Here is a 57,671-nt window from a genome sequence, read left to right as displayed (position 1 = left end):
GCGATTTGGGTTGCCACTTGAGAGAACAACTCAAGCGATAACTTGTGAGAGATAATGGCATCAATAAAATCAATAGGTTGCAGCAATCCGCGAATGGGATGCTGCCAGCGTACCAAAGCTTCAAAGCCTGAAATATCACCTGTATCTAGGGCGAATTTGGGTTGATAATAGGCGACAAACTGACCTTCGTTAGTGGCTCTTTTAAGCTCATATTCTAATTGCAAATGATCAGCATTGAGCTCAATAAGGGATTTGTTATACCAACAGACATCGTCGCCACCTTGCTGCTTGACATAATTTAATGCTCTTTCAGCTTTGGTTAATAAGCCGATAAACTCATTATCATTTTCAGGATAGTAACTGACCCCAACAGAGACATGACAATACACCTCGGTATTTGTGGCTCCATTATCACTAATAAAGAAAGGACGCTCACACATTTGCATCAAAATATCTAGTTGATGGCGCACCATATTGGCGTCACTACACTCAAACAATAAAGCAAAGTCATCACCGCCAAAATGTGAAAAACAGCGCAAATGATCAAGTGCCAGTGCTTTAATCCGCAATACAAAATCCTCAACCAAAGTGTTGATGTATTCAGGTCCTAACAATGTGGCAAGGTTGCGATAACGATCGATATTGACACGGACAATCACCACTTCTTGATAGCTCTCTAACAGCAGCTCACTGGTCTGACTCAAAAACACCTTACGGTTTGGCAGTCCAGTCACCTCATCATGATTGAGCAAATGCACCATTTTCTTTTTATTTTTTACAACGATCGAGGTATCTCGAATCGTGCCGACATAGTACGGCGTATCATCTAGGTAGATTCTGCGGTAAGTGATATGGCAATCAACATTGTGCCCGTAACGGTTTGCCATGGAAAAATCAATTTCACAGAACCCTGTGCTGTCCAAACTGCTAATCAGATTTTTTAATACCAATTGTTCATCTTCTGATAACAATTCAGCTGCGTATATGCCAAGCGGACGCCCAAGCAAAAAATCTTCTGTGTAACCGATCATTTGCTCATAAGTTGCATTGACCGATAAATAATACAAATTTGCATCTAGGATAAAGATAGCATCTTCATATTGCTCACAGAGTTTGACCAATAGTTGCTGTTTATCCGCCAGTGGCATTGGTGTAAAAGCAGTCATAAATGAACTCATAAAATAGAGGTAAATCGATAAAGAGAGCTTTTCGTATTGGCAATTAGCGCTGTTTTAATGTAATTAGTGCAGTTTAAAAAGATACAGTGCTACTAGGACAAATTTTTGAAGAATCTGGTGCTCATACGCATAGTGAACAGCAAGCGAAATTTGTCTCAGTAAAATGCTATTTCATTTGTATTTTTTATTGTGAACTGACTATATGACTCTTTGTACTACTACTAAGGATTGACACATGGCAACAGTGCTTGCAATGTTGCCAAGGCGACCACTGGGGCAGTTTCTGTACGTAACACCCTCGCACCAATTTGCCAAGGCTCAAAACCAACGTCTGCTGCTTGAGCGCATTCGTCAGTACTTAGGCCACCTTCAGGACCAATCAACAATTCAATATAAGGCACTGGTTGCTGTAATACAGTCAGTAGCGAATCAGGCATAGCAGGTTGTCCTGCCGCTGGTACACTAAGCTGTAGACGCAAATCAGCGGGTCGTTGTAATACTTGATAATAAGCATCCTGACTAAGGGTGGTAACCATAGAGCTGATAGTCGCTTCTATCTTCACAGGCGTGGTCGTTGTGATAGGCTTAAGCCAATCGTTAATAGGAATAGGCGCAATAATAAGCGGTGGACGGTTAAGACCGCATTGCTCACAGGCAGCAATCGCAACCTGCTGCCAATGAGCAAGCTTTTTTTCTACTTGGGCAGGCTTCAGATTGACCTCGCCATGATGACTGCTTAGCAATTGGATGGCAGTGACGCCAAGCTCGGTAGATTTTTGAATGGCGTAATCCATCCGTTCGCCACGACTCATTACCAGCCCGATTTTGGTAAATATGGGTGCACTATTATCATTATTTGTGTGAGAAAGCAGGGTCACAGTCGCGTTTTTTTTACTGATGGTCAGTAGCTGTACCTGATATTCACCGCCAAAGCCATCAAACAAAACACCTTGGTCACCAATAGTTGCTCGTAATACACGGCACCAATGATGGACGATACTTTCAGTTAATTCGACGCTGGCACCGATAGGCAAGGTGCCAAGCTGAGGGTAGGTCGCAGCCTTTTCATTGGTAACGTCATTACTAATGTTGCTATTAGTGGCATAAAAGAAACGTCGCAAAATTACTTATTCCTATAATGAGGGTCATGATATTTTTCAATATCTTAGCAGAATATCATTTGAGTGGGTAAAGGGATTGTCACTAATGGAATTCGCATAACTGCAATTCCCATACCAAAAAAGACTGGCGCTCCTAGGAACGCCAGTCATTAAGCAATACATTGGGTAAATATTTAAGCAATCAAACCTAAGGCTTCAATTAAGCGCTTGTTTGGCTCAACCTTATTCATGCTATAAAAATGCATGGCAGGTACGCCCTCGCTAATTAAACGCTCGCATAAACGGTAGACCACTTCAAAGCCAAACTCGCGAATCGCCTTACTATCATCACCAAAGTCAGCCAATTGCTTACGCACATAACGTGGGATATCGGCGCCACAGCTGTCAGCAAAACGCATCAGATTGCTAGAGTTGGTGATTGGCATAATGCCAGCAACCAATGGCTGTGCTACAGTATCAATACCGCGTTTTTCTAAGGTATCACGCAGATACAAATAGCTATCAGCGTTATAAAAGAACTGGGTAATCGAAGCATTGGCGCCAGCTTGATATTTATTGACCAAGTTATCGACATCAAGCTTAAAGCTACGCGCTTGTGGATGCATCTCAGGATAGGCGGCTACTTCGATATGGAAATGATCGCCCGAATGCTCACGGATGAACTTGACCAAATCTAATGCAAACGGCAGCTCACCCATGCCTACTTGACCTGAAGGCAAATCGCCACGTAATGCGACCAAGCGTTTGATGCCCAAGCTTTTGTAATGCTCAAGTAACTCGGCAATTTCACTTTTATCATCGCCAATACAAGACATATGGGGTGCAATATCAGTCTCACCGCGCGCGCATAAGGCTTGGACGATATCTAAAGTGCGGCTACGAGTTGAACCACCAGCACCATAGGTCACCGAAAAGTACGCAGGTGACAGCTTATTCAGCTCATCATAAGTGCTGAGGAGCTTTTCGTGTCCTTGCTCGGTTTTGGCTGGGAAAAACTCAAAGGAGAAAGCAGGCTTAGTCACAGTCTGACTCCTTTTAGTATTTATAAGCGTCAGGCTTAAATGGACCTTCAACAGGTACGCCTAAATACTCAGCTTGCTTGCTAGTTAGCTTAGTTAGCGTACCATTAAAGCCAGCAACCATCGCAGCGGCAACTTCTTCGTCTAGCTTTTTCGGTAAAACTTTGACGTATAAGTTGTCAGTACGTGTATCAGCTGGCAAGTCAGCAAATTTTTCTTCATACAGATACATTTGCGCCAATACTTGGTTAGCAAATGAGCCGTCCATCACGCGCGATGGGTGACCAGTAGCATTACCCAAATTCACCAAACGACCTTCAGCAAGCAAAATCAAGTAATCGTTTTCATCGTCTGAGCGGAAGATTTGATGCACTTGCGGCTTGATCTCAACCCAGCGCCAGTTATCACGCATGAATTGGGTGTCGATTTCGGTGTCAAAATGACCGATGTTACAAACGACTGCACCAGGTTTAAGTGCTGCTAGCATATGTCTGTCACACACATGGTAATTACCAGTCGTGGTAACAATCATGTCGGTATCTTCTAACAGACGCGTGTTGATGTTTTCTGCGCCGCTGGTGTTATCGCCGTTGATATAAGGTGACAATACTTCAAAGCCATCCATACATGCCTGCATGGCACAGATAGGATCGACTTCTGATACACGTACGATCATGCCTTCTTGACGTAAGCTTTGCGTAGAACCTTTACCAACATCGCCATAACCGATAACCAGAGCGCGACGACCAGCAAGGAACATGTCAGTTGCACGTTTGATAGCGTCATTTAAGCTATGACGGCAGCCGTATTTGTTGTCATTTTTAGATTTAGTAACCGCGTCATTAACGTTGATAGCGGGTACTTTAAGCGTACCTTTACCAAGCATCTCAACCAAGCGATGGACACCAGTGGTGGTTTCTTCTGAGATACCATGGATGTTATCAAGAAGCTCGGCATAATCGTTATGAATCAAAGCAGTCAAATCACCGCCGTCATCCAAGATTAAGTTAGCATCCCAAAGCTGACCTGATTCTTCACCGCCAACGTGGATTTGTTGACGTAAGCACCATTCGTACTCCTCTTCGGTTTCGCCTTTCCAAGCGTAAACAGAGATACCAGCAGCAGCAATCGCAGCAGCAGCATGGTCTTGAGTTGAGAAGATGTTACATGATGTCCAGCGTACTTCAGCACCTAACGCGACTAGTGTCTCGATAAGAACAGCAGTTTGGATGGTCATGTGGATACAGCCAGCGATTTTTGCGCCTTTAAGCGGTTGATCGGCTTCGTAGCGACGACGCAAACCCATTAGAGCAGGCATTTCAGCTTCGGCAAGGGTGATTTCACGGCGGCCGTAATCAGCTAGGCTGATGTCAGCGACTTTATAGTCAGTGAAAGAGGGGTCGATCGTATGGGCAGATGGGGTGTTAGACACTGCGTCCATAATATGCTCCTATCAGTGGTTAATGTATGATAAAAAGAATAATAACGCAGGTGCCGTTATTTGCGCTGTCAACAATCATGAGAAAGACTATTCAACAGTTGCCGAGCCTAACATAACCACTGATTAGCATGGCTCTAAAGCCTATTTGCAAGATCAGATATTATGGTGCAACACCTCTCGGAGGGTGAATATTGTAATAGATGATGTGTAATTTGTCACCTATTGACTGATATAAATGGTAAGTAGTGATGACACGCAATATCGTTTTATGTGATTGACATCCATAAAAAAGGCCATCGTTGGATGACCTTTTCTCATTTAAATGAATACCAGTTCAGTGTGATTCTAAATCACCCTAGAACCAATTATAGGTTAAAGAAGTGAAGAAGTTAATACCATCAGTATTATAACCCGGTAGAGTAATATATTTTTTATTCGCAATATTATTTAAACGAGCAGTCATAGATAGATTATCAGTGAGTTTATAGTTACCACTGATATTCAATAAACCGTAAGAATCGACTAACTGTGAGTCTGTATTAGCGACACCACTATAATAATCACCAACATATTGGTATTCTGCACGAACATCTAAGCTTGGTAAGCGGTAGCCTGCATATACCAGACCTTTATGTTCAGGACGAATGGCAAGGAAATTACCATCGCTCGCACCGCCACTGGCATTTTTTGCTTGTTGATAGTCATAGCTACCACCAAATAAATAGCTATCAACAACCCAATCTGAAGTTAAGGTAATACCTTCAATTTTAGCTCTATCAACGTTTTCACTGCTACCGTCCCAAGGATTGCCAGGTGTAGGTTTTGCAACATAGCCAATTAAATCATCAACTTTGTTGTTATAGCCTGTTAGACGTGTCGACTGTAATACAGTATCGTATTCAACAAAAGCTTCATAGTTATCGCTGGTTTCAGGTTTCAAATTAGTATTACCTGAACCCGGATAGTATAAGTCATTAAAAGTAGGCGCACGAAAGCCTTTGGCGTAGTTGGCACCAGCGCGTAGGTTAGGATTAATGTGATAGGCACCACCTAGGTTGTAAGTCGTCTCACCACCATATTGTGAGTTGTCATCAAAGCGCACGTTGGCTTGAGCATCGAATTGATTGTTGGCCAATAGGTAGCCTAAGAATGCGCTTTTCACGTCACGGTCATCAACGGTATAGGCAGTACTATTAAGCCCTTGGTTAAGGTATTCAAGACCATATATGCCTTGACCAACTTGAAACTTATGCTGACCTACTAGGCTAACTTGATTTTGTTTGGTATCAAAAACACCAGGGAAGCTACCGTAGTTATCACTCTTATCAATAGAATGACCATACTGTAATTTGACAGAAGAACCAGGCATATAACGCCAATCAACAAACGCTTGCGCAGAACCGTTTTCTTGTTTTGAATAGGCGTTTGCTGCACCATCGTCATAATCTGTGGTCGATTTGCTATATAAGGCGCTTGCACCGGTTAACCATTGCTCATTGATACGCTGAGTTAACGCTAAGCTAACGTTATCGCTTTTAAAGCCGTCATCATCGCTATTATAACCATAGGCATTTGGTAAGGTTGCATTGATGCCATCCGTCTCATTATGGCTGGCTGATAAGCTCATTGTCGTGCCATTGCCACTGTTAAGTTGAGCACTAGCGCCATATAGATATTCGTTATGTGAGCCTACACCTGCAGTAATAGAAACCTGACTCTTTTCAATGTTTGAGCCTTTAGTAAACACTTGAATCACGCCGCCGATTGCGTCTGAACCATAAATACTAGAGCCAGAAGCACCATATAATATTTCAATACGATCGATTTGATCAGCAGGCAGTAAGCTTAATGTTGCGCCACCAGCACTAATTGAGCTATAGCGTACCCCATCAATAAGCACCAATATTTGCTTATTATCATATCCACGCATATAAAAGTTTGATGTGGTACCAGGCCCGCCATTAGTATAATGACTGATACCTGGCTGACGTTTGATGATATCAAGGGCATTTTGACCTTGGAAGCGTTTCAAATCTTCTTGATCAATTACGCGAGTTTGAGCAATGACATTGCTGGTTTTAGTCGGTGTACGAGTGGCGGTGACTACAATTTTATCAAGCTCAACTTGTGGTAGCTCGCTATCACTGATGACATTGACGTCAGTAGCGGCGTTAGCGCTCATAGCAAATGCGCCAAATGCGCTTAAAATACACAACCGAAGATAAGTGGTTGAAGATGAACGTGATAAAACCATGTTGAATTCCAAATTAATCAAATAAAGAAGTTACAGAAGTGAAATCTGAGCAGCCAAAAATTACAAAAAGTAATAAATAAAATACATGGCGTTATTATCTACAAAAGAACCTCATTTATAAACCACTTTCACCTAATGTTTATTCATTATAGGGTGAATATTATTCACTATTGGCTATCTTTGAGTGTTTTAAGCAAGGGACAAGCTATTTATCATTTTTTTGTTCACTAGCGATATTTTTGATCATCATAATTGTTATTATAAGGCAGATTTTCCCCGTTTTTCGTTATGCCATTCATAAAGCCATGAGGTTTGTTTTGTTTATTAAACATCGTCTGAATACCACTACCGTGCCATCTTTATCGATGTCATTGATGAAATTACCATTAATCGTGATAACACTACTCGTTGCTATGGCACTTAGTGTTCTCTCGCAGCCTAGTGCGTTGGCAGCTGAGACGAGCATACTGGGTGTGGGTGGGACTAAGACTGAGGAAGGGGATGGCACATCGATACCTGATTCATTCGGACGCGATACGCCTCGGCATACGGTGCAAGGATTTATTGCAGCATTGGGTGAAAATGATTATTTGCTGGCGAGTAATTACTTAAACCTATCTAAATCCGATAATCCCACAACCATTGTACGACAGTTCAAGCAAGCCCTCGATGCAGGTGGTCGTTTTCAGGCTGATTTGCAGATTAATAATACGCCTGAAGGCAATTTGACCGATCAGCTACCGCCAAGCCAAGAAAATGTAGGTGTCATCAAAGTCAGTGATGCCAGCATTCCTCTATTACTTGAAAGAGTGGTGTCAAAAGAAGGTGAGCAATATTGGCAGTTTTCTACCGATACACTCAGCTCAATACCAGAGGCGATAGAGAACTATGAGCCGACTTTGGTTTCTCGTTATACCATTGACTCGTTAGAAGGCAAAAAGCTTTTTGGTTATCAGTTGGCTGATTTGGTAGCCGCTTTAATGATGACTATCAGTAGTTTTTTGTTCACCTACATCGCAGTATGGCTACTGTATCATTTATTAGAAATCACTTACCCTCGTGTCCGTGATGTGCCGCTACCATTGCCAGACAAAGTAATATTGCCGCTAGCGGTGGTGATTATGGCGCTAATTTTATCTGAGGTGATGGTTTATGCGGGCGTGTCAGTGACCCTACGCGAGCCTGTCAACCGTTTCGCTGAGATTGCTTCGTGGGTGGCGATAACGTGGTTGTTATTACGCATTATCGATGCATTATTTACTCGTGCAGTGAACTTAAGCTATAAGAAAAACTATACTGAACGGGTCTCAATTTTGGGGCTACTACGCAAAGTCGTCAAAGCACTGTTATTGATATTTGCAGTCATCGTCACTTTTGGTAACTTGGGCTTTGACTTAACGACGGGTATTGCGGCATTAGGTGTCGGTGGTTTAGCGTTAGCATTAGGTGCGCAAAAGACCATCGAAAACTTAGTCGGTAGTGTGGTAGTAGTGGCAGATTCGCCCGTACGTATCGGTGATTATTGCAAGTTTGGTACCTATGAAGGCACCGTCATCGATATTGGTATTCGCTCATCGCGCGTGCGTACTTTGACTCGCACTATCGTCACAGTACCTAATGGCGATTTTTCATCGATGCAAATTGAAAACTTTACCTCGCGTGATATGTTCCGCTTTTTGCATCAGCTGTATATCAAGCGTACCGCTGATATTGATGTTGTGTTTAAGATGGTCAAGCACTTGGATACGTTTTTGGATGAGCATGAATTAACCAATCAAGAATGGAACCAAGTCAACATCTTAGAGTTGCGTCAAGATTGTTATATTATTCAATTGCAAGCCTATATCAATGCCACTGGTATCATCGAATTTTATGAAAAACAAGATGTGTTATTCGTTGATCTATTAATGCAAGTTAGAAAGTATGATGTAGAGCATGCCCTGCCAACACAGCAGCTGATTGTTAAGCAACCAGAGCTTCAGGCTGAATTAGATCATGAAAGTAAAGAAGGCGAGACGGTTGACAAGAAAGCTGATAAAAAAAATGCTGCTGATGATAAGCCTGAAGCCGTTAATTTAAGCAAAGATGTGAATGCTGTTGATGATGAGCAGACCGCAGATAAACCCAAAGATGGCTTAAAAAAGGATATGATCGACAATAGATACAAACGCATTCATAAAAATCGTGGGTATAATTTAGCAAAACTAAAGTTCAAGCAGGTTAAAAAGAGCTTTAGATTCCCTAAGATATGAAGCATTTAATAAGATAACCTATTATAAAGGCACTGCTTTTCTATTATTTAGCCAGCCGTAATGTGACCATAGTAGTAAACTAGCAGCACTCCGATGTGGCGACCAATCTTTGGTCGCCATTTTTAATTGTTTTGGTGTTGGACGTTCTGCTAGACCTAGCAAATCCATCGCTGCGACTTTAATCGCCAAGTCATCGACCGCGAGTACATCAGCTCGTCCTAAAGAGAATAATAAGTACATTTCAGCCGTCCAACAGCCAATACCAACGACGGCAGTGAGTATCTCAAGTACTTCTTTATCACTTATGGTGGTTAATGCTTCAAAGTCGATATCATGCTCAACCAATGAGCGCGTATAACGAATTTTTTGCTTAGATAACCCTTGTGTTCGCAATATATCCTCTTCTACCTGAATAATCGTTTGCGGTGAGGTGAGGTTAGCATCAAGCAGTTTTTTCCAAATGCTGGAAGCCGCCGCTACAGATAGCTGTTGACCAACTATCGCTCTCATTAGCTGCTCAAAGCCGCCAGTATTACGTCTTAAGTCTGGAGCACCTACTTGCTCATAAATAGAAGCAAATTTTGGTTCAATAGCAATAAGTGCCTCGATGTGAAGTTTTAGGTGTTTATTATTTTCAATTGTTTTAACGGTTTCGATGTTTTTAAGACTTTTAACGGTTTTTATTATCTCAGTATTTTGTACGTCCATGAGAGACTTGTCCTAAATAATTAAATTTACCTACTGAATATAGGTTAAATACAGCTATAAAAAAAGACTGCTTATTTGCAGTCCTTTTTTGTTCCTAAACCAAAGAGCTTATTCGCTATCAGGTTTATTCTTTTTTAATAATACCAATACAGCGCCATTGCCACCATCTTTTGGCGGGGCTGAGCAAAATGCCAACACTTCTGGTAATTGACGTAACCAACCGTTGACGCAAGTTTTTAGAATCGCCTCACTACCTTTACCATGGACGATTTTTACCGATGTTTCATTGTTTTGCTTTGCTTGGCTGAGTAATTGAGTCATTGCTACACGTGCTTCTTCAATAGTGCAGCCATGAATATCTACAGCATCATACCAACGTAATTTACCTTGTTTGAGCTGGGTAAAAATTTTGTTTTGTAAGGTAGGGTTTTTATAAGATAAGTAGGCTTCACCAGCAACAGGGTTCAATAAAGCCTGCATATCTGATAAACCAGCGCCCAAGTCGCTTGCTTCGCCACCTTGAGCGGCTGCACGTTTAGACAGTGTCGCTGCATCAGGCTTTTTGGCTTTTGCTGCATTGGCAGGTGAACGTACGTTTTTATCGTCGAGTTGATTGACACCATTCATTGCTTGCATGAACAAGACTTTATCATCATCAATATGTTCGCTATCCATCTGTTTGACGGTTTTTTTAACTTGCTTTTGAGTCAATAGCGAGACAGGCTCAGTGGGCTTACCGTCGTCGCCATCAGGTGACACGGTATCACGACCTTTACTCAATTGACCTTTAAGCTCTTTAAGTTGGTCTTGCATTTCTTTTGAAAATAGAGAGTTTGACATAATAATTAATGTATCGTTGGTTAGTGAATAAATGATTAATTGAGTAAGTAATAAAGATAATGATTATTTTCATATTGGCTTTATCTAAACTATCTCACTTACTTTACGCCTGTGCTGCGACGCTCGCAAGTAAGGATTGTAATGCTTGTCCAGGATGATCGGTTTTCATAAATTGTTCCCCGATTAAAAAGTGCTGAATATTATGGCTTAGCATCATGCGGATATCGTTACTGCTGTGAATGCCACTTTCGGTTACGATGAGCGGTCGTAGCAAGCTATCATTGGGATTTGCAGAAAGCGCATCATCAATGGCAAGCTCGCGTAATAGGGCGTTCTTTAAATCAAGTGTCGTCTGCAAATCCACATCAAAGGTGTTTAAGTCACGGTTATTGATACCGTAGATATTGTGCTCTGAATGTGGCAGTTGTAGGGCACGTTCAAGCTCTTCTGCCGTATGCACTTCTATCAACACATCCATACCAAGCTCGATGCTAAGCGCATGTAGCTCTTTCGCCTGTACGTCATCAAGGCACGCCATAATCAGTAATATACAATCTGCACCAAGTAAATATGACTGATAAATCTGATAGACATCAATCATAAAGTCTTTACGTAATATCGGCAGATCACAAGCTTCACGTGCTTGGACCAAGTAGCTATCATCACCTTGGAAGTAATCGCGATCTGTTAATACAGACAGACAGCTTGCGCCTGATTGTTCATACTGCTTAGCAAATAAAGCCGGCGCAAAGTTGTGATTGATAATACCTTTAGAAGGTGAGGCTTTTTTTATCTCAGCAATAATACCGATATCAGCGACGCGCAGGGCACTGGCAAAATCGCGACGAGGTTGTTTATCTGCCGCGACTTTTACTTGTAAGTCCTCAAGTGATAACAGATTACGAGCAGCAGCAACTTCATCGTGTTTGGTAGCAACGATACGCTGTAATACTGAAGGAATATGTGAGCCAACTGTTTTGTTAGTAGTCATGGCGGTATCCAAATATGGTTAAAGATAAATAGTCTATGATGGCTAGGTTTATGTACTTATAAGTTAAGCATTGGCTGCTAATTGCTGCGTATATTGTGCCAAAGACTCAAGCTTCACTAAAGCCTCGCCATTTTGGATAATTTTTTGTGCTCGGCTCACACCGTTTGGATAGTTGCTTGCAAGTCCTGCAGTATATATCGCTGCGCCTGCATTTAACGCAATCATATCGCGCGCTTTAAGCACTGATCGTTCATGTGTCTCTGTACCTGACAAAGCGGCACGTATTAGCTCAAGGCTTTGCGCTGGTGAGTCAACATCAAGCCCAATCAAGGTTTGTGAATCAATACCTGCATCCTCTGGCATCATATCATAGACAGAAATTTCACCATCTTTTAATTCAGCCACCGTGGTCGAGGTTGCGAGACTTATTTCATCCAAACCATCTTTTGCACCGACGACCATCACGTGGCGCGCGCCTAGATTTTTCATGACCTTTGCTAAAGGTTCACATAATTGCGCGGTAAAAACGCCAATCACCAAATTGGGCGTACCAGCAGGGTTGGTGAGTGGACCTAAAATATTAAAAATCGTTCTAGATTTTAGCTCACGGCGTACTGGATTGGCATAACGCATGGCGCTATGGTGGTTTGGCGCAAATAAAAAGCCAATACCTTGGTCTTCGATACAGGCTTGAGCTTGCTCAGGTGTCAGCGATAGACTGATACCAGCTTGCTCAAGCAAGTCCGAACTACCAGATTTGCTTGAAACACCGCGGTTACCATGTTTGGCAACTTGTGCACCTGCTGCTGCTGCTACCAACGCTGCCGCTGTAGAGACATTAAATAAGTTGGCACCATCACCACCTGTACCAACGATATCGACCATATAGTCACAGTCTTTTGGGGCGATATTTGACGCTAGTGCACGCATAGCACTTGCTGAGGCGGTAATCTCATCGATTGATTCGCCTTTCATACGCAGACCGGTCAAAATAGCACCCATCATGGCATCACTACATCTGCCTTGCATGATGATTAGCATCACTTGATACATCTCATCAAAGGTCAGATCAATGTGTTGAAAAATCCTACCTAATGCGGTGGTTAGTAGCTCATGGATACTGTCATCTGACAACTGATGGATATCTTCTGGCGTACGGGTTACGTTTGAAAGTACGTTCTGCAAAGGAGCAGTGGTCATCATATTCTCACTTATTATTATTTTAAATTTTTAGATAATTTCTAGCGGCTAGCCTTAGCCCACCTGTGGCAAATTATCGGTGTCTATAACAGCCAAATGATGCGCTCGTAAAAAGTTATTAAGCAGCTGATAGCCAGCCTCGCTTAAAATGGATTCAGGATGAAACTGTACCCCTTCAATGGCAAAGTCACGGTGACGAATACCCATGATTTCTTCTATACTGCCATCGATATGTTGTGTCCAAGCAGTGACCTCAAAGCCTTCTGGTAAGCTTGATTTATCAATGACCAGTGAATGATAGCGGGTAAACTGTGCAGGATTGGGTAAATCCATAAACACACCCTCTCCATTATGGTAAATAGCGGATAAGCGTCCGTGCATCACTTCGCTTGCTTTGACTATGTTACCGCCAAACGCCTGTCCAATAGCTTGGTGACCCAAGCAGATACCCAGTATTGGTATCATGTGTTTAAAAGTATCAATCAATTCAAGTGAGATGCCGGCGCTATCAGGGGTGCAAGGTCCAGGACCGATAACGATGATGTCAGGCGCAAGCGCTTTTATTTGCTCAATGCTAATCTCATCATTACGACAGACGGTGATGTCCTGCTGCAATTCACCGAAGTACTGTACAATATTATATGTAAAGCTGTCGTAGTTATCGATCATCAGAATCATGAGGGCTTCAACTTATTGAGATGTTTACTGTTGGCATTGATTAATAAATTTGTATGGCAGTTTGCTATGTCACTTAATGTTAAAGATTTTATGGCATCATTATATTAACATTATTTTGTCGTCTATCAAATGTGATGATTCTATAGATTGAATGTCGATAGATAAAAGTATGTTTAATCGTTAATGGAACGGCAACTTGGCACCATTACCGCTGCTAAAAAAAGTATATTTTCAAAAAATATTTGTAAATGTTCCACTATGGTGCACGTGCACTAAATATATTCTTATCTATGCACTATTATGATGCTAATATTATGATATTGAATCGTTGATATTCATTGTTAGAAGCAAATGTGAGTCAATATTTTTTCTGGAAAATTAGTCTGTACTTTATTTAACCGACTGTATTTATTAGTAATAAACTAAAAATTTGATGATATAGAGTAATGAAACTAGCTAGGTTGGCATGGCTGTTGCATCTCCCTAGCATACAAGTATCTTGTATTGCCTTGCAGCACAAACTATTTATCAATCGGCGTCTGAAGAGTGCAACATTATTAGCGAGATATTGCTAATATAGCAATTGCATTTGTCTGATTGATAAAAATGTGTCATTAATAATAAAGACAGATACTGGCTGTTAGTATGAATAACGAGTAAAAACCGTTATCTTCAACCTCAGCACTGTTTAGTAATACAAAGCCATTACCATAATTTCAGTACCATGATAATCACTAGGGAAACTATCTATGTCAAATAAACTACTTGATCTGATCAAATCATCCAACGCTAAATGGGTTGATTTCCGCTTCACTGATACCCGCGGTAAAGAGCATCATATGAGCTTTCCAGCTCATAGCGTTGATGAAGAATCGATGGAAGATGGCAAAATGTTTGATGGCTCATCGATTGCTGGTTGGAAAGGGATTGAAGCATCAGACATGATATTGCGTCCTGATCCTGATACGGCGTTTATTGACCCATTCTTTGATGCGGTTACGGTTGTTGTGACTTGTGACATCATTGAGCCATCAACCCTACAAGGTTATGACCGTGATCCACGTTCTATTGCGCGCCGTGCTGAAGAGTATTTAAAATCTACCGGTATTGGTGACACTGCCTATTTTGGTCCTGAGCCTGAATTCTTTGTTTTTGATGAAGTAAAATGGTCTGTGGGCATGTCTGGTGTCAGTCATGAAATCGTCGCTGAAGAAGCCGCTTGGTCAACTAATAAAGACTACGAGTGGGGTAACATGGGTCATCGCCCACGTGTCAAAGGCGGTTATGTACCAGTGCCACCGGTTGATAGCGCACAAGATATGCGTACCGTCATGTGCGATCGCATTGAAGATATGATTGGTGAAGGTTGTATCGAAGTCCATCACCATGAAGTTGCGCCTTGTCAGTTAGAGATTGGCGTTGCTTTTAACACTCTAGTACGCAAAGCAGATGAAGTGCAAAAACTCAAATATGCCGTACATAATGTTGCTCATCAGTTTGGAAAAACCGCAACCTTTATGCCAAAGCCTATCGTTGGTGACAATGGCTCTGGTATGCACGTCCATATCTCAATCTCAAAAGATGGTGTCAATACTTTCTCTGGTGATGAATATGCGGGCTTGTCTGAAACGGCATTGTATTTTGTCGGTGGTATCATTAAACACGCTCGTGCACTTAATGCGATTACCAATCCATCGACCAACAGCTATAAGCGCCTTGTGCCACATTATGAAGCGCCTATCAAGCTTGCGTACTCAGCATCTAACCGTTCAGCGTCTATCCGTATTCCGCACGTTAGTAGCCCAAAAGCAGTGCGTGTTGAAGCACGTTTCCCTGATCCAGCAGCCAACCCATACCTAGCGTTTGCGGCGTTGTTGATGGCTGGTATTGACGGTATTCAAAACAAAATGCATCCAGGTGAAGCGGCTGATAAAAACTTATATGATTTGCCACCAGAAGAAGAAGCATTGATTCCAACGGTCGCTGAAAACTTAGAAGTGGCGCTACAAGCACTAAAAGATGATCATGAGTTCTTATTAAAAGGCGATGTATTTACCAAAGAGATGTTAGAGGCTTATATTGCTCTAAAACAAGAAGAAGCACAGCGCGTCAACATTACTGTACATCCAGTAGAATTTGACTTATATTACAGCTGCTAATTTGTCGTTAAAAATTTAAAAGCTCAATAAAAAACCAGTTAAGTAGATCTTAGCTGGTTTTTTTTGCTCTTGAATATTTGTGTTGACTGAGCTGACAAAATTTCTGTGCAGACGATACTGCTTTAATATGAAAAGTAACGCATAATAGTTTCATCTGTATATTAATAATAAGTATCTATTAGGCTGACTGACTATGACTCTATTATCAAAAAGTAATCTTTTGAATAAAAGTGTGACTTTAAGCCTGCTGACGGGTTTTATAGTTAGCACGGCTAGTCTTTGGATGCCTGTTGCAAATGCCGCTGCTATTTATAAAGTCATTGATGAAAAAACGGGTCAAGTCACCTTTACCGATCGCCCGCAGAACTACGAAAATAAACCGGGCAAGAAAATTAGTGAAACTTCTGTTATAACGGACACTCGCTCTACGTCCAATAATGCTACTAATAACAGCACCGCAGTAGATAGTAATCCTATTGCACCTGCTAAGCCAATGGTCACTAGCAATGCAATACCGCCAGCGATGGCAAGTGCTTCAAGCGCAACTCAAGCACCACGCGTCAGTTATCAATTAACGATGATTGAGCCTAGCGAAGAGCGCGCCTATCGTCGTCCGGCGCAAAGTATCGTGGTTACTCTACAAATCAAACCTGCATTACAAACAGGCGATAGTGTGAGTATTATGCTTGATGGTAATGAGGTAGCTCAAGGTTTAAGCGCTTCGATTTCTACGGTTGATATCCTACCGGGCTCTCATGTTATTCATGCTGTGATTAAAAACGCGAAAGGGCAGACGTTAAAGCAGATATCACGAACTATTTATGTGATTCAAAATACGCAGACATTGCAAAATAATAAAAAAATTGCTGAGCAGCTTTTGGCTTATCAGCGCTTGCCTTGGCATCAAAAGGTGTTGTTAAAACTGCGTCAAGATGGCAAACAGCCTAATATGCAAACCTTTAATAAACCACAAGTAGACACACCTATGACTCTTGAGCAACCAGCTATAAAGTAGCCTATGATGAATAATGTTATCTAAAAAATAAAGGCAATCACTGATATCAGCGATTGCCTTTATTCATACTCATCTTTTCATATAACTTTGACTGTATTTTATTTAGTCAACTCAATCGTACCATTGGCAGTGACTGAGATGGTGCTGTTACCAGATTCAAAGTTTTGGCTTGGTACCGACGCATCAGCACTCTCAGCTTTCATACTCATTGCATTATACATCGGGCGCGGATAATTGCTGCCAGTGTTTAGATTGACATTGACGACACGATAGCCGCGTGCATCCCAAGCACGGGTCATATTTTTAGCTTGCTGCTGAAAAGCGCGTGAAGCCTCAGTCATTAGCTTTTGCTCTAGTGCATTCTTTTTGATATCTGAAACACCAAAGCTAAGATTTTCCATCACTAAGGTTTCTTGTAAATCAGCAATCAGCTGGCTAGTTGCGGTAAAATCCGTACTTTTTAGATCGATATTTGCCTGTCCTGTCCAGCCAACGATTTTATTGCTTTTATCATAGCGTGGGTAGGTACGCTGTTGCCCTGTACTGACGGTGACAGTTGGGTAGCGTTTAGCGATTTTCAAAGCATTATTAATCGAAGTGTTTAATGTGGTTGCTAATGCTTTTGCATCGGTTGCCTGTGCTTTTTTATATAAGCTGGCAGTGACCTCATCGTTTTGAATCTCTTCTTTTACTTCTGCCTGAAAAGTAAGTTGGTCGTAGCCAGTTGGTGCTGCATGAGCGCTTCCCATCATCGCTGTTAATAAAAGTGCTGTACCAGTGCTGAGAGCAGCTTTACTAGTTAATATGTTTTTCATCATAATCTCCTGAATGACGTAATTGTGTTTGAAGAAGTTAATTTGAAAGCCATAAAAATGCATTTTATTTATTTGGCATTTTTTATAGCATTTAAGCTTCTTAGCTAAAATAGCAAAATTTAAAAGTATCGCTGTGAGAATTTTGTCACTCAAGTTACAGGCGCATGTAGTATAAAAAGCGAACAGTTTTACGATTGGGGTTGTAATAATGAAAAATTCTTGTATAATCTGCAGCTGGTGGCCCCATTGGTAGCCTCGCAACATTGTTCTATGAATCCCGCCAGGACCGGAAGGTAGCAACGGTAATAGTTATAATGTGTGCCGAGGATGTGCTGATGGGGTCGCTTTTTTTTGCCCAAAATTTGATAATAAAATATATAAATAAGCCCAAATATTGAATCCTGATAATAAGCCCTTCATTATAAAGGGCTTTTTTTTCGCCTGTCTTTTGTCTTATTTTGAACTTTTAGTAAACTATATAAGTTAAAATACAATACAGTAACTTTTATTAACAATAAGATTAATACAAAGCGTATTGGAGTCTGACGATGAAAGTGTTTGTTTGGTCATTCATTGTAGTGGTTGTATTGGTAATGATTTTTGGTACATCAATATTTAATAAGTTGGTACGCGCCCGTAATCAAGCAAAAAATGGTTTTGCGCAGATAGATGTACAGCTAAAACGTCGTCATGATTTGATTCCAAACCTAGTCGAAACTATACGACGTTACTTGTCTCACGAGGAAGAGACGCTGATACGCGTTATTAGTGCGCGCAACCATGCTCAGAGTCTGCAGGATTCTAGCAAGCATCAGCCAGACTCGCTTGAACACATGGCGCTATTTGCCAAGGCTGAGAGTATGTTGTCCAAAGCATTAGGACAGTTCTCAGCTGTCGTGGAAGCGTACCCTGAGCTAAAAGCAGACAGCATGATTAAAGAGTTAATGGATGAGCTGACCAATACTGAGAACCGCATTGGCTTTGCCCGTCAGCACTATAATGACAGCGTGATGTTCTACAACAATGACCGCGAGGTATTTCCCAATAATCTGATTAGCACGACTTTTGGTTTTCGTCCTCTTAGTCCATTGGTCTTTGAAGATCGAAAAGCGATTGCACAAGCACCTGTCGTCAATATGGGCTGATGTTTCATTACGTTCGGATGCTTAAATGCGTTTAGCTATTTTTAAGTCAGGCAACTAGATGGATTTTTTTGGTGAACAGCGCACCCGTACTCAGCGTAGCCTATTGCTCTATGGGCTATTTTTTCTCATTGTCTTTGCACATCTGGCAGTAGCGCTGGGTATCATGGCGCTGCTGCTGACGATATTTACTGGTGGCATTGATCATTGGGTGTTGATACTGGTTGTGGTCTGGATAATCGGTAGCTTTGTCATTGGCAGTTTTTTAGAGTACAGACGTTTAGAAGCGGGTGGTCGCGCTATTGCTCAGCGTGTGGGCGGGGTTCGCCTATTTATCGACCACAGCCAAGATGCGTGGGAGCATAGTCAAGGGATTGCCCATCAGCATGAGCCTGCACCAAAGGTTCGCTTCAGTGCACGCCAAATTGCGGTACGTGATGAGCGTGATTTCCCGCCTGTTTATCGTCGCTATTATGAGATTGCCCAGCAGCTAGCGATTGCTTCAGGTTTTAGTATGCCAATATTATATGTGTTGCCTAACGAGCAAGGCATCAATGGATTCGTTGCAGGTCGTCATAGTCAAGATATGGCACTTGTAGTTACTCAAGGCGCGCTTGATAAACTGTCTGATGAGGGGCTATATGGTCTGATAGGGCACGAATATGGTCATTTCTTACATGGTGATGCCAAGTTTAATCTACAACTAATGGTTGTGCTGGCAGGCTTACAATTACTCTATGACTGGAGTGATCCAATTTCCAATCATCGTTCTCTTGATACTGATATCACTTCCCATCAGTCTCTATCACAGAGACAAGTTGATCATTTTGCACGCAGTACAGAGGCGCAAACCGCCCGTTTTACCACTCATAGTGAGTGGGTCACTTACTGGCAGCAGCAATCACAACAACAGCAGTCCTCCGCCAAGCGTCAGTCGAAATGGTTGCAAAATATACCTGTAATAGATCGACAAGCACCGCGTAATATCTGGACATTACTAATACATGGGTTGAGCTTCTCTAGCATGGCAAGTGCTCAACTAATCAAGCACAGCTTTAACCGCGAGCGTGAATTGCTAGCCGATGCGACCAGTATACAGCTCACACGCTCGCCAGCAATTATGGAAACCTTGCAAGCCATTCATCAAGATTCTTTGGGTTCGCGCTTGACAGGTATCGCCGATATTAATGGACTGAGTCATTTTTTCTTTGCCAGTAGCGGCGCCGACCTAGGTGATGTCTCATGGTTTGCCACTCATCCAAGTTTGAGTGAGCGTATGAACGCCATTAATGCTAATACTTATCACGACTTTGCCATACAAGTTGCCAAAGAAAAACGTATTAATCAGAAGAAAGTACAAGAAGTTTATGAGCAGCGCCGGCTGGGTGATTGGGGAGTAATAACAGCAAATAGCCTCAAAAGAAGAAATAATAGCCTAAGTACAGAATCGCCAGAAAAAATCATAATTCAATCTCAGTCATCACCTAGTATTTATAAGAACAATGATACAAAAATAAGTAGTGATTTAGACACGGACTCAGGTCTTGAGTTCGCTGTAGAGAAGGATGTGATAGTTGATGGGCGTTTACAAGTAAAAGCAAAGTCGATCGATAAACGTCAGCTGATAAGGCCATGGCAAGCAAAGCATGATAGCGACCTGCTGGCAAAAAAATTAATCAGTACTGCTGCTATAAACAAGGTGTCATTGCCACAATATGTGCTTAATCACAGTTATCATCCGCGGGGTGCGCAAGTTTTGATTGAGGCAGTGATGTTATGCCATCAAGGTTGCATATTATCTACAATTGCCACTTATGATTTATCAGATATCTGGAGTGGTATTCCTAAAGATAGGGTAGTGACTACGACTGATAGTAGCTCTACGTCTAATGTAAAACCTCGAATTGATATAATGAGTGATCAGAAAATATTGTTGCATACCATAGACCAGCAGTTACTAGAGATGGTTGCTGGTATTGATCGGCGGTTAGATAGTGCTTTGATAATATTTGCTATAAAGCAACTATCCCAGCATAATTTATCCGAAAGCGTAATAAATGAACTACGCTTAAAAAGTGAAAGTAGCCATAGCCACCAAAGCCATCTATATTATAAACAGCAAACAAAATCTCGTACCATGCTGATGCGCTATCAGCACGGCATCATTGAGCTGTTTAAAAGTCAGTTAACCGTCGATTTAAGCAGAAATTTTGCTGATGAAATAGCCAATGATGACGTTTACATGGGTGAGCCTAAACCAGTATTCATGCGCTCAGAGAATACAATCTCTCGGTCACCATCAATTTTGTCATTATGGCAGGCGCTGCACTTACAGCAACTACTGCCTATACTGGCTGGTGTTTTAAACCATAAGTTAGCAAATGCTAATGAATCATGGCAACTGGAGTTACGAGCTGGTTTAGATGATATTTATGCCCAGCTTGATCCATCAGGTCAGGTTTTTAACAGCCTTGGCAACGCTGAAAAAACAATATTAACGCTACTAGCCTACCGATTATCAAAAGATGTCAAAGGTCAGGTAGCATCAGCTCTGAGTGGTAGAAGTTTTAATGTGTCCAATTATGTTGTATATGTGCGCCGTCATGCACGCCTGATTGATATTGATTTAACAGCAGTGAGCAATGCAAATTTACAATGGCTACTATTGACTGCACAAAATTTAAATAGTGTGCAATTATTGGCATTGATAGAAGCAGTGCCTGTTTTTATATCACCAAGCATAGACAGTGAAGAGGCTGGTGATAATTATCAAGACAGGCAGCAGAGTGATGGTCAAATAGAGTATAATAGCGCTATACAAAACAGCCATATTGATGATGTCATTACTGATAATCTATATATAGTTAGCAACTATCGTCAATGGCTAAGTACATTGCATACAGTGATGTTACACGATACGATAGTCAGCCAAGATGAATATGATTGCTTAACGATACTAGCAGAGCACTGGCTTGGTGTTAAACAGCTTTTTTAGGTAGATTGGACGATTTTATAGTTAATGCATCAAGTAATTGTTAGCATCGTTTTTGACAGTAAAAGCCTGTAAACCCATTTTAGATAAGTAGGATAGTAGAGTCGCATGAGTGATATCCAAGACCCGCAGCTGGTATTACAGCACCGTGTACAGCAGCGTCAGATTTTAGCGATGATGGGTATCAATCAGTGGGTGCATCCAAGCTCAGAAACTCTTAATATCAGTGATATTGCAGCATCTACTGTCATGCCCAGTATGACTCAGTCTGATTCTACTTCTAGCAACGTCAAGACACAGCCAAATAATGAACAGCCAGTTGTCAGCATCGTAAATCCAGATGAAGAAAACGTTGAAATATTAGATAGCAGTGCTGACCATAATGTCTCTGCTTATCCATATAATGAAGCGGGAACTGACGACCTCCAAGATATAAGCGCGCATACCTTTAACCAGCAAAGCCCAGTTACTTATAATTTTGATGCAGTCAGCCCTGATACCGCAGTTGGTTCTAAGACAGATACGGTCGTTCAACAAGACGTTGCCCTGTTTGATGAGCAGGTATTTTCTAATGACAATCATTATGACCATACCCTTAAGGTAGCACCGTTCGACTTACAAGGTGGTCGTTATGGCGATTGGGTAATCATTGCTGATATTCAAGCGCTTAATAATGACAGCCAAAAACTGTGGCAAAATATCACACAAGCGCTATCAATCTCTTGTGAGACAACATCATTCCCTATCTGTGAAGGCATGGATACGGCTGAGCTTGCCAATGCCAGTTTTGCTGGACATGTCTTTAAAATTGGACGCTGCGAAGAAGAAATAAAGGTGTTGGCGTTGACTGCGTTACCTGAAGGGCTTGAGCATCCCGATTTGACTGCTGCACCAACGTTAGATGAAATGCTTACTGATAGTCGCTTAAAGCGCACGCTTTGGGAGATGATTTCTGGTTCGGCTGATTAATAGTGAAAGTTTTGATCATTTTTTATAAGCAACATAGTCGTTAGCCAATAAAATAAAAATGTAAGAAGTATTTCAATGGTTAACTTTTAAATCCCATAAGTTTTAAATCCCATAAGTTTTAAATCCCATAAGTTTTAAATCCCAACTAACAACGATGATTTTATCATATTTAGGATAATGATTATGACTACCAAAGCCACTCCTAACCGTGTACCTAATTTTTCAGCAGGCCCTGCTACTATACCGACCGCCGTGTTATCACGTGCTCAAGAAGAGTTGCTAGACTGGCAAGGACGCGGCGTATCGGTGATGGAAATCAGCCATCGTAGTAAAGAATACATCGCGATTACTGAAAAAGCTGAAGCCAAACTGCGCTCATTGATGGATATTCCAGACAATTATAAAGTGCTGTTTTTGCAAGGTGGCGCCAGCTTACAGTTTTCAGCCATTCCATTAAATCTGTTAAATGGTGGACGCGGTGACTACCTCACTACTGGTGCTTGGTCAGGAAAAGCCATTAAAGAAGCGCAGCGTTATGCTAATTTAGGTCTTGGTGAAGTTAATCTGGTGGCAACAGGCAAAGACAGTAACTTTACCGACGTGCCAGACCAAAGTGACTGGAACCTGAGCGAAGATGCGGCGTATTTCCACTACTGTGCCAATGAGACCATTCATGGTTTGCAAGTATTTGAGCCACCGAAAGTTGATGCGCCTATTATCGTTGATATGTCATCTTGCATTTTGTCACAACCGATTGATGTATCTAAATTTGGGATGATTTATGCTGGTGCGCAAAAGAATATTGGTCCAGCTGGGCTAATTATTGTCATCATTCGCGAAGACTTATTAGGGCAGGCAAGTGAGTGGTGCCCGCTACTCATGAACTATGAACACCAAGCCGAAAAAGAGTCTATGTCAAACACGCCAGCGACGTACTCTTGGTACTTGGCAGGGCTGGTCTTTGATTGGTTAGAAGAGCAAGGCGGCGTTGCTGCTATCGGAAAAATCAATCAACAAAAATCGGATTTGCTCTATAAAACGATTGATGATAGTCGCTTTTATAGCAATCCAGTCGACCCTAAGTATCGTTCTATCATGAACGTCCCGTTTACGTTGGCTGACAGCAGTCTTGATAAAGTGTTTTTAGAAGAGTCAGAAGCCGCAGGTTTACTGCATCTAAAAGGTCACCGCGATGTTGGCGGTATGCGTGCTAGCATCTACAATGCGGTGTCGCTAGACTGGGTACAGCAACTGGTCGACTTTATGATTGCGTTTGAAAAGAAGCACGCTTAAGTCAGTACAGTTTTTGGAAAAAAGACGCACTTTTATGAGTTGCGTCTTTTTTTATGAGCATTAATGCTTATCATTGGTGAATAATGTGTCATTGTGTCATAGAGTCACTTTCACGCTGCAAACCATTAGGTTAAAAAATCTAAGTTTGTTATGATAAAATTTTGCGGCACTTACTGCTTTACATATAGAGCAGCACTTCAGTCAATTATCATCATATTCATTGGGCTAGCACAGGGGTTTGTTATAACTTTATTATGATAAAAAATACCATGCTAAAAACTGTCCTATTAGTGACCATGGCGAGCTGGATACCAGCCAGTATCGCGGTGCCGATCACTACTACTGCGCTTGGTCATAATAGTCCTACTGAATATATCAACGCCCCATTTATGCCGTATGCCAATCCAAATGCGCCCACCGGTGGCACGTTGTCGCTTGATGCGCGCGGTACTTTTAATGCGGCTAATAAATGGATGACCACGGGGGTAGCAATGGCTGGCACCGACTATCTATATGATACCTTGATGACTGGCTCATTAAATGAAGCTTTTACCATGTATCCGCAGCTGGCAAGTAAGGTCACTTATGACCCTGATGATACCAGCTGGATTATTTATCATATCAATCCTGCCGCACGCTTTTGGGATGGATCACCGGTGACCAGTCATGATGTAAAAGCCACTTACGACGCGATACTGAACAAAGGGCCGATGTATATTCGCAGCTATTTGGGGGATATTAAAGACATTCAGATTATTAATAAACAGCAAGTAAAATTTGTTTTTGCCTCTGATAAAAATAAAGAGATTTTATTAACGGTTGGTCAATTTCCTATTTTTGCCAAGTCCTCTATCGATGCTGATTTTGAAAAAATTAGCCTAACGCCATTGATGGGTAGCGGTCCTTACAAATTAGGGCGCGTTGATGCGGGACGGGCGGTCAGTTATGTGCGTGATCCCAATTATTGGGGTCGTGATTTGATGGTCAATCGTGGTCGTTATAATTTTGATATGATTAAGTTTGTCTACTATCAAAGTGATGAGATTGCTTTTGAAGGTTTTAAATCGGGTCAGTATCGTTTTCGCCCAGAGAACAAAGCGTCTAACTGGGCAACGGGTTATAATTTCCCCGCAGTAAAAGCAGGTCTTATTAATAAAGAGTCAATAAGCAGTCAAAATCCAGTGCCGATGCAAGCACTTGTCATGAATATGCGTCGGCCCATCTTTCAAGATATTCGTGTCCGTCAAGCATTAACCGCAGCTTATGATTTTGAGTGGATGAATAAAACCTTATTTCATGGGCAGTATGAGCGTTTGCAAAGCTTTTTTCATGGCTCAGAGCTTGCCGCCACTGGCACGCCGACAGATGCAGAGATGCAGGTGCTAAGTCCATTATTATCTAAACTTGAGCCAATGCAGCGCAAAGCAGTATTAATGGAGTGGCAGCTGCCAACCAGTGACGGTAGTGGCTTTAATCGCGAAGGGTTGTTAAAGGCGCGGCAGCTGTTGCTAGATGCTGGATTTTATTATGAAGATATGAAGCTGTATCAGCCGGATGGCAAGCTTGCTCAGATTGAAATTTTAATGACAGGCGAAACCATGGGTCGAGTGTTGTTGCCTTATATTCGTAATCTAAAGCGTTTAGGCTTTGATGTGACGCTACGCCAAGTGGATGGTGCACAATATTATGAGCGTGTGCGTCGTTTTGATTATGACATGGTAGTCGATGTATTCGCCCAGAGCTTATCGCCTGGTGCTGAGCAAGCGGCATTTTGGGGCAGTGCGGCGGCTGATGAGCCTGGTAATCATAATACGGCTGGCATAAAAAATACCGCTATCGATACAGTAACAGCGTTGCTTGCCAATGCTAAAAACCGTGATGAGATTGTACTCTATACTCAGGTGCTCGATCGCCTGCTGCGTGCAGGTCACTATTTGGTGCCGTTATATGGTAAGTCTAGTACCAATGTCGCATATTGGAATCAATACCGTCATACTGAAAAGCTGCCATCTAATGCCATCGGTATTGATTACTGGTGGACGGATAAAAAAGCAGAAGCACGCGTTAATCAATATTTAAAACAGTAATCGACAATGACAGTAAGTGACAGTGACATTAAAAGTAATTTGAAAGAATTTAATAGACATTAGCAATAAAGATAACCACTGGTAAGGATTTAGTATGAGTATTCGTATTCACCCAATTAAAGCGTTCAATGACAACTATATTTGGACATTAATCAATGAGAGTAACAAGCAAGCCATTGTTATTGATCCGGGTCAAGCGGCACCAGTCGTTGCTTATTTAGAGGAAAATGGATTAGAGCTGACGTCTATCTGGACGACTCATCATCATCATGACCATATCGGCGGCGTTGCAGAGTTACAAGAATCGTATCCGATGACGCATCTGGTTGCGCATACTGAGCATAATGTCGATGAAGATCAGACCATAAAGGATGGTAGTACAGTAAGCGCGTGGGGCTGCTCTGCGCAGGTATGGGATGTGTCCGGTCATACCGCTAGCCATATGGCTTATATATTAGATATCGATGGCCTTAAGCATTGCTTTTGTGGCGATACCTTATTTAGTGCTGGATGCGGACGTGTGTTTACAGGAACGATTGAGCAGTTGCATGACAGCTTTAAGCGTCTAAATGGACTGCCATCTGAGACGCTGTTATATCCTGCACATGAATATACTGCTAGCAATCTACGTTTTGGGTTGTCGATTGAGCCTGTTAATGAAGCGATGCAGCAAGCTTTGGCACAAGCAGAAGACAAAACCGCACAAGGCATTCCGACGCTCCCCGTTACTTTAGGACATGAACGTGCGATCAATGTATTTTTACGCACGCAAGAGCCGAGTGTGATTGCAGGTGTAAAGGCTCAGTTTAATACCGATGATGATAAATCTTTGACTGTATTTGCAGCTCTACGTGAGCTTAAAAATAACTTTTAAATTCTAATCAATGCTTTGACTGACGCTTTGATAGTTATTAGCTGCGCATTCTTTCTATTGCCATATTTCTTACTATTAGGAAGCCGCCATTATGGGTCGTTATATCTTAAAAAGGTTGTTATTGATATTACCGACGCTATTTTTGATATTGCTGGCGAATTTTGTCATTGTACAAGCAGCGCCCGGCGGTCCTGTTGAGCAGCAATTCGCCATGATTGAGCAAGGTGCAAAAGACAATGCCTTGGGCGGTAATATTGGTGCGGGTAGTTCAGGTAATAATAGTACGTATCAAGGCACGCGCGGCCTATCAGAAGAGATGGTGGCGGCGATTAATGCACAATATGGCTTCGACAAATCCGCGCCTGAGCGCTTTTGGCTAATGCTAAAAAATTATGCCCAGCTGGATTTTGGGGAGTCGTTTTTTAAAGGGCAATCGGTCACTGATTTGATTATCGAGAAGCTACCCGTTTCAATCTCGCTTGGGCTTTGGAGCACGCTGCTGATTTATATGATAGCGATTCCACTAGGGGTCTATAAAGCCATGCATCATGGCTCAGGGATTGATAAAGTCACAGCCATGCTACTAGCTATCGGCCATGCGATTCCCGTTTTCGTATTTGCCGTTATATTACTAGTGTTTTTTGCAGGTGGCAGCTACTGGAATATCTTTCCACTGCAAGGCTTGACCTCTGAGAATTTTGATCAATTGAGCGTGCTGGGTAAAATCAAAGATTACTTTTGGCATTTGGCGCTACCGCTGCTAGCAAGTACGGTTGGTGGTTTCGCTGGCTTGACCTATTTGACCAAGTTTAGCTTTTTAGAAGAGCTCGGCAAGCAATATGTGCTTACTGCTCGTGCCAAAGGCTTGGGTGAGCGTCAAGTGCTATATGGACATGTGTTTCGTAATGCCATGCTGATTATTATCGCCGGTATTCCAGCGGCTATCGTTGGCATTTTCTTTGCCGGTAATTTCCTTATTGAGATTATTTTTAAACTTGATGGTTTGGGCTTGTTAGGTTTCGAAGCCATTCAGCAGCGTGATTATCCCGTGATATTTGGCACGCTGTTTATTTTTACCTTGGTCGGACTGTTATTACAGTTAATCAGTGATTTAAGTTATCACTTAATTGATCCCCGTATCGATTTTGAGGGGCGCTAATGTCAAGTCATCCATTACCTTCAATGCACTCAAGCGCATCTGCTATTGCTATAGAAAAAAAACGTCGCCTAAATCCTATCTGGCAGGCGCGACTTAATCGCTTTCGTCAAAATCGTCTTGGTGTCATATCGCTATTCATTTTTGCCTTGATATTTGTCATCTGTATGGCAGCCAATGTGATTGCCAATGACAAGCCGCTACTTGTACAGTATCAAGGCGATTACTACTTCCCCGTACTAAAAGCCTATCCTGAGACGACTTTTGGCGGAGTGTTTGAGACCGAGACCAATTACAAAGATCCTGCGGTACAGACGCTGATTACTGAGCAGGGTTATTATGTGATGCCGATCATTCCGTTTGCTGATCAGACGCCAAACGTTGAGCTAGGTATTCCATATCCAGCGGCACCCAATAGCCAGAATTGGCTTGGTACGGATGACTTGGGTCGCGATGTGCTGGCGCGTATACTGTATGGCATGCGAGTGTCATTATTATTTGGTCTGGCATTGACACTAGCGGGCGCAGTGATTGGTATTATCGTCGGTGCGATACAAGGCTATTACGGTGGTTGGATAGATTTGGCAGGGCAGCGCTTCATGGAGGTTTGGGGCGGTATGCCGCAGCTGTTTATGATTATTATTTTGGTCAGCTTATTTAGCCCTAGTATTTTTATGCTATTTGCGATGATGTTATTGTTTGGCTGGATGGGATTGGTTGGTTTGGTACGGGCAGAGTTTTTGCGCGCGCGTAACTTTGATTATGTGCGTGCGGCGCGTAATCTGGGGGCTTCCGACAGCCAAATCATGCTAAGGCATATCTTGCCCAATGCGCTAGCGTCAAGCTTGTCACAGCTGCCATTTATCTTAACGGCCAATATTATTGCGTTAACAGCGCTAGATTTCTTAGGTTATGGTTTACCGCCTGGGTCACCGTCGCTGGGTGAGCTGATGGTACAAGGGAAAAACAATCTTGATGCGCCTTGGCTGGCCTTATCGGGATTTTTTAGTTTAACCTTTATTTTATCGTTGCTCATCTTCGTTGGCGAAGCACTGCGTGATGCCTTTGATCCGAGGCGCTCTTAATATGACAACTGAGAATATGACAACTGCTACTGAGCAAAATAGTCTTTTAAATGACAATCATAGCAATATATCAAATAAGCTCATGCTGACAGTGGATAAGCTTAACATCGTAACTACTTTGGGTACTGTTTTAGTCGATAAGCTAACGTATGAGCTCAGGCAAGGTCAGACGCTAGCCATCGTTGGTGAATCAGGCTCTGGTAAATCGATTGCAAGTCTCGCGCTATTAGGCTTGCTCCCAGATAGCTTGACCGTTACTGGTAAAGTGCAGTTAGCAGATACATTGGGTATGACTACATTACCGATAGCCAACGATAGAACACGTAATGCAGCTCTACGTGATGTACGTGGTCAGCGCATCGGCATGGTGTTCCAAGAGCCAATGACAGCGCTTAATCCATTGCATACAGTTGCCAAACAAATTGCAGAATCGCTCCGTTTAATCGGAGTATCCAAAAATCAATGGCATGAAAAAAGTATCACCTTGTTAAATGATGTCAATATCACCGATCCTACTGATAAGCTAAATCGCTATCCGCATGAGTTATCGGGTGGTCAGCGTCAGCGGGTGATGATTGCCATGGCATTAGCGCAGCAACCTGACATCTTAATCGCTGATGAGCCAACCACCGCGCTTGATGTGACCTTGCAACATGAGATTCTCGCTCTATTAGACAATCTTAAACGTCAGCATAATATGGCAATGATATTGATTAGCCATGACCTCAATCTGGTCAGGCGCTACAGTGATGAGGTAATTGTCATGCGCCAAGGGCAAACGATTGAGCAGGGTAGAACTGCAGCGGTATTTAGTCAGCCTAAAGCAGAATATACCCGCTCGCTTATCAAACAAGAATTTGGACAAGCGCTCAACTTCTCTGATAACGAGCAAAGTCAGCAATCAACTGTATTGCAAGTAAATAACTTGCAAGTACAGTTTCCAATTGAAAAAAGTCTGTTTGGTGGTACCAAACGCTGGTTTGAGGCTGTTAAAGATGTCGATATGAACCTGCAAAAAGGTCAGGCATTAGGCATCATTGGTGAGTCAGGCTCAGGGAAAACTACCATAGCGCTTGCGTTAAGTCAGTTACTTAGCAATCAAGCGCGTGTCAGTGGTCAGATAATGGTGAATAATCAAGATATTGCGGCGTTATCAAAACGTGATTTGCGCACCTTCCGCTCACAGATTCAAATGGTTTTTCAAGATCCATTTGCCAGTATTAACCCTCGTATGACTGTCATGGAAATCGTCGAAGAAGGGCTGTTAGTACAAGGCGTTGTTAAAGTAGCACGTCAGCAGGCAGTAATGAGCAGTCTTGCTACCGTGCATTTACCGTTAGAGTTTGCGCAGCGTTATCCGCACGAGCTATCAGGTGGTCAGCGTCAACGGGTGGCTCTGGCTCGTGCCCTTATTATGCAGCCAAGTCTCTTAATATTGGATGAGCCAACGTCTGCGCTTGATAGCACTACGCAAGTCACTGTAGTGAATTTACTACGTGAGATTCAAGAAAAATTGCAAATCAGCTATGTGTTTATCAGTCATGATTTAAAAGTAGTCCGTGCCTTGTGTCAGCAAATTATAGTGTTAAAAGAAGGCAAGTGCATTGAGTTTGGACGTACCGAAGACGTGTTTAATAATCCACAACATCCGTATGCAAAGCAATTATTTCAGGCGAGTGTGATATAGCCTAAGTAAATGATATTAAATACTCAGAACATAGCAGTTCATACTAATAGCGACATACCAAAAATCGCAATGGTACAATAAGTTTGGACAGTAGTTTACTTTATATAGAACCTAGTCCTATGTATATTATTTGAACCTTGCTTTATTCGGTTAGTTGAAACGGTCATTATTGTCATTAAAAAAGGATTTTTATACCCATGAAAAAACAAAATAGTATTGCTAAATTAGTAAGTAATAAGTTAGTAAGTAGCAAGTTAGTAAGTACCGATGGATTACAGCATGCTGGTTATTTAGCCGTTGCCAAGACACGCGCCAAAGTACTAAAAGCCTTTGCTTATGTTATCCCGATTAGAAGACCGATGTTATTCGTCGGCGCAAGCTCTTGTGATGAGCTATGCGACATGCTTATTAATGAAGGTAGCACCAATGTCTTTATCGTCACTGATGCGGTATTGAATAAGCTTGGTATACCTGCAAAAGTCACTGATTATCTAGATAGCAAAAATATCCGCTATAAAGTCTATGACGGTATTACGCCAGACCCTACTTTTAAAGTGGTTGAAGAAGGGCTACGCATCTCCATTGATGCTAAATGCGATTCTATTATTGCTATCGGCGGCGGCTCTGTGATTGATGCAGCTAAAATGATTGCTATGTCACAAGGCAACAATTGCAAGCCGCAGCAACTTATCGGCATACTCAAAGCACGAAAGCCTTCTGTACCGCTGTACTGTGTGCCTACAACTGCGGGTACTGGTTCGGAAGCGACACTTGGTGCAGTTGTATCAGATGATAAAACCCATCAAAAAGCACTATCTATCGACCCAAGAATGGTGCCATTAGCCGCCGCTATTGACCCAGTTATTATGAAAGGGATGCCGGCTCATATCACAGCGGATACGGGTATCGATGTGTTGACCCACGCCTTAGAAGCTTGGATGAGTGCTAATGCGAGCGTCGAGACCGACTATTATGCGGCCTCCGCGGTAAAGTCAGTTATGCAGAATCTGCCAGTAGTATATAAAGACGGCGGCAATCTCAAAGCCAGAGAAGCAATGGGCATTGCCGCTCACTACGGCGGTATTGCCTTTAATAAAGCGGGCCTTGGCTATGTCCATGCCATCGCTCATCAGCTTGGTGCGTATTATAGTATTCCTCATGGTCGCGCCAATGCCATCGTGTTACCTTATGTACTTGATGTCAATCGTCAAGCAAGCAAAAAAAGACTAGCAGATCTGGCTAGAAAAACAGGTATGCTTAAGGATGGTCAAGCCGGCAAGAGTGATGCTGTGATTGCAGATCATCTGATTGCGCAAGTTCGCGAATTGGTCGCTACTTTAAATATCGATCCAACGGTTAAAGGTATGAAAACCACTGACTTTGATAGTATTGCTAAAGCCGCAGCTAAAGAAGTCAGTGATACCTATGCAGTGCCAACGTATCTGTCAGCATCTGAAATCAAGGGTATTTTAACGAAGATTCAGCAAGCCAGTGATGAGCATGCCGATACTGATGTTAAGAGCGATAAAGTTGCATAGATGATTTGCTAAATGAATAATCTAGTCATGAATTAATAGAAAGCTTATTATCGAAAGGTAATAAGCTTTTTTTATGGCCATTCATTAAATATGGTGTATATAAACAACACTTTAGGAATATTTCTGTGAGACCTAAGGGTTACGATGGTTACATGATATTACCCTTAGGAGCCTTTCATGACACACCGATTATTAGTGAATTATAAATTACCAGCTAAAGTCGTGGGCATGGCGATAGTAGCGAGCAGTGTCTTTTATGTCGGTTGCGCCTCCACTGAAAAACCGCCTACGATAAAAAATGTTTCCATTGACAATCCTTATGCGCCTACTGACCCCAATTTAGCAGTAGCAACGGTCGCTGGTGGCTGCTTTTGGTGTGTCGAGGCGGGTTATGAAAAGATTCCTGGTGTGGTAGAGGTAGTGTCAGGTTATACAGGTGGCGAATCTAAAAATCCAACTTATAGTACTGTTTCAGCTGGTGGTACAGGGCATACTGAAGCAGCCCAAGTTTATTATGATCCGACCAAGATTACCTACAATGGTATTGTTCAAGCCCTATGGCGAATCGCTGATCCTACTGATGATAAAGGTCAGTTTGTAGATAGAGGTGCCCAGTATCGCCCAGCTATTTTTTATAATAGTGAGCAAGAAAAGCAGATAGCCGAAGCTGCTAAGCAATCGCTGCAAGCTTCTGGCGTCTATAAAAAGCCAGTCGTAATCGAGATTGTGCCTGTTAGCGAATTTTATCCAGCAGAAGAGTATCATCAGGATTATTACAAAAAGAATCCACTACGTTATAAAGCTTATACGTTTAACTCTGGTCGCTACCAGTTCATTGAAAGTGTCTATGGTAAAAAATATGAGTTAGATTTCAACCAATTCAAACCGACTGTAACCAGTGCAAAGTCAGCAATGTCGAATACCTCGTCAGCTACAGTAAAGCCGTCGACAGTTAAGACAAGTGCAGGTTTTGACCCAGAGACCTTTGTAAAACCGACAAAAGCTGATCTTAAAAAATCACTAAGTGACATTCAATATAAAGTCTCTCAGGAAGATAGTACTGAGCGCGCTTTTGATAACGAATATTGGGATAATAAAGAACTTGGACTGTATGTCGATGTGGTATCAGGTGAACCATTATATTCGTCTCGTGATCAATACAAGTCCGGTACTGGTTGGCCGAGCTTTACTCGTCCATTGAATGCTAGCTTTGTCGTGGAAAAGGCAGATCGAGGAATATTTGGTACCCGTACCGAGATTCGTAGCCGTTATGCAGATTCACACGTCGGTCATGTATTTGACGATGGCCCGGCACCGACGGGTAAACGCTACTGCATGAACTCAGCAGCAATGCGTTTTATTCCACTGGCGCAGATGGAAGCGGCTGGCTATGGTAAATGGATTAATGACGTAAAATCAGATAGCTAGGGATTGTTTGACAACCTTTAATAGCTTTTCAACATTGTTTAATGACTGAAAATCGTGAATAGTTTGCATTAAAAAAGGATACCTAATTAGGTATCCTTTTTTTAAATTTAACGTTTTTAGTCTATTAGAAAGCAGGTTTACGCTTCGGTACAGCATCTAAGAACTCATTGCGCGCTTGATTGTCATGTACATACTCACCTAACATCGACATTGTGCGCGTAGTAGAGTGTTGCTTATTGACGCCGCGCATCATCATACACATGTGAGCAGCATCCATTACTACTGCCACACCGCGGCAGCCCGTCACATCCATAATCGTCTGCGCTATTTGTTCGCTTAAATTTTCTTGAACTTGCAAGCGACGAGAAAACATATCGACGATACGAGCAAATTTAGACAACCCTAACACTTGACCGTTTGGTAAATAACCAATGTGTGCTACACCATGAAAAGGCAACATATGGTGCTCGCACAATGAATAAAACTCAATATTCTGCACCAATACCAGCTCACGGTTGGTCGATGGAAACAAAGCGTCATTAACGACTTCATCTAAGCTTTGATGATAGCCTTTGGTCAAATGCGCAAATGCTTTGGCAGCACGTGTTGGGGTGTCTTCAAGTCCTGGACGATGCAAGTCCTCACCCGTTGAGGCGATGAGCTGGCGATAGGATTCGATGCTTTCTTGGTAGTCTGATGCTATTGTTGCAGTATTGCTCATAAGTTTGGCAGCCATCCAAAATGTGGGTGTAGCTTAACGCTAAATCCTTAGTTACAAACAATGGTTGTAAAGGATTATTATAAAAATTGTGCAAGCTGGGAGGGCTGTGATTATACTCGAAATCTACTTAACTTCATACTGCTGTAGCCGGTAGTTCACCGTTTTATCAATATTAAATGGTATTATTGAGCGGGATTAGGCATTAATACAGTGTAAGCAAATACAGTTTACGACTGTTTACTTAAATCAATTCGTGTATAATAACTCATCTTTCAATTGGTACTTCCACTCGCTATTTGTTAGCCAACTATTAAAAATAATCGATCATTTAAATGACCTAAATTAACTTAAAAGGAAATATTATGCTATTACAAGGACAGCGTTTTGTCGTTACAGGCATCGCTAGCAAACTATCTATCGCTTGGGCAATCGCTGAAGCACTACATCGTGAAGGCGCGTCGTTAATTTTGACTTATCCTAATGATAAAATCAAAAAACGGGTAGATATGGCGGCTGAAGCATTTGAGGCGGACTTGGTCCTTGAGTGTGACGTGGCATCAGATGCGTCTATTGCGGCTTGTTTTGAGCAAGTCACTGCCCATTGGGGCGATGGCATCAATGGCGTAGTACATGCGATTGGCTTTGCACCGATGGATCAGCTTGATGGTGATTTTGTCAATGCGACAACCCGTGAAGGCAGTCATATCGCCCATGATATCTCAAGCTATAGCTTTGTGGCATTGGCAAAAGCATCGCGTGAGCTACTTGCTATGCGCCACGGCTCAATGTTGACGTTGACTTATGAAGGCAGTATTTCAGTATTGCCGAACTACAACGTCATGGGTATGGCAAAGGCGAGTCTTGAAGCCAGTGTTCGCTACCTTGCAACTTCAATGGGCGGTGAGGGCATTCGCGTCAACGCGATCTCGGCAGGTCCTATTCGTACGCTTGCCGCCAGTGGCATCAAGTCATTCCGTAAAATGCTCGATATCAGTGAAAAAATCGCCCCGTTACAGCGCAACATTACTCAAGCTGAAGTCGGTAATGCCGCACTATTTTTATTGTCGCCTTGGGCATCTGGTATCACTGGCGAGATTATGTTTGTTGATGCAGGCTTCAATACGGTTGCGATCAGCGAGCAGCTAATGATGCTTGATGAGCAGAAATAGTTAAAAGGTAATCCTCAGCGATATATAATGAGAAGTAAGGAAGGCAGCCAATCGGCTGTCTTTTTTGATTATACTATGGGTTTTTTGCTGATAAGCCATTAAGCGACGAATATGATAACCAAATTACCAAGATGGATATTGTGGGGTGGCGCCGTATTGGCATTCAGTGCAGGCTGTGTCAATACGGCCGCATTAATGGGTTTTACCAATTTATCTGTCTCGCATGTGACAGGTAACGTAAGCTTGTTTGCCGCTGCTATCGCTTATCTAGACATTCGAAGCCTTTTATTTATCGGCGCGTTACTGCTGTCTTTTTTGGCAGGGGCTGTATTAAGTGGTTTTGTTATCGGTCAGACGTCATTGAAGCTTGGTCGACGTTATGGCAATGCGCTTTATATTGAAGCGGCATTATTGTTAATAAGCTATTGGTTATACCAGCAGCACGATTATCTAGGACAGCTTGCCGCCGCTATGGCATGTGGCTTACAGAATGCGATGGTTGCAACTTATAGCGGTGCAGTGATTCGTACCACGCATTTAACAGGACTAACCTCAGATATGGGCGCTGCCATCGGTAATTGGCTGGCGGGTCGTCGCATCAGTAAGCCAACATTAGGCTTTCAGGCGATTATTTGGTACTGTTTTTGCACTGGCAGTGCCGTAGGTGCTTTTTTATATGCCAGAGTGGGCTATGGTGCGTTGTTTTTGCCTATTACTATTGTTTTGAGCGCAGCCTTCGTATACAACTATGTATCAGACAATCTACCAGAAAAAAGACAGCCAAGAAAAAAGCGCTCATCAGTTTGATAAGCGCTTTTTCATTTTTAAATTTTATTTCAATCGAATCCATACAGACTACTGATCGTCTTCTTTATGGTCTTCATGTTCGTGCAACCCTTGCATCATATCTAACGCAGAATCGTCAGTACGTTGCTGATCTTCTTTAGCCAATCCATCTTGGTTGATGTCTTTTGGTGCCATTTTCGTCGTTGAGTCAGTTTTGTTGTCATCTGCCATGAGAATCTCCTATTTGTTTTTATTAACGTTCTTCACCAACTCAGTATGTGATACAGCTTATGAGTTGTACAGGGAAGATATGAACATATTTAGTGACGGTATGTAACTTTGTCTCAGACAAACTTCTGGTTTTTCAAAATAGACTTAAATCCATACTTATAAAGTCAGTTGGTTTTGGGTAGATGAAATAAAGAGTATATTTCTGACAAGGTTTTCAATATGTCTATATTGATAATATTTTGGTGGATAATATTTCTGCTATGATGGCACCTTATTTTTATAAGTACTGTTATTAAGTACGATTATAAAGGTATGGTTAACGGCTGAAATACGTCTTTATGTTTATAATTTTTAACACCGTCTTTGGGTACAATAAGGACATTATATGTCAGAGAAAAAACTAGATAGCCATCTTCCTAACGATGGCAACGAGTATTTATTTACAGATACCTTCCCAAAAGGTACCGGTAAAGGATTGATAGTTGTCGCTATCGCGGCGGTTATCAGTCTGTTTATCTATAATGTATTGCCGTACGATATCAGTGCCAATAAAGGCCTCGCCATGTTGTTCTTTATCGGCGTTTTATGGTTAACTGAAGCGGTACATGTGACGATTACAGCGATATTGGTGGTGGTCATAGGAGCGCTAATTGGTTTACCGGATTTCGATGCTGAAATTGGCTTACAAAGCTTTGCTAATCCAATTATTTATTTGTTCTTTGGTGGCTTTGCACTAGCGGCGGCATTGCATGTGCAGCAATTAGACAGGAAAATAGCGCTTAAGATTCTATCAATGTCAGGTGGTAATCTGAGGAATGCGGTATTCTTAATATTTGGGGTCACCGCATTTTTATCGATGTGGATATCAAATACGGCTACTGCAGCGATGATGCTGCCACTGGCGCTTGGTATTCTAACGCAGGTTGACCGCGAAAAAGACCGTGGCACTTTTGTGTTCGTACTATTAGGTATTGCCTATTCTGCGAGCCTTGGTGGTTTGGGTACGATCGTTGGTTCACCACCCAATGCTATTGCTGCAAAAGCGCTGGATATTGCGTTTGTCGATTGGATGAAGTTTGGTATTCCGATGATGTTGGTGCTGTTGCCATTATTGCTCGGTGCGATGTATTTATTCCTCAAGCCCAATCTTAATCGTCAGGTCACGCTGAACGAAGATGATGAGGCTATTGCATGGAATAAGCCGCGTGTACTGACGATTATTGTTTTTATCGTCACAGCGCTAAGCTGGATACTCTCGAAACAAATTGGTGCCGCACTCAATATTGATGATGTTGATTCTATTGTGGCACTGTTAGCAGCATCAGCAGTGGTCAGCTTAGGGTTGGTTTCATGGAAGCAAGTTTCTGACAATACCGACTGGGGCGTACTCATGTTGTTCGGTGGTGGTATTGCGCTATCAACGGTGTTAAAAGTTTCAGGCGCATCGTTGGTTCTTGGTCAAGCAGTTGCTAATGGACTGTCCTCTGCACCGCTTATCGTCGTGGTACTGGCAGTTGCAGCATTCATTATATTCTTGACAGAATTTGCTTCTAATACGGCTTCTGCCGCCTTGTTAGTCCCTGTGTTTGCGGCTATTGCTGAGCAAATGGGTCTGCCACCTGCAGTATTAGTCATGATTATTGGTATCGGTGCTTCTTGCGCATTTATGCTACCAGTTGCCACGCCACCAAACGCTATTGTCTTTGGAACGGGTCTTATTAAGCAGACAGAGATGATACGTGTTGGTGTCATACTGAATATTATTTCTACCTTTATCATAGGTTTGTGGGCATATTTTTTCTTACTATAACCTATAAGTGAAGACAGTTATAACCGAACAAACCCAATGTTTAAGTGATTCTTAAACATTGGGTTTTTCAATTACTAGTAGTCATAATGTCGGTATAAAATACTTATCGTTTCTTTCTTGTTATCATTGATTTATTAGCTGCTCAAAGCAGATTGGGATGACTATTAACTGACTAGGTTTATCTAACAAGGAACATATAAGATATCTAAGGAATCTCTAAAATGCCAACCCTATATATGATTCAATTAGGCGGTCGCCCCAAAGGGCGGTTGATTGAACAACATGATATATTTTTTGGCGTGGCCAATCAGGTTAATGAATTAATAGCAGATATCAATAATCATTGGCCTGAAGTGAAAAATAAGTGGCACATTGATTCATACCGCGCTATTAGCAAAGTTGATAATTATGCGATTAAATTAGTGGAATCCAATATTCAAGCAGAGTGCGCCAACGACTTAAAGCTATTCTTTATCAATTTAGGCGGCTATCAGCAGGGCAGTTTTGAAGAGTTTCATTATAAGCTACTTATCGTGGCTGATAGCCAAGCAGATGCAGTTAAACAAGCAAAACAGAGCGAATTTTATAAACAATTTACTTTTAAAGATACAGCATCGCCTTTTAATGCTGCCTCACATATTGATGACAAGTTTGAGGTGGATATAGACGACATATATAACGTCAATGATCTTATCTCAAATGTTAAAATCATTATCGAGCCTCTTGCTAGAGCGCTTGATAAAAGTATAAATGTCATAGAAGATAAAAAGTACGTAGGATATTTAAGTATTAAAAATCTTAAAAAATTAGCACTGTGATAATATTAATTGTTGCTTATGAGTTTATGAGTTTTAAGAGATACGTCTAATCACTCCTTATCTCCGTGAGATTTTTGGTTATTTTATAAATTTGATACGTTCTATAAGCAACAACTCAAGTTTAGGCCATACACGAGTAACTTGAATCGCAGCTCAATTATCCCCATAATCTAACTACTTCTAAATAATAAATAGCCTAAGTAAATATGCCTGATACTTCAAAAGAAAACCAAGAAAAAAGCCAGCCTGTACAAGCCGAAAATCTGAACGCCGAGACAAAAAATACGCAGAAAAGTGTGGATACTCAACAGGTTATTTCTGTTGCTAATTTACCTGTGCTCGCGAAGGACGAGTATTATCTCAGTCGCCTTGAGCGTGAGCTGGCACGTGCAAAATCGTCTGCTAATAAAAATAGCAATACGGATGACAAAAACAATGTTAAAAATAGCAATGATTTGGATAAAAAACGCGCGCAATATGAGCAATTAAAAGCTCGCTCGCAACAAGCGGTGCAAGCGCGTATAGAGAGCATTCCAGATAGGCTGGCAGAAAAACTGAATCATGATCTCCCTGTTAGCCAACGTGGTGATGATTTGATTCAGGCAATCATCGATAACCAAGTGATTATCGTTGCAGGTGAGACAGGCTCAGGTAAAACTACGCAGCTGCCTAAGTTAGCAATGTTAGCAGGGCGCGGTATACGTGGGCAAATAGGGCATACACAGCCTCGACGACTGGCGGCACGCAGTGTGGCAAACCGTATCGCTGAAGAATTGGGCGAGCAGCTTGGTAATACGGTCAGCTTCAAGATTCGCTTTAACGAGCAAGGCACAGCGCAATCTGTCGTTAAACTAATGACTGATGGTATTTTGCTTGCTGAACTTGGTCATGATCGTTTTTTGAGCAAATACGATACTATTATTATTGATGAAGCCCATGAGCGTAGTTTAAACATTGACTTTATTATGGGTTATTTAAAAAAACTGCTGCCCAAGCGCCCTGATTTAAAAGTCATTATTACCTCAGCGACACTGGACACTAAACGCTTTAGTGAATACTTTAGTCGCTACGATAATAAGCTTAAACGGCAAATTCCTGCCCCTATTTTTAATGTCGAAGGACGAAGCTTCCCTGTCGAAGTGCGTTATCGTCCGTTAACAGATGAGCCCGTAACCAGTTCAGACGATGATAGCTACGACGACTTTGAAGAAAATCTGCCACGTGCGGTGGTTGCTGCAGTGGAAGAATGCTTTAGCGATGCACAAAATAAAGGTCATGCTGATCAAGCAGATATTTTAATATTTGCCGCCACTGAAGCTGAGATTCGTGAGCTCCAAGAGGTGCTTGAGCGTCATGGACCTAAGCATACAGAAGTGCTGCCATTATTTGCACGGCAGACCTATGAAGAGCAACAGCGTATCTTTCAGCCATCAGGTCGCGGCCGACGTATTGTTATCGCGACTAACGTCGCTGAGACGGCATTGACCGTACCGGGTATCCGCTATGTGATTGATTTGGGTTTTGCGCGTATATCACGCTATTCTTATCGTTCGCGCGTACAGCGTTTACCAATTGAAGCCATCTCGCAAGCTGCTGCCAATCAGCGTAAAGGGCGTTGTGGTCGTGTTGCGCCGGGTGTTTGTATTCGTTTATATAGCGAAGAGGACTTTACTGGTCGTCCTGAATTTACGGAACCTGAGATTTTACGCACTAACTTAGCATCCGTTATTTTACAAATGGCAAATCTGCGCCTAGGAAGCGTCGATGATTTCGCCTTTATTGAGCCGCCTGACAGTCGCTTGGTTACTGATGGACATAAATTGCTTGATGAGTTAGGCGCGATTACTGCTAAAAACGACGTACCTTCAGCTAAACAAACTAACAAGCCAAAATCAAAACAGGGTCTGGATCATCTGGTTCTGACACCGACTGGTCAAAAGATGGCACGTATGCCAATCGATCCAAGGCTGGCACGTATGCTGGTAGCTGGTAGCGATTTTGATTGTATCCGAGAAATGCTCATTGTCGTTGCGGCGCTTGCTGTCCAAGATCCACGCGAGCGGCCAGTAAATAAGCGCCAGCAAGCGGATCAGAAGCATGCTGAATTTCGCCAAGATGACTCTGATTTTTTATTCTATTTAAGTCTGTGGAAAGCACTGTTTGAGAAAGACGAAGATGGTAATAAGTTGTCTGGCAATCAGCGTAAGCAGTTTACGAAGAAAAACTATCTAAGCTTCCCGCGTGTACGTGAGTGGAGTCAAACCCATCGTCAGTTAGTACAAATGGTCACTGAGCTTAAGCTGACTGATGCTAATGAGGCAAAAACTGCTGACAAGAATGCCTCGAAAGAAGTGACTCACAGTGACCCTACCGCGATTGAAGATGAAGCACTCAAAGCTGTTAAATACGCTAATTTACATCGCGCATTATTAACAGGTCTATTGTCTACGATTGCTCACAAAACTGAAAATCGTGGTGAATACTTAGCTGCTCGCCAGCAGAAAGCCAAAATATTCCCAGCCAGTACGGTTTTTAAGCAAATACCACCTTGGGTCATGGCTTTTGAAGTGGTTGAGACATCGCAAGTCTTTATGCGTACCGTTGCCAAGATTGAACCAGAATGGATTATCTCAGCCGCCAGTAACTTATTAAAATATCACTACTTTGAGCCACATTGGTCGAAAAAAACTGGCCGCGTTAAAGCTTATGCCCAAATCAGTTTATTTGGTCTGATTATTATCAGTAAGCAACTGACCAACTATGAGCAAGTTAATCTAAGCGAGTCGCGTGAGATATTTATCCGTGACGGTCTGGTTACTGGAAATTTAGGTAGACAAGCACCGTTCTTACAGCATAATATGGATAAAATTGCTGACATTGAACGCATCGAGGATAAATTACGCCGCCGTGATCTATTGGTCGATGAAGAGTCCTTGTATCAGTTTTATGATAAAAAAATCCCCGATCATATTGCGAGCCGCAAAACGTTTGAAGACTGGCGTGCCGAAGTTGAAAAAACCGATAGTAAGTATCTGTTCTTTACCGATGAAGACGTGCTTAATAGCCAAGCGCCGACCACAGGCGATTTCCCAGAAGTGTGGAAGCTTGGTGACTTAAAGCTGCCACTACGCTATATCTTTGATCCAGCAAGCGATGATGATGGGGTGACCATCCGTGTGCCGCTTGTCGCCCTACCGCAGCTTGATGCGATTGAGCTTTTATGGGGTGTACCCGGTTGGCGTTATGAGCTGGTATTACAGTTATTAAAATCATTACCAAAAGACATTCGTCGTCAGATTGTACCTATTCCTGATACTGCCGATAGTTTGTTTGATGAGTTGCAGCCTGCGGGTGGACAGGGGTTATTAAAACAGCTTTGCCAAGCACTTAACCGCCGTGGCATTATGTCAGTCACCGCCGAGCATTTTAATCCGTCTAGTATTGATCGTTATTTGCAGCCACAAATCTGCGTGGTCGATGATAAGAACCGTATCATCGAAAAAGGACGCGATCTGCAAACGCTACAGATTCGCCATGCCTCTCAGACTCGCCAAGCGGTGAATGAGCAGCAAGGTGCGCATACAGAATTTCCTGAACACTTCGCCTTTAGTAAAAACCATCATAGCGCAGGGGTGGTTATGAAGCAGTTTGCTGCTTTGGTTGCTGATGAGGCAGGTGGAGCGGTATCTATCCATCAATATACCGATGTTAATGCAGCACTGCAGGCGCACCGTATCGGGGTGTTAACGCTAATCAAAAGCAGACTTGGCTCAAAGAAAAAACAGCTGACCAGTCAAGTCGACAACATATTTAAACTGGCATTCGCACCGCTTGGTGATATGGAAAAGCTTAAAACTATCATCATTGATGCGACTTTAGATGCAACACTCGAAGAGCACTATGTATTGTTTGATCATACGGCAGACCTACCTGAGAGTGCTAATGATGTTGCGGTTGGACTCAGTGAGGAGCTACCCTTTACTCCTGAAGAGTATAGCCAAACGCTCGATGTGCTACTAAGTAACTTCTTGCTGGTTGGTCAAACGGTTATAAAAACGCTCAAAAGCGTTTATACCCGCTGGCAACGTATTCGCCAAAGCATGCTAATGCTTGATCGAGAGATATTTGGCGAGTCTATTGAAGATATTGAAGATCAGTTAGCAGATTTGCATTTGGCTGATTTTGTTTATCGTATGGATTATAGCCACTGGCAGCAGTATCCACGCTATCTGGAAGCGCTAGAGATTCGTATCGATCGTCTTGAGCACAATGTCGAAGCCGACCTCGATGGCGTCTATGCCCTTGACTTACATATGGAAAGACTTGCAGGACGTGCTAATGATAAAGTCATCAGCGATTACCGCTGGATGGTCGAGGAGTACCGCATTCAACTGTTTGCTCAGCCGATGAAAACCCGTATAGCGGTATCGCCCAAGCGTCTCAGTAAGATATGGGATAAAATGAGTTAGCATAAAAGTAAGCACTTCAGTAACCATTCGCAAATTTTTATGGTCATGCTTTTAGTTGCCACTTTCTAAAAGTATGACACTCTTGTCCGTATTATCAAAAAGCTTATTCAACCGCTTATATAGATATCTTAGACATTATCATGACACTGGCTGCTAAGCTTATACCTTACAAGCCTTTCTAGAGGAATAAATATTCAAGCAATCGCCATGCACTGATTGCTAACCTCTACAGTGTTTCAGTTATCATTTTTACAAAATTAATGCATCTCTTTCACGTTAACAGTCGTATTTGAATCTCTGTCATCTCCTACATTGGCTGGTGCTGTGACCGCATTTGTACAAGGTATTAGTTTGTTATTACTGCAATTATTCCGTACTTTGCCGGATTTTTGCGTGAGTGGTCAGGTAGCTTTCAAGCCGTTTGGCTGATGCTACTTATCACATTGGTGAGCATGCTGATTGTTACTATGCAGTTTGCGCCTGAGAGTTATGCAAAGACAATGAATTATTCATAAAATCAAATCAAGGATTGAAGATGGGAATTAAAGCTATGGATAGCGTCTCTTGTACTGAGACAAAAGATACAAAAATCTCGTTACTCACAGGCGAGATGGCACAAGATATGGTGAATGCTGCATTTATAGAGTCTAAAAGGCATGGTCTAATGGTATCGGTGACGGTGGTTGATCGTTCTGGGCAAATACTGGCCTTTTTAAAGGATCACCGAGCGGGTGTGCACACTATTCGCTCAAGTTATAAAAAAGCCTATACAGCCAATTCGCAAAAAAGAGAAACAGCGGTCATCGCTAGAGGCGTTGCGGACGGTAGTATTGCTGCCGACATCAGGTACCTTGATGAAAACATACTGATCATGCCGGGCGGTATTCCTGTCTATATCGATGGTATTGTGGCTGGGGGTATTGGTGTGGGCGGCGCACAGGGCAATGAAGACGTAAGTATTGCTCGCGCAGGCTTAAGCGTTTTAGAGTAAATATATAGGGCGAGTTCCACGCACTAATTTTTAATTTTCACAATCTTTAGACAGTGCGTAGGTATAGCTTATAGATTTTCCCCAAATAATGCAGATATGAATAAAATAAAAAAAGGCTGGATTAGCAATCGCTAACTCAGCCTTTTTACGTTAAAAAAGAAACACTAAGGGGTTAGTTTGACTTTTGGATATACCATGTTAGCAGGAGAGAGTAGATTGTCTAACGTCTCTTTATCCATCAGGTTCTCTTCTAGAACGATGTCATAAACACGACCACCGGTTTCTTGGGCTTTTCTTGCCACATAGGTAGACGACTCATAACCCAAATGTGGGTTTAATGCGGTTACCAGACCAATATTGTTGAATACTTCAGTATTACACGCTTCATTATTCATCATTACGCCATCGATACAGCGCGTGGCAAATATCTCACAGATATTTGCCATCATGCTCATACCGGTAAATAAGTTGAAAGCAATGACTGGCTCAAAGACATTGAGTTGTAGCTGAGCGTTTTCTGATGCCATGACGATAGTGGTATCAATACCCATTACATGAAAACACGCTTGATTGACCACCTCAGGTATAACAGGGTTTACTTTACCCGGCATGATTGAGCTACCAGGCTGCATCTCAGGCAGGCGATATTGTGCCAATCCTGCACGAGGACCCGAGGATTGCAAGCGTAAGTCATGAGCAATCTTTGATAGACGAGCAGCAAATAGACGCAGATTGCCAGACAAAGCAACATAAGCACTGGTATCTTGTGTGGCTTCAATCAAATCTTCAGCGATATAATAAGGTCTGCCAGTCAACTCTTGTAATATCTCAGCACACAGCTCTGAATACCCAGCAGGTGCATTCAAGCCAGTACCGATAGCGGTACCGCCCATATTAATCTCATGAAAAAGTGCGCGAGTTGACTCGATACGTGCCATCTCCTTTTTGACCATCGTTGCAAAAGCGTTGAATTCTTGACCTGCAGTCATCGGTACCGCATCTTGTAAATGGGTGCGTCCCATTTTTAATTGATCGGCAAATTCGATGCTTTTGTTAATTAGGCTTTGATGCAGTATGGCCATCTTTTCTAACAAATGGGTGCAATAGTCATCCAAGGCAACATTGAGCGCCGTTGGATAGGCATCATTGGTCGACTGCGAAAGGTTGACATGATTATTTGGATGCACATGCTGATATTGCCCTTTTTCATAACCTAATATCTCTAAAGCACGATTGGCAATGACCTCATTGACATTCATATTGGTTGAGGTGCCTGTGCCGCCTTGAAACATATCGACGATAAATTGGTCATGATATTTATCAGCGATTAAGTCATCACACGCGGCGACAATCGCATCTTTAACGGTATTATTTAATACTCCAACTTTGTTAAGCGCACACCGCTCATAGTGAAGTTTTCAAAAGCACGTAAGGTTTGGATGCCGTAGTAAGCGTCAGCCGGCACATCGCGATGACCAAGTAAGTCGTATTCTTGGCGAGTAGTGGTTGTCATTTAATAAAATTCCTTCAATAAAAAGTCCTGATAAAAACGTCCATCGCCTGCGATATTTATAAAAACCCTGTTATCACTATGGCGATGCCGCCTCAAATGAGCATTATAGACAACATTTCAGCATAAGCGCCTTATATTGTGACTAATATGGCTGTTTATTTAAAATAAAGACCAATACTGCGCTCAAGATGACAGTACTTGCTATCATAAAAGTTAAAGTGATCGGCTCAGACAAAATCACCACGCCCAGTAAAGCTGCAAGCACGGGCACACAAAGCTGTATAACGGCAGCCTGTGTGTTTTTTAATAAAGGCATTGCTATATACCAGATGCTGTAGCCAATACCAGAGGCAATTGTCCCTGATGCACACGCCAACCATATCCCTGCCATGGTGATACTGTCGATATGAATGAGTTGCACATCCATAATGTTTTGATATATAAAACCAGCGACTAATAATATCGGTATCGCTAGCAAACTTCTGATGAAATTAAAACCTGTGGCTCGCAGCGGTGAGAGACAGGTCTTGCCGCGTATGCTATAGATACCCCATGCCACACCGCTGATTGCCATGAGCATGGCAGCGAGTAATGAAGGCATTGAGGCCGATGGTAGCATCAAATATACAAACCCTGTGATGGCAATAACAAAGGCAATCCATTGCAAATGACTCAATGTCTCTTTTTTATAAATCCCCCAACCAATCATAGTGAGCTGAACCGCTGAAAATAAAATCAGCGCCCCAGTGCCAGTCTCAAGCTCTACATAGGCAATCGAAAAACACAGCGCATAAATAACTAAGCTTATGCTACTCAGCCAATTCCCTCTTTCACTTAATATCTCTTCATTGAAAGAATGACTAAGTCTCAATTTGCGATGTCTTAAGTAGTAGGACTGAGCTGCCATGATCATACTCAAGCAGACAGCAGCGCTTAATAGGCGAACAATGGTAAAGCTCCAAGCGTCTATATAACCCTCTGCTAAGGCCATCCTACAAAACAGAGAGTTTGCAGCAAAGGCTATTAACGCAATCAGCGTATACAATGTGACTTTCAAAAATAATTCCTACAATTAATAAGTGAGTTTTTGCATAAAATAGATCAGCTTTAAGTAGAGTGGTTTTGATGCCATTATTAAAAATAATAACAAGGAAAAAAATATGGATTGGGCAAGTATTTTCATTCATGATACAACATGGACATTTGCTGCTGAGATACTGATACGTGTCATTGTCATGTTTGTGCTCATCATTTCATTTTTGCGCTTTACCGGCAAGCGCGGCGTTCGACAGTTGTCTATCTTTGAGCTTACTATCATCTTGTCACTGGGATCTATCGCAGGTGACCCGATGTTTACCGAGGATTTACCGATTATCCAAGCGGTACTAATCATGAGTACGGTAATACTGCTTTACCGTCTCTGTACATGGGGCATGATGAAATATCAGCCTTTTGAAGATTTGTTGGAGGGTAAGTCCTTATATATCGTCGAAGATGGCATGCTGGTACACGACAAAATAGCAGAAGGGAAAATGTCACATGATGAGTTTTTTGCGGAAATGCGCCAACAGGGGGTCGAGCATTTAGGTCAGGTTCGTACCGGTTTGCTTGAAACTGATGGCAATTTTAGCCTGTTATTATACCCACCTGATGACACCGGTTATGGTCTGCCACTTTTCCCGAAACAGTATCAGGCGGTTGAGCAGATAGAATCAGGAACATATTACGCTTGTATGTACTGTGGATATTTGGACTTTATCTCTGATGCCAATCAGCCTTGCGAGCGCTGTGAAGATAACTGCCGGAATTGGGCAAAAGCCTTAAACACTAAGCTCGTAAGATAGTAATGAGTGCAAGGTTTGACAGTGTTTATTAAATAGCCTAAGCATTATTATTTAATTCAGATGCGTCTAGCAATTTTACCACTTGTTGAACCCGCACCTCTCGAGCGCCGCCAATTGATTGAAATGGTTTGTTATAAGCTGTTAGCTGATCAGCAAAATAAGCGCTTATTTCATCGCGCTGATGCGGGCTATCACGCAAGTCATCAGCAATCCAAGGTGTATCAACGTCGGTTAATAGTATTAAGTCATAATGATGCACCAATGCTGCTTGGGTGAGCACTTCAGGGCAATCGCCATAATACCAATTAGAATAAACCATCAGTTCAAACAAGCTGGTATCACAAAATAAATAATGATGGTCGTTTGACGTTTGTGATACTTGCTTTGCCAACTTATTCTCAAGCAGTATCTGACCTTCTGCAATAGGCAGCAAGTCCTCCCACGTACAGGTCAGCTGCTCTTTATCCCATTTTTCTTGCAGATAGGTGCGCATATACTCTGGCACCCAAGGACAACCAAAATGGGCGGCTAGGTCACGGCATAGTGTGGTCTTACCCGTACTTTCTGCGCCTAAAACGGCAACCTTGATGACGGATTTAGGCGTATGCTGTGTGAGATTGTGTGCGGTAGCGGCGTTGCCATTCATAATAAGCCCAAATTGCGATAAGAGTAAATACGACGTATTGCAGTGCGGTAAAGGTCAAACCTTTATAAAAATAGAGCGGTACTGAGATAGCATCAGCAACAATCCACAGAAGCCAATGCTCAATCTTGCGCCGTGCCATCAGCCACATCGCCATCAAAAACAGTGCCGTAGTCAACATATCAGTATAGTCAATCCACGTAAATAGATGCATGCCAAGCTCAGCACCATCGAAGCTGAAGTTGTTATTGATGACTGGTCTAAAATAATAAACTAGACCAACAAAAGCTATAGTTGCCGCGGCTAATAGTGCCAATATAGGGACGTCATTTTTATCTAAACGTTCTACTTGGATAAGGTTTGGCGCATCAGTGTTTTTAAGCTCTTGGTTATGTTGTTGAGCGGTGGGGTTTATATGGTCTCGATGCTGTGTAAGTTCTTTATTTTTTGACCAATTTATCCAGCCATAAATACTCATAATGGTATAATAAGCATTGATAAACATATCACCAAATAATTGCCAATTCCATAACAGATAGACAAATATAGCGGTGCTGACCAAGCCAATAGGAAATACCAAAATATTGGTTTTGCTGGCGAGTAGTACACTGGCTACCCCAAAGATAACCGCAATCAATTCCAACCCGATAAACAAGGTCGGATAGTCGGTATACTGACCAAATAACCAATTCAAAAGTTCCACCATTGTCATTCCAAAATAGATAATAAGTTTGATATTTCTTAATAGAGATGTAGACAATCAAAATGCAGACCAATTATTTATGCAAATAACATGAGTAAGCAAGGCTGATTATAACGCAGCTGCCGCAAAATGAAGTCAATCTTTGCTTATTCTTGGCAAGAAGCTGATTATTTGTAACAAAGTATTAGAAAAATAATAATATTCAGGCATAATAAAGGCACTTATTTTAAGTTTACAGTCATTCACCCAAAATTAGACGACTGTTGTTTTACTTCACCTTATGCTTATTTCAAGCACCATAGTAGTAGACAAGGAAGCGTATCATGACGACTTGTATCACAGGCACCGGCCTGTATATCCCGCCTTTTAGCATCAGTAATGAAGAACTGGTAGAGTCCTTTAATCAGTATGTTGAAAACTATAATACAAAACACGCGGCTGACATTGAAGCAGGCACACTCACGGCTCTTCAGCCTTCATCAGCGGCTTTTATCGAAAAAGTATCTGGTATCAAATCACGCTATGTGATGGAAAAAGACGGCATCTTAAATCCTGACATCATGGCACCTGTTATCGCTTATCGTAACTTGGGCGAAGAGCTGTCTATCATGGCAGAAATGGGTGTAGCCGCGTTAAATGATGCCTTGGCTGATGCAGGACTTGAGGCCAATGATTTAGATGGTATCATCCTTGCCTGCTCAAACTTTCAGCGTACTTATCCAGCTGTCTCTATCGAGATTCAAAATGCGATCGGTATGGTGGGCGGCTTTGCTTATGATATGAATGTAGCTTGTAGTGCCGCAACTTTTGGTCTATCACAAGCACATGGTTCTATCGCATCAGGTCTTGCTAAGCGCGTCGCTGTGGTCAACGTTGAAATTACTTCAGCGCATCTAAACTGGCGTAACCGTGACAGTCACTTTATCTTTGGTGATGTCGCAACTGCTTGCATCGTCGAAGAGCTGGATACACCTAAAGGCTATGAGATTCTAAACTCTAAGCTATTTACTCAGTTCTCGACCAATATCAAAAACGAATACGGTTTTATGGATCGCTCAGAGTTTTTAGCAGCGCAAACAGAGATGTATCCGGATCTTAAAGAGCCAGTAACCGATAAATTATTCTTACAAAATGGTCGTAAAGTCTTCCGTGAAGTCTGTCCAAAAGTGTCAGAAGTCATTACTGAGCACTTGCAGGAAAACAATATCCCAACCTCTGATGTAAAAATGATGTGGCTCCATCAAGCCAATGCCAATATGCTAGATTTAATCTTGCGTACGGTCATCGGTAAAGAAGCAGACAAAGCCATTGTACCGAGTGTCATTGCTGAATTCGCCAATACCAGCTCAGCCAGCCCAATGATTGTTTTCCATCGCTATAAAGATGATCTTGCATCCGGTGATTTGGGCGTTATTTGCTCGTTTGGTGCTGGTTACTCTATTGGGTCGGTAATCGTCCGCAAGGTGTAATTTTTTAAGCCTTGAGTTTTAGTTATTATCAAAATAGCCAAGAATATTCTTGGCTATTTTTTTATTTAAATTTTAAGCAAAGCTGATGCTGTATTCAAATTATCAGAAAAAAGCATCGATATGGTGCAAGCAGCAGAAAAGTTTGTCCATATATTGACAAGATTGCTGAGAGGTTTTAATTTAAGCGCAAAAATTTGCTATAATCACCGTCTTATTTCAATTATTCAATTAAAAGTCCTTTTATGAAAGAATCCTTACGCCTGCGTTTAGACCAAATGGTAGACCGTTATGAAGAGGTCACTGCCTTATTATCAGACCCGAGTGTCATCAGTGATAACAATACATTCCGTGAATTGTCCGTCGAACACAGCGACTTGATGGATATCACCACTTTATGGCAGAACTATGTTGGTGCAGAAACGGATCAGGCTGATGCAGAAGCGATGCTAAAAGAAGCATCAGATCCTGACATGAAAGAGATGATGCAAGAAGAGATTGACAGTGCTCGCGATACTATTGTAGAGATGGAAGAAGCACTTAATCTCATGATGCTGCCAAAAGATCCTAACGATAAAGTGCCCGCATTCCTTGAGATTCGTGCAGGGACAGGTGGTGATGAAGCGGCAATTTTCTCTGGCGATTTGTTCCGCATGTACCAAAAATTCGCCCAGAACCAAGGCTGGACTTTAGAGATTTTGTCAGCAAATGAGGGTGAGCATGGGGGTTATAAAGAAATCATTACTCGTGTGTCTGGTAATAGCGTTTATGGTCGTCTAAAATTTGAGTCTGGTGTACATCGTGTTCAGCGTGTGCCTGATACAGAAAGCCAAGGTCGCGTACACACGTCAGCCTGTACTGTCGCTGTGATGCCTGAAGTTGAAATTGATGATACGGTTGATTTGAATCCAGCTGATATTCGCTTTGATACTTTCCGCTCAAGCGGTGCTGGTGGTCAGCACGTGAATACGACCGACTCTGCTGTACGTTTGACGCATATACCAACGGGTACCGTGGTAGAGTGTCAACAAGAGCGCAGTCAACATAAAAACCGTGCGCAAGCGATGAAAATGCTGATATCAAAAATTCAGCAAGTCAAAGTCCAAGCACAGGTAGATGCCGCTGATACGATACGTCGCGATTTGGTCGGTAGTGGCGATCGTTCGGAGCGTATCCGTACCTATAACTTCCCGCAAGGACGTATGACGGATCATCGTATTAATCTGACTTTATATAAGCTTGATTCGATTATGGAAGGTGACTTGGATGAAATCCTTGATGCGCTGTTACGTGAGCATCAAGCGGACTTGATGGCAAGTATTGGCGGTGCTTAATAAGCACTTCATCAGCCAATAATATAAGAGGCGTATGCCATGCACATGATAACTAATTTATCGCTACTATTACCGTTTAACAAAATCGCGATGACTATTGCCGCGATGTTGATAGCGTTTTGGTTATCTGCTTGTAGCGTCACGCCTTCATCAACGACAGCAGTGCAGCCAAAGCAGACCGATGATACTGCAATGAATGATAAAAATGACCCTTTTTCTTATCAAGCATGTGTTTATCCGCCTAATGAGACTGTACAAGCGTGTACTGCGAAGGGTGGCGCGTTTTTACAGCAAGGTCGCCTTGGTTGCTATCAATGTGTGGTGACTTATACCGATGCAGGAAAAGCTTGCCAAGACAGTACCGACTGCCAAGGTAAGTGCAAAAATACCGGTGAGTTTATAGCTGCCAATGTCAAAACTCAGTCTGGACAATGCGCTAGTGACAGCAGCGGTTTTGGCTGTTATCAAACCATAGAAAAAGGTGTGGCACAGCCTGCTATCTGTGTTGATTAATTTACTATTTATTTTTAATACTAAAGCCACATAACTGTTATGTAGCTGCTTTATTTTAACTTCTTATTTTAAGTCGTTATTTTAAATTTATAATGTTTGTTTATTCCTTTAATTATCTAATAATTTTGAGAGTGTTATGTCAAAGCCTAATAATCAAAATCAGCAAAACAATCAAGAGCAAGCTCCAGAAGACGCTAATGAGCTGATTGCCCAATTGCAAGCCAAGCTGGATGATATCGTCGCTTCGGGTAAACAGCCTTATCCGAATACGTTTAAGCGCACAGATTATGCTCAAGACTTGCAGGCAGCTTTTGAGGGTATCTCAAAACAAGAAATTGCTGACAATGATGCTAAAGGCGAAAAAACACAGGTGAATGTCGCCGGTCGCGTCATGCTGAACCGTGGGGCGTTTATTGTTATCCAAGATATGACAGGTCGTATCCAGTTATATGTGGCACGCAAAGAGTTAGATGAAAAGACGTTAGCAGACATCAAATCGCTAGACTTGGGTGATATCGTTGGTGTATCAGGTTATATCGGTCGTTCAGGCAAAGGCGATTTGTACGTACATATTGAAGAGATTGAGTTATTGACCAAAGCATTACGCCCAATGCCAAATAAGTTTCATGGACTAGCTGATGTGGAAGCACGCTATCGCAATCGTCATCTTGATTTGATGACCAATGAGACGACCCGTGATACCTTTATGGTGCGCAGTCAGGTTATCAGCGGTATTCGCAAATTTATGCTAAATGAGCGTTTTATGGAAGTTGAAACGCCTATGATGCATCCGATCCCAGGTGGTGCAGTGGCACGTCCGTTTGTGACCCATCATAATGCGTTAGACATGCCATTATATCTGCGTATTGCTCCTGAGCTTTATCTTAAACGCTTGGTCGTTGGTGGCTTTGAGAAAGTCTTTGAGATTAACCGTAGCTTCCGTAATGAAGGTGTTTCAACCCGTCATAATCCTGAATTCACCATGATTGAGTTTTATCAAGCGTATGCGGATTATCATGATTTGATGGATTTGACTGAGCGCTTATTTAACGAATTGGCGATCGATATCTTAGGTACCACCGAGATTACTTACCAAGAAGAAGCCATTAGCCTAAAAGCGCCATTTATACGTCTATCTATGTCTGATGCGATTGCCAAATATGCAGAAAACTTTGATATGAATCGTATTAACGATCGTGAGTATCTTGCAGAGTACGCATCGACAACGCTAAAGCAACAGGTAAAGGATGTCTTTGGTGTGGGTAAGTTGCAGACCATCATCTTTGAAGAAACCGCTGAGCACCAATTGCGTCAGCCGACGTTTATCACTGAATACCCTGCTGAAACCTCACCGCTAGCACGCCGTAGTGATGATAACCCTGAGATTACGGATCGTTTTGAGCTGTTTGTCGGTGGTCGTGAGTTGGCTAATGGCTTTAGTGAGCTTAATGATCCTGCAGATCAGGCTGAGCGTTTCCTTGGTCAGGTTGCTGAAAAAGATGCTGGCGATGATGAAGCGATGCATTTCGATGCAGAGTATATCGAAGCTTTGTCTTATGGTTTACCGCCAACAGCAGGTGAAGGTATTGGTATCGACCGTTTAGTGATGTTATTGACAGACTCTGCCAGTATTCGTGATGTGATTTTATTCCCACATATGCGCCGTAAGCTTGAGGGTTAAAGATAGTTTGCTTGCCATAAGTCTATGCTAGTACTAAACTGAACATAAGATGGCTTTCTCCGCTTTGATGGAATAGCCTTCTATGGTTTTTTAGTACTTAATTAATAGGGACATTATGCATACTATGGACAATCAGCGAGTAACGCCCTCGATTTGGCAACAGATGATTCAACAGAGTTTTTTGTCTTTGTATAACTTATCAGAAAAGAAAATCACTAGCCCTGAATATTTTCAGGGTTATGATTTTGTTTTCAAGTTTTCTAATGCGACGGTTTATCTTATTGTCAATGATGTCGTGATGCAGGCAAGTAAGCAAGACATTGATACTACTCAAGTTCGTACATGGAGAAAAGAAGTTGTCAATCAGCTTATCAAGCAACATGCACATCTTTATCTCAAAAACGATAAAGCTATCACTCATAAAAATGAAGCGACATCTAATAAACCCGTATATTTTATTGGATTAACATCACTTTCAGTCCAGCATCAAGATTGCGATCATAATGATCTACAAAACCAGTATTCATCATTGCCATCTTATGCGGTTGGTTATGAATATGGCAGTCAGTTCTTTGCTGAAGATTGTGTGTTAGATTTGGACGATGAACACAGCGTTCTACAAGTATTTAGCTACCAGAACTTTGCTGAGATATTAAACCAGTTGGTAACACCAAGTGATTTGACCGCCTATCTAGCGTTTCATCGCAGTAAACTGACTGGGTTTGAGACGTTTGCAGATGAATCGACTTTGCTTGTGCAGTTCTTACAATCGCCAGATTTTCATCATAGAGCGATTGAAGTTCAAGAGCAATTGGTTAGTCATGAATTGATAGCACAGATTGAACCACGATTGATAAAAGCAGCAGAGTCTAACCATACTGAGTTTGCGGCAGCGCTGATGGCAGAGATTCAGAAGAATACTCGAATGTGGTACAAGCTTTTTAATAGTTTAATCAAAAGCTGTTATGAAGCGGGTAACCCATTGCCAAAAGAGCAGGTTGATATTTTGGTCGATGAATCCATGTACACCTATGCGTGTTTAATAGAAAAAATATTGGCCCATAGAACGATCGATCAAGAATCGCGCTGGACAGGTTATGTGCGCCATGAGCACTCTTATAATGTATTTGGTCGCCATTATTTGATGGTATTTTATGCGCAAGATAGCAATAGCTCGTTGAGTGCAGATAAAGTTCGTGCTGGTCATCAAGATTTGCTATTTGAGCTCAACGCCCAAATGCAGCAGCCCGTTATGCAAGAGCTGTTTTTAATTGGTATCGATGTCAGACCTTGTGAAGATAGCGTGGATACCGAAGTACATCTTGATGCTTTCCATCAGCATGGATCGCTTATCGATGCGAATACGCAGCGTTTATATCAACAATTGGCTCAATTGAGAGCTCAATCATAGCCTAGTTTTGAGACTTAAGTTTGATAGCTGGTTTGGATAGTTAGATTCAATAGTTAGGCTCGACACTTATTTTTGACATTTAGCTTCGATAACTGATTTTAAGATAAATTGCTAATTTGATGCTTTACTTATATTTTTACGACTTACCTTGGCATTCATTATGACGCAGCAATATCAAGTTTTAGCCCGCAAATACCGCCCCAAAAACTTTCACGAGTTGATTGGGCAAACGCATGTCTCACAGGCATTGATTAATGCGATTGATTACAATCGTCTACATCACGCTTATCTATTTACAGGTACGCGCGGTGTCGGTAAAACGACCATTGCTCGTATTTTGTCTAAATGTTTGAACTGTGATACAGGTATTACCAGTACCCCATGTGGCGTGTGTGATAATTGCGTGGCGATTGATCAAGGGCGTTTTATTGATCTGATTGAGATTGATGCGGCTTCTCGTACCAAAGTTGAGGACACGCGCGAGCTACTGGATAATGTGCCGTATGCGCCAAGCCAAGGCCGTTATAAAGTCTACCTGATTGACGAAGTGCATATGCTGTCGACACACAGTTTTAATGCGCTTCTTAAGACTTTGGAAGAGCCCCCTGAGCATGTCAAGTTCTTATTAGCCACTACGGATCCACAAAAGCTGCCGATTACTATTATTTCGCGCTGTCTGCAGTTCGTGTTGCGTCCTTTGTCGCAAAGCTTGCTCAGTGAGCATTTAGCCAATGTTCTAACCCAAGAACAAGTAGGCTATACACAGCCTGCACTTTGGCAATTGGCTAGTGCGGCAAAAGGCTCGGTACGTGATGCTTTATCCTTGACCGATCAAGCCATTGCTTTTGGCCAAGGTGCGCTTGATGATGTGACCGTCAATTCGATGCTCGGCTTGATTGATGCGGCCGACTTAGTGAGCTTAATTACAGATATCTATAATCATGATAAGCCTGCTGTCGCTGCCCATATCGAGCAGATGCGTGCGCAAATGGTTGATGCTAGCAGTATGTTTGACGGACTCGCTGAGCTATTGCATCAGTTGGCATTGTGTCAGCTGCTGCCCGAAGTCGCTCTCAATGTCAATGAAGCGCAAGCACAGCAAATCGATCAGCTTGCCCAGCATATGAGCCCTGACGTATTACAGCTTTATTATGAAATTGTGGTACAAGCACGGGAAGGCGTAAAGCTTGCCAGTACGCCGATGCAAGCACTTGAGATGTGTATTTTACGTCTCTTAGCTTTTCGTCCCTTACCGGTTGATGAGATATTAGCCAATGTACCTGATAGTACAGTAACGGCTATAGAAAAACCTACTACCACTGTCTCTAGCGCTACGTTAATCACTGAGCCAGTGTCATCATCATTAGAATTACAAACTCAATCTGATAATATCGTTTATGAGAATATTGATATAAGTGTCAATGATAAACAGGATGTTGGCGCTGATAATAGTATTACTCAACATGAGAAATATTATTCAAATGACGAGGCTAGTCATTTAAGCCAGTATGACAATTCTAGCGTTTATGACACGCTAGAATTGTCCAATAATCAGCCTGAACCCGTTGTTGAACCCGTTGTTGAACCCGTTGTTGAACCCGTTGTTGAACCCGTTGTTGAACCCGTTGTTGAACCCGTTGTTGAAC

At 42.1% G+C, this 57,671-nt stretch carries 43 protein-coding genes, 1 other RNA gene and 1 pseudogene (1 of these 45 running past the window's edge); 28 read left to right on the top strand and 17 right to left on the bottom strand.

Features of this window, described 5'->3' with window-relative positions:
- The 5 genes from JMX89_RS08365 to JMX89_RS08345 form a co-directional block, all read right to left on the bottom strand.
- A protein-coding gene (locus tag JMX89_RS08365) for a putative bifunctional diguanylate cyclase/phosphodiesterase (RefSeq protein WP_227673057.1) crosses the window boundary here: on the bottom strand, window positions 1-1,166 show its 5' portion. Its footprint begins 559 nt before the window's first position; only the first 1,166 of its 1,725 coding nucleotides appear in the window; its start codon is at window positions 1,164-1,166; the stop codon falls past the left edge of the window.
- A 233-nt stretch (window positions 1,167-1,399) separates the two neighbouring features.
- The gene (locus tag JMX89_RS08360) at window positions 1,400-2,299 is read right to left on the bottom strand and encodes a 16S rRNA (uracil(1498)-N(3))-methyltransferase (protein ID WP_201532167.1); all 900 of its coding nucleotides are present in this window, start codon (window positions 2,297-2,299) and stop codon (window positions 1,400-1,402) included.
- A 173-nt stretch (window positions 2,300-2,472) separates the two neighbouring features.
- Window positions 2,473-3,321, bottom strand: coding sequence for a methylenetetrahydrofolate reductase (locus tag JMX89_RS08355; protein WP_201551358.1), 849 nt, complete (start codon window positions 3,319-3,321; stop codon window positions 2,473-2,475).
- Window positions 3,322-3,334: 13 nt separating this feature from the next.
- On the bottom strand, window positions 3,335-4,759 hold the full coding sequence (gene ahcY / locus JMX89_RS08350) for an adenosylhomocysteinase (protein WP_201551356.1): 1,425 nt from the start codon (window positions 4,757-4,759) through the stop codon (window positions 3,335-3,337).
- A 355-nt stretch (window positions 4,760-5,114) separates the two neighbouring features.
- Window positions 5,115-6,941: a TonB-dependent receptor plug domain-containing protein gene (locus JMX89_RS08345; RefSeq protein ID WP_227673056.1), complete on the bottom strand. Its 1,827-nt coding sequence runs from the start codon at window positions 6,939-6,941 to the stop codon at window positions 5,115-5,117.
- 377 nt (window positions 6,942-7,318) lie between these two features.
- On the opposite strand from JMX89_RS08345, the gene JMX89_RS08340 reads away from it, so the two are divergent.
- Window positions 7,319-9,265: a mechanosensitive ion channel family protein gene (locus tag JMX89_RS08340; RefSeq protein ID WP_201551352.1), complete on the top strand. Its 1,947-nt coding sequence runs from the start codon at window positions 7,319-7,321 to the stop codon at window positions 9,263-9,265.
- A 21-nt stretch (window positions 9,266-9,286) separates the two neighbouring features.
- Here the strand turns inward: JMX89_RS08340 and JMX89_RS08335 are convergent, their stop codons facing one another.
- The 5 genes from JMX89_RS08335 to JMX89_RS08315 all read right to left on the bottom strand — a co-directional run bounded on the left by JMX89_RS08335 (window position 9,287) and on the right by JMX89_RS08315 (window position 13,682).
- Complete coding sequence (locus JMX89_RS08335; protein ID WP_201551351.1) at window positions 9,287-9,973, bottom strand: DNA-3-methyladenine glycosylase family protein; 687 nt, start codon at window positions 9,971-9,973, stop codon at window positions 9,287-9,289.
- Window positions 9,974-10,081: 108 nt separating this feature from the next.
- On the bottom strand, window positions 10,082-10,813 hold the full coding sequence (locus JMX89_RS08330; protein WP_011513775.1) for a Smr/MutS family protein: 732 nt from the start codon (window positions 10,811-10,813) through the stop codon (window positions 10,082-10,084).
- A gap of 103 nt (window positions 10,814-10,916) precedes the next feature.
- On the bottom strand, window positions 10,917-11,804 hold the full coding sequence (gene trpC / locus JMX89_RS08325; RefSeq protein ID WP_201551349.1) for an indole-3-glycerol phosphate synthase TrpC: 888 nt from the start codon (window positions 11,802-11,804) through the stop codon (window positions 10,917-10,919).
- A gap of 63 nt (window positions 11,805-11,867) precedes the next feature.
- Window positions 11,868-13,007, bottom strand: a complete 1,140-nt coding sequence (gene trpD / locus JMX89_RS08320) for an anthranilate phosphoribosyltransferase (protein WP_011513773.1) — start codon at window positions 13,005-13,007, stop codon at window positions 11,868-11,870.
- Window positions 13,008-13,058: 51 nt separating this feature from the next.
- Entirely contained in the window at window positions 13,059-13,682 is a 624-nt protein-coding gene (locus JMX89_RS08315) for an anthranilate synthase component II (protein ID WP_201532175.1), read from the bottom strand.
- Window positions 13,683-14,431: 749 nt separating this feature from the next.
- Between JMX89_RS08315 and glnA the strand changes: the two genes are divergently transcribed.
- Together glnA and JMX89_RS08305 are read left to right on the top strand one after the other, a co-directional pair.
- Window positions 14,432-15,841: a type I glutamate--ammonia ligase gene (gene glnA, locus JMX89_RS08310; protein ID WP_011513771.1), complete on the top strand. Its 1,410-nt coding sequence runs from the start codon at window positions 14,432-14,434 to the stop codon at window positions 15,839-15,841.
- A 193-nt stretch (window positions 15,842-16,034) separates the two neighbouring features.
- Entirely contained in the window at window positions 16,035-16,856 is an 822-nt protein-coding gene (locus JMX89_RS08305) for a DUF4124 domain-containing protein (protein WP_201532176.1), read from the top strand.
- A 98-nt stretch (window positions 16,857-16,954) separates the two neighbouring features.
- Here JMX89_RS08305 and JMX89_RS08300 read toward each other — a convergent pair whose 3' ends face one another.
- Window positions 16,955-17,671: an SIMPL domain-containing protein gene (locus JMX89_RS08300; protein ID WP_201532177.1), complete on the bottom strand. Its 717-nt coding sequence runs from the start codon at window positions 17,669-17,671 to the stop codon at window positions 16,955-16,957.
- A 244-nt stretch (window positions 17,672-17,915) separates the two neighbouring features.
- Here JMX89_RS08300 and ffs point away from each other — a divergent pair.
- The 12 genes from ffs (at window position 17,916) to msrA (ending at window position 33,922) form a co-directional block, all read left to right on the top strand.
- Window positions 17,916-18,012: signal recognition particle sRNA small type (ffs, locus tag JMX89_RS08295), an RNA gene on the top strand.
- Between the two features lie 207 nt (window positions 18,013-18,219).
- Window positions 18,220-18,816 carry a LemA family protein gene (locus JMX89_RS08290; RefSeq protein ID WP_201532178.1) on the top strand — a complete coding sequence of 199 codons (597 nt, stop codon included), beginning with the start codon at window positions 18,220-18,222 and terminating at the stop codon, window positions 18,814-18,816.
- 58 nt (window positions 18,817-18,874) lie between these two features.
- On the top strand, window positions 18,875-21,808 hold the full coding sequence (locus tag JMX89_RS08285; RefSeq protein WP_201532179.1) for a M48 family metalloprotease: 2,934 nt from the start codon (window positions 18,875-18,877) through the stop codon (window positions 21,806-21,808).
- A 105-nt stretch (window positions 21,809-21,913) separates the two neighbouring features.
- The gene (locus JMX89_RS08280) at window positions 21,914-22,774 is read left to right on the top strand and encodes a hypothetical protein (protein WP_201532180.1); all 861 of its coding nucleotides are present in this window, start codon (window positions 21,914-21,916) and stop codon (window positions 22,772-22,774) included.
- A gap of 183 nt (window positions 22,775-22,957) precedes the next feature.
- Window positions 22,958-24,067 (top strand): 3-phosphoserine/phosphohydroxythreonine transaminase, encoded by a 1,110-nt coding sequence (gene serC / locus JMX89_RS08275; protein ID WP_201532181.1) that lies wholly within the window; start codon window positions 22,958-22,960, stop codon window positions 24,065-24,067.
- Window positions 24,068-24,321: 254 nt separating this feature from the next.
- Window positions 24,322-26,154, top strand: a complete 1,833-nt coding sequence (locus tag JMX89_RS08270) for an extracellular solute-binding protein (protein ID WP_201532182.1) — start codon at window positions 24,322-24,324, stop codon at window positions 26,152-26,154.
- Between the two features lie 94 nt (window positions 26,155-26,248).
- Window positions 26,249-27,028, top strand: coding sequence for a hydroxyacylglutathione hydrolase (gene gloB, locus JMX89_RS08265; RefSeq protein WP_201532183.1), 780 nt, complete (start codon window positions 26,249-26,251; stop codon window positions 27,026-27,028).
- A 91-nt stretch (window positions 27,029-27,119) separates the two neighbouring features.
- Complete coding sequence (gene yejB / locus JMX89_RS08260; protein WP_181209899.1) at window positions 27,120-28,187, top strand: microcin C ABC transporter permease YejB; 1,068 nt, start codon at window positions 27,120-27,122, stop codon at window positions 28,185-28,187.
- A gap of 23 nt (window positions 28,188-28,210) precedes the next feature.
- A complete protein-coding gene (locus JMX89_RS08255; protein WP_201551362.1) occupies window positions 28,211-29,269 on the top strand; it encodes an ABC transporter permease in 1,059 nt (352 codons plus the stop codon).
- A gap of 1 nt (window position 29,270) precedes the next feature.
- Window positions 29,271-30,956 (top strand): ABC transporter ATP-binding protein, encoded by a 1,686-nt coding sequence (locus JMX89_RS08250; RefSeq protein ID WP_201551347.1) that lies wholly within the window; start codon window positions 29,271-29,273, stop codon window positions 30,954-30,956.
- 197 nt (window positions 30,957-31,153) lie between these two features.
- Window positions 31,154-32,494, top strand: a complete 1,341-nt coding sequence (locus tag JMX89_RS08245; RefSeq protein WP_201551345.1) for an iron-containing alcohol dehydrogenase — start codon at window positions 31,154-31,156, stop codon at window positions 32,492-32,494.
- A 177-nt stretch (window positions 32,495-32,671) separates the two neighbouring features.
- Window positions 32,672-33,922 carry a peptide-methionine (S)-S-oxide reductase MsrA gene (gene msrA / locus JMX89_RS08240; RefSeq protein ID WP_201551343.1) on the top strand — a complete coding sequence of 417 codons (1,251 nt, stop codon included), beginning with the start codon at window positions 32,672-32,674 and terminating at the stop codon, window positions 33,920-33,922.
- Between the two features lie 124 nt (window positions 33,923-34,046).
- Here msrA and folE read toward each other — a convergent pair whose 3' ends face one another.
- Complete coding sequence (gene folE, locus JMX89_RS08235) at window positions 34,047-34,643, bottom strand: GTP cyclohydrolase I FolE (RefSeq protein ID WP_226939345.1); 597 nt, start codon at window positions 34,641-34,643, stop codon at window positions 34,047-34,049.
- A gap of 362 nt (window positions 34,644-35,005) precedes the next feature.
- Here folE and JMX89_RS08230 point away from each other — a divergent pair, with 362 nt between their 5' ends.
- Both JMX89_RS08230 and JMX89_RS08225 read left to right on the top strand, forming a co-directional pair.
- Window positions 35,006-35,812, top strand: coding sequence for an enoyl-ACP reductase (locus tag JMX89_RS08230; RefSeq protein WP_201551341.1), 807 nt, complete (start codon window positions 35,006-35,008; stop codon window positions 35,810-35,812).
- 111 nt (window positions 35,813-35,923) lie between these two features.
- Window positions 35,924-36,619, top strand: a complete 696-nt coding sequence (locus JMX89_RS08225; protein ID WP_201551339.1) for a YoaK family protein — start codon at window positions 35,924-35,926, stop codon at window positions 36,617-36,619.
- A 48-nt stretch (window positions 36,620-36,667) separates the two neighbouring features.
- On the opposite strand, the gene JMX89_RS08220 is transcribed toward JMX89_RS08225, so the two are convergent.
- Window positions 36,668-36,829 (bottom strand): hypothetical protein, encoded by a 162-nt coding sequence (locus tag JMX89_RS08220; protein WP_011513753.1) that lies wholly within the window; start codon window positions 36,827-36,829, stop codon window positions 36,668-36,670.
- 385 nt (window positions 36,830-37,214) lie between these two features.
- Here JMX89_RS08220 and JMX89_RS08215 point away from each other — a divergent pair, with 385 nt between their 5' ends.
- From JMX89_RS08215 to JMX89_RS08200, 4 genes are all read left to right on the top strand, one after another.
- Complete coding sequence (locus JMX89_RS08215) at window positions 37,215-38,639, top strand: SLC13 family permease (protein WP_133104633.1); 1,425 nt, start codon at window positions 37,215-37,217, stop codon at window positions 38,637-38,639.
- 221 nt (window positions 38,640-38,860) lie between these two features.
- Window positions 38,861-39,457, top strand: a complete 597-nt coding sequence (locus JMX89_RS08210) for a DUF1543 domain-containing protein (protein WP_201551337.1) — start codon at window positions 38,861-38,863, stop codon at window positions 39,455-39,457.
- 206 nt (window positions 39,458-39,663) lie between these two features.
- Window positions 39,664-43,926, top strand: coding sequence for an ATP-dependent RNA helicase HrpA (hrpA, locus tag JMX89_RS08205; protein ID WP_227673053.1), 4,263 nt, complete (start codon window positions 39,664-39,666; stop codon window positions 43,924-43,926).
- 535 nt (window positions 43,927-44,461) lie between these two features.
- Window positions 44,462-44,917: a GlcG/HbpS family heme-binding protein gene (locus JMX89_RS08200; protein WP_201532189.1), complete on the top strand. Its 456-nt coding sequence runs from the start codon at window positions 44,462-44,464 to the stop codon at window positions 44,915-44,917.
- Window positions 44,918-45,081: 164 nt separating this feature from the next.
- Here the strand turns inward: JMX89_RS08200 and JMX89_RS08195 are convergent.
- A pseudogene (locus JMX89_RS08195) lies at window positions 45,082-46,430 on the bottom strand (aspartate ammonia-lyase).
- Window positions 46,431-46,572: 142 nt separating this feature from the next.
- Window positions 46,573-47,487 carry a DMT family transporter gene (locus JMX89_RS08190; RefSeq protein ID WP_181209892.1) on the bottom strand — a complete coding sequence of 305 codons (915 nt, stop codon included), beginning with the start codon at window positions 47,485-47,487 and terminating at the stop codon, window positions 46,573-46,575.
- A gap of 103 nt (window positions 47,488-47,590) precedes the next feature.
- Here JMX89_RS08190 and JMX89_RS08185 point away from each other — a divergent pair, with 103 nt between their 5' ends.
- Window positions 47,591-48,274: a DUF421 domain-containing protein gene (locus JMX89_RS08185; protein WP_201532190.1), complete on the top strand. Its 684-nt coding sequence runs from the start codon at window positions 47,591-47,593 to the stop codon at window positions 48,272-48,274.
- 37 nt (window positions 48,275-48,311) lie between these two features.
- Here JMX89_RS08185 and JMX89_RS08180 read toward each other — a convergent pair whose 3' ends face one another.
- Together JMX89_RS08180 and pnuC are read right to left on the bottom strand one after the other, a co-directional pair.
- Window positions 48,312-48,920: an AAA family ATPase gene (locus tag JMX89_RS08180; protein ID WP_201532191.1), complete on the bottom strand. Its 609-nt coding sequence runs from the start codon at window positions 48,918-48,920 to the stop codon at window positions 48,312-48,314.
- A complete protein-coding gene (gene pnuC, locus JMX89_RS08175) occupies window positions 48,871-49,623 on the bottom strand; it encodes a nicotinamide riboside transporter PnuC (RefSeq protein WP_201532192.1) in 753 nt (250 codons plus the stop codon). The genes JMX89_RS08180 and pnuC overlap by 50 nt, the downstream gene beginning before the upstream one ends.
- Before the next feature lie 320 nt (window positions 49,624-49,943).
- Here pnuC and JMX89_RS08170 point away from each other — a divergent pair, with 320 nt between their 5' ends.
- The 6 genes from JMX89_RS08170 to dnaX form a co-directional block, all read left to right on the top strand.
- Complete coding sequence (locus tag JMX89_RS08170; RefSeq protein ID WP_149409428.1) at window positions 49,944-51,089, top strand: beta-ketoacyl-ACP synthase III; 1,146 nt, start codon at window positions 49,944-49,946, stop codon at window positions 51,087-51,089.
- 242 nt (window positions 51,090-51,331) lie between these two features.
- Entirely contained in the window at window positions 51,332-52,420 is a 1,089-nt protein-coding gene (gene prfA, locus JMX89_RS08165) for a peptide chain release factor 1 (protein WP_181209887.1), read from the top strand.
- A 39-nt stretch (window positions 52,421-52,459) separates the two neighbouring features.
- A complete protein-coding gene (locus JMX89_RS08160; RefSeq protein WP_201532193.1) occupies window positions 52,460-52,933 on the top strand; it encodes a hypothetical protein in 474 nt (157 codons plus the stop codon).
- Window positions 52,934-53,069: 136 nt separating this feature from the next.
- Window positions 53,070-54,614: a lysine--tRNA ligase gene (gene lysS / locus JMX89_RS08155; protein ID WP_181209885.1), complete on the top strand. Its 1,545-nt coding sequence runs from the start codon at window positions 53,070-53,072 to the stop codon at window positions 54,612-54,614.
- A gap of 124 nt (window positions 54,615-54,738) precedes the next feature.
- Window positions 54,739-56,025 carry a hypothetical protein gene (locus JMX89_RS08150; protein ID WP_201532194.1) on the top strand — a complete coding sequence of 429 codons (1,287 nt, stop codon included), beginning with the start codon at window positions 54,739-54,741 and terminating at the stop codon, window positions 56,023-56,025.
- A gap of 160 nt (window positions 56,026-56,185) precedes the next feature.
- On the top strand, window positions 56,186-57,671 hold a 1,486-nt coding region (dnaX, locus tag JMX89_RS08145; protein WP_227673052.1), incomplete at its 3' end, for a DNA polymerase III subunit gamma/tau.

It is taken from the genome of Psychrobacter sp. DD43 (assembly GCF_904846555.1).
Taxonomy (GTDB): domain Bacteria; phylum Pseudomonadota; class Gammaproteobacteria; order Pseudomonadales; family Moraxellaceae; genus Psychrobacter; species Psychrobacter cryohalolentis.
This window is presented reverse-complemented; position numbering and strand designations above follow the sequence as displayed.

Bases quoted from the DNA above. Each gene is read 5' to 3' on its own strand.
- glnA (WP_011513771.1), top strand. From the start codon at position 14,432: ATGTCAAATAAACTACTTGATCTGATCAAATCATCCAACGCTAAATGG.
- pnuC (WP_201532192.1), bottom strand. From the start codon at position 49,623: ATGGTGGAACTTTTGAATTGGTTATTTGGTCAGTATACCGACTATCCG.
- JMX89_RS08335 (WP_201551351.1), bottom strand. From the start codon at position 9,973: ATGGACGTACAAAATACTGAGATAATAAAAACCGTTAAAAGTCTTAAA.
- JMX89_RS08290 (WP_201532178.1), top strand. From the start codon at position 18,220: ATGAAAGTGTTTGTTTGGTCATTCATTGTAGTGGTTGTATTGGTAATG.
- JMX89_RS08150 (WP_201532194.1), top strand. From the start codon at position 54,739: ATGGACAATCAGCGAGTAACGCCCTCGATTTGGCAACAGATGATTCAA.
- JMX89_RS08185 (WP_201532190.1), top strand. From the start codon at position 47,591: ATGGATTGGGCAAGTATTTTCATTCATGATACAACATGGACATTTGCT.
- JMX89_RS08180 (WP_201532191.1), bottom strand. From the start codon at position 48,920: ATGAATGGCAACGCCGCTACCGCACACAATCTCACACAGCATACGCCT.
- JMX89_RS08300 (WP_201532177.1), bottom strand. From the start codon at position 17,671: ATGAAAAACATATTAACTAGTAAAGCTGCTCTCAGCACTGGTACAGCA.
- yejB (WP_181209899.1), top strand. From the start codon at position 27,120: ATGGGTCGTTATATCTTAAAAAGGTTGTTATTGATATTACCGACGCTA.
- ahcY (WP_201551356.1), bottom strand. From the start codon at position 4,759: ATGGACGCAGTGTCTAACACCCCATCTGCCCATACGATCGACCCCTCT.
- JMX89_RS08220 (WP_011513753.1), bottom strand. From the start codon at position 36,829: ATGGCAGATGACAACAAAACTGACTCAACGACGAAAATGGCACCAAAA.
- JMX89_RS08315 (WP_201532175.1), bottom strand. From the start codon at position 13,682: ATGATTCTGATGATCGATAACTACGACAGCTTTACATATAATATTGTA.
- trpC (WP_201551349.1), bottom strand. From the start codon at position 11,804: ATGACTACTAACAAAACAGTTGGCTCACATATTCCTTCAGTATTACAG.
- JMX89_RS08255 (WP_201551362.1), top strand. From the start codon at position 28,211: ATGCACTCAAGCGCATCTGCTATTGCTATAGAAAAAAAACGTCGCCTA.
- prfA (WP_181209887.1), top strand. From the start codon at position 51,332: ATGAAAGAATCCTTACGCCTGCGTTTAGACCAAATGGTAGACCGTTAT.
- lysS (WP_181209885.1), top strand. From the start codon at position 53,070: ATGTCAAAGCCTAATAATCAAAATCAGCAAAACAATCAAGAGCAAGCT.
- JMX89_RS08340 (WP_201551352.1), top strand. From the start codon at position 7,319: ATGAGGTTTGTTTTGTTTATTAAACATCGTCTGAATACCACTACCGTG.
- JMX89_RS08305 (WP_201532176.1), top strand. From the start codon at position 16,035: ATGACTCTATTATCAAAAAGTAATCTTTTGAATAAAAGTGTGACTTTA.
- JMX89_RS08250 (WP_201551347.1), top strand. From the start codon at position 29,271: ATGACAACTGAGAATATGACAACTGCTACTGAGCAAAATAGTCTTTTA.
- folE (WP_226939345.1), bottom strand. From the start codon at position 34,643: ATGAGCAATACTGCAACAATAGCATCAGACTACCAAGAAAGCATCGAA.
- JMX89_RS08280 (WP_201532180.1), top strand. From the start codon at position 21,914: ATGAGTGATATCCAAGACCCGCAGCTGGTATTACAGCACCGTGTACAG.
- JMX89_RS08270 (WP_201532182.1), top strand. From the start codon at position 24,322: ATGATAAAAAATACCATGCTAAAAACTGTCCTATTAGTGACCATGGCG.
- JMX89_RS08245 (WP_201551345.1), top strand. From the start codon at position 31,154: ATGAAAAAACAAAATAGTATTGCTAAATTAGTAAGTAATAAGTTAGTA.
- JMX89_RS08330 (WP_011513775.1), bottom strand. From the start codon at position 10,813: ATGTCAAACTCTCTATTTTCAAAAGAAATGCAAGACCAACTTAAAGAG.
- JMX89_RS08215 (WP_133104633.1), top strand. From the start codon at position 37,215: ATGTCAGAGAAAAAACTAGATAGCCATCTTCCTAACGATGGCAACGAG.
- JMX89_RS08210 (WP_201551337.1), top strand. From the start codon at position 38,861: ATGCCAACCCTATATATGATTCAATTAGGCGGTCGCCCCAAAGGGCGG.
- JMX89_RS08345 (WP_227673056.1), bottom strand. From the start codon at position 6,941: ATGAGCGCTAACGCCGCTACTGACGTCAATGTCATCAGTGATAGCGAG.
- serC (WP_201532181.1), top strand. From the start codon at position 22,958: ATGACTACCAAAGCCACTCCTAACCGTGTACCTAATTTTTCAGCAGGC.
- JMX89_RS08200 (WP_201532189.1), top strand. From the start codon at position 44,462: ATGGGAATTAAAGCTATGGATAGCGTCTCTTGTACTGAGACAAAAGAT.
- JMX89_RS08225 (WP_201551339.1), top strand. From the start codon at position 35,924: ATGATAACCAAATTACCAAGATGGATATTGTGGGGTGGCGCCGTATTG.
- JMX89_RS08230 (WP_201551341.1), top strand. From the start codon at position 35,006: ATGCTATTACAAGGACAGCGTTTTGTCGTTACAGGCATCGCTAGCAAA.
- JMX89_RS08160 (WP_201532193.1), top strand. From the start codon at position 52,460: ATGCACATGATAACTAATTTATCGCTACTATTACCGTTTAACAAAATC.
- trpD (WP_011513773.1), bottom strand. From the start codon at position 13,007: ATGATGACCACTGCTCCTTTGCAGAACGTACTTTCAAACGTAACCCGT.
- gloB (WP_201532183.1), top strand. From the start codon at position 26,249: ATGAGTATTCGTATTCACCCAATTAAAGCGTTCAATGACAACTATATT.
- JMX89_RS08285 (WP_201532179.1), top strand. From the start codon at position 18,875: ATGGATTTTTTTGGTGAACAGCGCACCCGTACTCAGCGTAGCCTATTG.
- JMX89_RS08170 (WP_149409428.1), top strand. From the start codon at position 49,944: ATGACGACTTGTATCACAGGCACCGGCCTGTATATCCCGCCTTTTAGC.
- hrpA (WP_227673053.1), top strand. From the start codon at position 39,664: ATGCCTGATACTTCAAAAGAAAACCAAGAAAAAAGCCAGCCTGTACAA.
- msrA (WP_201551343.1), top strand. From the start codon at position 32,672: ATGACACACCGATTATTAGTGAATTATAAATTACCAGCTAAAGTCGTG.